49 protein-coding genes and 1 pseudogene (2 of these 50 cut by a window edge) are annotated in these 57,671 nt (G+C 51.6%); 18 read left to right on the forward strand and 32 right to left on the reverse strand.

Annotated features, from left to right (window positions below; all coding sequences use genetic code 11):
• Both lpxO and ACT3RT_RS14195 read right to left on the reverse strand, forming a co-directional pair.
• Positions 1-764 carry the 5' portion of a lipid A hydroxylase LpxO gene (gene lpxO / locus ACT3RT_RS14190; protein WP_353502137.1) on the reverse strand. 142 nt of this gene lie to the left of the window's left edge, so only the first 764 of its 906 coding nucleotides appear in the window; the start codon lies at positions 762-764; the stop codon falls past the left edge of the window.
• A gap of 320 nt (positions 765-1,084) precedes the next feature.
• Positions 1,085-1,849 (reverse strand): DUF481 domain-containing protein, encoded by a 765-nt coding sequence (locus ACT3RT_RS14195; protein ID WP_353502138.1) that lies wholly within the window; start codon positions 1,847-1,849, stop codon positions 1,085-1,087.
• Between the two features lie 505 nt (positions 1,850-2,354).
• Here ACT3RT_RS14195 and nadE point away from each other — a divergent pair.
• Together nadE and ACT3RT_RS14205 are read left to right on the forward strand one after the other, a co-directional pair.
• A complete protein-coding gene (nadE, locus tag ACT3RT_RS14200) occupies positions 2,355-3,185 on the forward strand; it encodes an NAD(+) synthase (protein ID WP_353502139.1) in 831 nt (276 codons plus the stop codon).
• A gap of 152 nt (positions 3,186-3,337) precedes the next feature.
• Positions 3,338-4,528 (forward strand): multidrug effflux MFS transporter, encoded by a 1,191-nt coding sequence (locus ACT3RT_RS14205; protein ID WP_496203202.1) that lies wholly within the window; start codon positions 3,338-3,340, stop codon positions 4,526-4,528.
• 22 nt (positions 4,529-4,550) lie between these two features.
• On the opposite strand, the gene dadX is transcribed toward ACT3RT_RS14205, so the two are convergent.
• Positions 4,551-5,624, reverse strand: a complete 1,074-nt coding sequence (gene dadX, locus ACT3RT_RS14210; protein WP_485900709.1) for a catabolic alanine racemase DadX — start codon at positions 5,622-5,624, stop codon at positions 4,551-4,553.
• Positions 5,625-5,698: 74 nt separating this feature from the next.
• Positions 5,699-7,000 carry a D-amino acid dehydrogenase gene (locus tag ACT3RT_RS14215; protein WP_485900711.1) on the reverse strand — a complete coding sequence of 434 codons (1,302 nt, stop codon included), beginning with the start codon at positions 6,998-7,000 and terminating at the stop codon, positions 5,699-5,701.
• Between the two features lie 546 nt (positions 7,001-7,546).
• Between ACT3RT_RS14215 and ACT3RT_RS14220 the strand changes: the two genes are divergently transcribed.
• Positions 7,547-9,082: a SpoVR family protein gene (locus tag ACT3RT_RS14220; protein ID WP_353502143.1), complete on the forward strand. Its 1,536-nt coding sequence runs from the start codon at positions 7,547-7,549 to the stop codon at positions 9,080-9,082.
• A 94-nt stretch (positions 9,083-9,176) separates the two neighbouring features.
• On the opposite strand, the gene fadR is transcribed toward ACT3RT_RS14220, so the two are convergent.
• Positions 9,177-9,896 (reverse strand): fatty acid metabolism transcriptional regulator FadR, encoded by a 720-nt coding sequence (fadR, locus tag ACT3RT_RS14225; RefSeq protein ID WP_353502144.1) that lies wholly within the window; start codon positions 9,894-9,896, stop codon positions 9,177-9,179.
• Between the two features lie 242 nt (positions 9,897-10,138).
• Here fadR and nhaB point away from each other — a divergent pair, with 242 nt between their 5' ends.
• Both nhaB and dsbB read left to right on the forward strand, forming a co-directional pair.
• Positions 10,139-11,710, forward strand: coding sequence for a sodium/proton antiporter NhaB (nhaB, locus tag ACT3RT_RS14230; protein ID WP_485900713.1), 1,572 nt, complete (start codon positions 10,139-10,141; stop codon positions 11,708-11,710).
• A gap of 192 nt (positions 11,711-11,902) precedes the next feature.
• On the forward strand, positions 11,903-12,433 hold the full coding sequence (dsbB, locus tag ACT3RT_RS14235) for a disulfide bond formation protein DsbB (protein ID WP_034790680.1): 531 nt from the start codon (positions 11,903-11,905) through the stop codon (positions 12,431-12,433).
• Positions 12,434-12,505: 72 nt separating this feature from the next.
• Here dsbB and ACT3RT_RS14240 read toward each other — a convergent pair whose 3' ends face one another.
• From ACT3RT_RS14240 to ACT3RT_RS14265, 6 genes are all read right to left on the reverse strand, one after another.
• The gene (locus ACT3RT_RS14240; RefSeq protein WP_353502146.1) at positions 12,506-12,943 is read right to left on the reverse strand and encodes a hypothetical protein; all 438 of its coding nucleotides are present in this window, start codon (positions 12,941-12,943) and stop codon (positions 12,506-12,508) included.
• Between the two features lie 804 nt (positions 12,944-13,747).
• A complete protein-coding gene (locus ACT3RT_RS14245) occupies positions 13,748-14,728 on the reverse strand; it encodes an acyltransferase family protein (protein ID WP_496203203.1) in 981 nt (326 codons plus the stop codon).
• A gap of 1,599 nt (positions 14,729-16,327) precedes the next feature.
• Complete coding sequence (locus tag ACT3RT_RS14250) at positions 16,328-16,732, reverse strand: GtrA family protein (protein ID WP_485900717.1); 405 nt, start codon at positions 16,730-16,732, stop codon at positions 16,328-16,330.
• Positions 16,729-17,682 (reverse strand): glycosyltransferase, encoded by a 954-nt coding sequence (locus ACT3RT_RS14255; protein WP_485900719.1) that lies wholly within the window; start codon positions 17,680-17,682, stop codon positions 16,729-16,731. Before ACT3RT_RS14255 ends, ACT3RT_RS14250 begins: the two co-directional genes overlap by 4 nt.
• A gap of 13 nt (positions 17,683-17,695) precedes the next feature.
• Positions 17,696-19,006 carry a hypothetical protein gene (locus ACT3RT_RS14260; protein WP_485900721.1) on the reverse strand — a complete coding sequence of 437 codons (1,311 nt, stop codon included), beginning with the start codon at positions 19,004-19,006 and terminating at the stop codon, positions 17,696-17,698.
• A gap of 596 nt (positions 19,007-19,602) precedes the next feature.
• A complete protein-coding gene (locus tag ACT3RT_RS14265; RefSeq protein ID WP_496203204.1) occupies positions 19,603-20,613 on the reverse strand; it encodes a hypothetical protein in 1,011 nt (336 codons plus the stop codon).
• Positions 20,614-21,127: 514 nt separating this feature from the next.
• Here ACT3RT_RS14265 and ACT3RT_RS14270 point away from each other — a divergent pair.
• Positions 21,128-21,658 (forward strand): annotated as a pseudogene (locus tag ACT3RT_RS14270) (tyrosine-type recombinase/integrase); the annotation flags it as partial.
• A 26-nt stretch (positions 21,659-21,684) separates the two neighbouring features.
• On the opposite strand, the gene ACT3RT_RS14275 reads toward ACT3RT_RS14270, so the two are convergent.
• From ACT3RT_RS14275 to ACT3RT_RS14290, 4 genes are all read right to left on the reverse strand, one after another.
• Positions 21,685-22,134, reverse strand: coding sequence for a cysteine cluster protein YcgN (locus ACT3RT_RS14275; RefSeq protein WP_034790685.1), 450 nt, complete (start codon positions 22,132-22,134; stop codon positions 21,685-21,687).
• A gap of 122 nt (positions 22,135-22,256) precedes the next feature.
• The gene (locus ACT3RT_RS14280; protein WP_353502148.1) at positions 22,257-22,913 is read right to left on the reverse strand and encodes a fumarylacetoacetate hydrolase family protein; all 657 of its coding nucleotides are present in this window, start codon (positions 22,911-22,913) and stop codon (positions 22,257-22,259) included.
• 22 nt (positions 22,914-22,935) lie between these two features.
• Entirely contained in the window at positions 22,936-24,090 is a 1,155-nt protein-coding gene (locus ACT3RT_RS14285; protein WP_485900725.1) for a lytic murein transglycosylase, read from the reverse strand.
• Positions 24,091-24,209: 119 nt separating this feature from the next.
• On the reverse strand, positions 24,210-24,482 hold the full coding sequence (locus ACT3RT_RS14290; protein WP_496203205.1) for a YcgL domain-containing protein: 273 nt from the start codon (positions 24,480-24,482) through the stop codon (positions 24,210-24,212).
• A 136-nt stretch (positions 24,483-24,618) separates the two neighbouring features.
• On the opposite strand from ACT3RT_RS14290, the gene minC reads away from it, so the two are divergent.
• Genes minC through minE form a run of 3 tightly spaced genes read left to right on the forward strand, consistent with a single transcriptional unit; the run spans position 24,619 to position 26,418 of the window.
• A complete protein-coding gene (minC, locus tag ACT3RT_RS14295) occupies positions 24,619-25,308 on the forward strand; it encodes a septum site-determining protein MinC (protein ID WP_034790690.1) in 690 nt (229 codons plus the stop codon).
• A gap of 24 nt (positions 25,309-25,332) precedes the next feature.
• Entirely contained in the window at positions 25,333-26,145 is an 813-nt protein-coding gene (gene minD, locus ACT3RT_RS14300; protein ID WP_353502151.1) for a septum site-determining protein MinD, read from the forward strand.
• Between the two features lie 3 nt (positions 26,146-26,148).
• A complete protein-coding gene (gene minE / locus ACT3RT_RS14305; RefSeq protein WP_353502152.1) occupies positions 26,149-26,418 on the forward strand; it encodes a cell division topological specificity factor MinE in 270 nt (89 codons plus the stop codon).
• Between the two features lie 335 nt (positions 26,419-26,753).
• On the opposite strand, the gene rnd is transcribed toward minE, so the two are convergent.
• From rnd to ACT3RT_RS14330, 5 genes are all read right to left on the reverse strand, one after another.
• On the reverse strand, positions 26,754-27,875 hold the full coding sequence (rnd, locus tag ACT3RT_RS14310; RefSeq protein ID WP_353502153.1) for a ribonuclease D: 1,122 nt from the start codon (positions 27,873-27,875) through the stop codon (positions 26,754-26,756).
• A 128-nt stretch (positions 27,876-28,003) separates the two neighbouring features.
• The gene (gene fadD, locus ACT3RT_RS14315) at positions 28,004-29,701 is read right to left on the reverse strand and encodes a long-chain-fatty-acid--CoA ligase FadD (protein ID WP_353502154.1); all 1,698 of its coding nucleotides are present in this window, start codon (positions 29,699-29,701) and stop codon (positions 28,004-28,006) included.
• A gap of 206 nt (positions 29,702-29,907) precedes the next feature.
• The gene (locus ACT3RT_RS14320) at positions 29,908-30,552 is read right to left on the reverse strand and encodes a Slp family lipoprotein (protein WP_496203206.1); all 645 of its coding nucleotides are present in this window, start codon (positions 30,550-30,552) and stop codon (positions 29,908-29,910) included.
• 63 nt (positions 30,553-30,615) lie between these two features.
• Positions 30,616-31,317: a tRNA (adenosine(37)-N6)-threonylcarbamoyltransferase complex dimerization subunit type 1 TsaB gene (gene tsaB / locus ACT3RT_RS14325; RefSeq protein WP_496203207.1), complete on the reverse strand. Its 702-nt coding sequence runs from the start codon at positions 31,315-31,317 to the stop codon at positions 30,616-30,618.
• 69 nt (positions 31,318-31,386) lie between these two features.
• Entirely contained in the window at positions 31,387-33,300 is a 1,914-nt protein-coding gene (locus ACT3RT_RS14330) for a DNA repair helicase YoaA (protein ID WP_353502157.1), read from the reverse strand.
• A gap of 143 nt (positions 33,301-33,443) precedes the next feature.
• Here ACT3RT_RS14330 and ACT3RT_RS14335 point away from each other — a divergent pair, with 143 nt between their 5' ends.
• Entirely contained in the window at positions 33,444-33,788 is a 345-nt protein-coding gene (locus ACT3RT_RS14335) for a RidA family protein (RefSeq protein ID WP_353502158.1), read from the forward strand.
• 80 nt (positions 33,789-33,868) lie between these two features.
• Here the strand turns inward: ACT3RT_RS14335 and ACT3RT_RS14340 are convergent, their stop codons facing one another.
• The 3 genes from ACT3RT_RS14340 to zwf form a co-directional block, all read right to left on the reverse strand.
• On the reverse strand, positions 33,869-34,510 hold the full coding sequence (locus ACT3RT_RS14340) for a bifunctional 4-hydroxy-2-oxoglutarate aldolase/2-dehydro-3-deoxy-phosphogluconate aldolase (protein ID WP_353502159.1): 642 nt from the start codon (positions 34,508-34,510) through the stop codon (positions 33,869-33,871).
• Positions 34,511-34,696: 186 nt separating this feature from the next.
• The gene (gene pgl, locus ACT3RT_RS14345) at positions 34,697-35,392 is read right to left on the reverse strand and encodes a 6-phosphogluconolactonase (protein ID WP_485900736.1); all 696 of its coding nucleotides are present in this window, start codon (positions 35,390-35,392) and stop codon (positions 34,697-34,699) included.
• A 10-nt stretch (positions 35,393-35,402) separates the two neighbouring features.
• Complete coding sequence (zwf, locus tag ACT3RT_RS14350; RefSeq protein ID WP_034790717.1) at positions 35,403-36,878, reverse strand: glucose-6-phosphate dehydrogenase; 1,476 nt, start codon at positions 36,876-36,878, stop codon at positions 35,403-35,405.
• A gap of 408 nt (positions 36,879-37,286) precedes the next feature.
• Between zwf and ACT3RT_RS14355 the strand changes: the two genes are divergently transcribed.
• The 6 genes from ACT3RT_RS14355 (at position 37,287) to ACT3RT_RS14380 (ending at position 47,133) form a co-directional block, all read left to right on the forward strand.
• On the forward strand, positions 37,287-38,156 hold the full coding sequence (locus ACT3RT_RS14355; RefSeq protein ID WP_353502161.1) for a MurR/RpiR family transcriptional regulator: 870 nt from the start codon (positions 37,287-37,289) through the stop codon (positions 38,154-38,156).
• Positions 38,157-38,412: 256 nt separating this feature from the next.
• Positions 38,413-39,855 (forward strand): pyruvate kinase, encoded by a 1,443-nt coding sequence (gene pyk / locus ACT3RT_RS14360; protein ID WP_353502162.1) that lies wholly within the window; start codon positions 38,413-38,415, stop codon positions 39,853-39,855.
• Between the two features lie 705 nt (positions 39,856-40,560).
• A complete protein-coding gene (locus tag ACT3RT_RS14365) occupies positions 40,561-42,075 on the forward strand; it encodes a pyridoxal phosphate-dependent decarboxylase family protein (protein ID WP_437342030.1) in 1,515 nt (504 codons plus the stop codon).
• A gap of 16 nt (positions 42,076-42,091) precedes the next feature.
• The gene (locus tag ACT3RT_RS14370) at positions 42,092-43,396 is read left to right on the forward strand and encodes a lysine N(6)-hydroxylase/L-ornithine N(5)-oxygenase family protein (RefSeq protein WP_485900970.1); all 1,305 of its coding nucleotides are present in this window, start codon (positions 42,092-42,094) and stop codon (positions 43,394-43,396) included.
• Between the two features lie 23 nt (positions 43,397-43,419).
• The gene (locus tag ACT3RT_RS14375) at positions 43,420-45,801 is read left to right on the forward strand and encodes a GNAT family N-acetyltransferase (protein WP_496203208.1); all 2,382 of its coding nucleotides are present in this window, start codon (positions 43,420-43,422) and stop codon (positions 45,799-45,801) included.
• Positions 45,802-45,909: 108 nt separating this feature from the next.
• Positions 45,910-47,133, forward strand: a complete 1,224-nt coding sequence (locus ACT3RT_RS14380; RefSeq protein WP_353502166.1) for an MFS transporter — start codon at positions 45,910-45,912, stop codon at positions 47,131-47,133.
• Between the two features lie 74 nt (positions 47,134-47,207).
• Here the strand turns inward: ACT3RT_RS14380 and lpxM are convergent, their stop codons facing one another.
• From lpxM to znuA, 3 genes are all read right to left on the reverse strand, one after another.
• Positions 47,208-48,179, reverse strand: coding sequence for a lauroyl-Kdo(2)-lipid IV(A) myristoyltransferase (gene lpxM, locus ACT3RT_RS14385; RefSeq protein ID WP_353502167.1), 972 nt, complete (start codon positions 48,177-48,179; stop codon positions 47,208-47,210).
• A 180-nt stretch (positions 48,180-48,359) separates the two neighbouring features.
• Positions 48,360-49,676, reverse strand: a complete 1,317-nt coding sequence (mepM, locus tag ACT3RT_RS14390) for a murein DD-endopeptidase MepM (protein ID WP_353502168.1) — start codon at positions 49,674-49,676, stop codon at positions 48,360-48,362.
• A gap of 21 nt (positions 49,677-49,697) precedes the next feature.
• The gene (znuA, locus tag ACT3RT_RS14395; protein ID WP_353502169.1) at positions 49,698-50,630 is read right to left on the reverse strand and encodes a zinc ABC transporter substrate-binding protein ZnuA; all 933 of its coding nucleotides are present in this window, start codon (positions 50,628-50,630) and stop codon (positions 49,698-49,700) included.
• Between the two features lie 95 nt (positions 50,631-50,725).
• Between znuA and znuC the strand changes: the two genes are divergently transcribed.
• Both znuC and znuB read left to right on the forward strand, forming a co-directional pair.
• Entirely contained in the window at positions 50,726-51,484 is a 759-nt protein-coding gene (gene znuC / locus ACT3RT_RS14400) for a zinc ABC transporter ATP-binding protein ZnuC (RefSeq protein WP_100937301.1), read from the forward strand.
• Complete coding sequence (gene znuB / locus ACT3RT_RS14405; protein WP_485900746.1) at positions 51,481-52,266, forward strand: zinc ABC transporter permease subunit ZnuB; 786 nt, start codon at positions 51,481-51,483, stop codon at positions 52,264-52,266. Before znuC ends, znuB begins: the two co-directional genes overlap by 4 nt.
• A gap of 66 nt (positions 52,267-52,332) precedes the next feature.
• Here the strand turns inward: znuB and ruvB are convergent, their stop codons facing one another.
• The 6 genes from ruvB to aspS form a co-directional block, all read right to left on the reverse strand.
• Entirely contained in the window at positions 52,333-53,337 is a 1,005-nt protein-coding gene (gene ruvB, locus ACT3RT_RS14410; protein WP_034790733.1) for a Holliday junction branch migration DNA helicase RuvB, read from the reverse strand.
• 8 nt (positions 53,338-53,345) lie between these two features.
• Positions 53,346-53,960: a Holliday junction branch migration protein RuvA gene (ruvA, locus tag ACT3RT_RS14415; protein ID WP_353502171.1), complete on the reverse strand. Its 615-nt coding sequence runs from the start codon at positions 53,958-53,960 to the stop codon at positions 53,346-53,348.
• A gap of 96 nt (positions 53,961-54,056) precedes the next feature.
• The gene (gene ruvC, locus ACT3RT_RS14420) at positions 54,057-54,578 is read right to left on the reverse strand and encodes a crossover junction endodeoxyribonuclease RuvC (RefSeq protein ID WP_496203209.1); all 522 of its coding nucleotides are present in this window, start codon (positions 54,576-54,578) and stop codon (positions 54,057-54,059) included.
• Positions 54,579-54,685: 107 nt separating this feature from the next.
• Positions 54,686-55,429, reverse strand: coding sequence for a YebC/PmpR family DNA-binding transcriptional regulator (locus ACT3RT_RS14425; protein WP_353502172.1), 744 nt, complete (start codon positions 55,427-55,429; stop codon positions 54,686-54,688).
• A gap of 17 nt (positions 55,430-55,446) precedes the next feature.
• Entirely contained in the window at positions 55,447-55,893 is a 447-nt protein-coding gene (gene nudB, locus ACT3RT_RS14430) for a dihydroneopterin triphosphate diphosphatase (RefSeq protein ID WP_353502173.1), read from the reverse strand.
• On the reverse strand, positions 55,893-57,671 hold the 3' portion of the coding sequence (gene aspS, locus ACT3RT_RS14435) for an aspartate--tRNA ligase (RefSeq protein ID WP_496203210.1). The gene runs 30 nt beyond the window's last position; only the last 1,779 of its 1,809 coding nucleotides appear in the window; its start codon lies beyond the right edge, outside the window; it ends in the stop codon at positions 55,893-55,895. Before aspS ends, nudB begins: the two co-directional genes overlap by 1 nt.

Here is a 57,671-nt window from a genome sequence, read left to right on the forward strand (position 1 = left end):
ATAAAACCGGTGCGGTCCTGCTCATCGTTAGGCGAACTGGCGGCTGACATCAGCGTGCTGCCAACCCAATGGTTAACGCGCTGCGCCCACGGCCACTTCATTTTGCGCTCTACGTCGCAGAAAAGAATAATGCGCGTTTCGTCAGTCTTGTTTTCCGCCCAGTGAACAAAGGTTTCATCGAAAATCACCGGTTGGCCGTCGCGCCAGCTGTGCTTGATGCCGTCCACCTCGATAAAGCAGCGGTCATCATTTGGCGTCATCAGGCCAAGGTGATAACGCACGGAACCGGCATAGGGGTCACGGTGTTTACCCAAATAGCTGCCCGACGGCAACTCGGCGAACATCGCGGCTTTAACAGAAGGAATGCTGTTTAACAGTTCCACCGTCTTCGGGCAGAGGTTTTCCGCCGACGGATGGCTGTCGCCGTACCACTTCAAATAGAAGCGTTTCCAGCCGCGTTTAAAGAAAGTATTAAAGCCTGCGTCGTTATTGGTCTGTGCTGCTTTAATATGGTCTTGCAGGCGCACGGCCTCATCACGAATAGTTTGCCAGTTATCGGTTAAACGCTGTAATTCCGGGAAATCTTCCGCCGGGAAATAAGGTTTCGATGGCAGTGCAGAAAAGCCGGTCATAAACATATTTACCGGCCCCATAAAAGTCGAGTGATCGAGTAGTTGGCGCGAAAACTTCTGTTTAACCTTGCCGCGCGAATGCGCATAAATAAAGCTAATCACAAAAATGGTAAGAATAATAATGGCCGTCATAGGGTCCATCCTCTACGAATTATAAATATGACCATATTATAAATCAGATTTATTCTAAATTTGTAGTTACAATTTTATGCTATTTGTGCCTTTTAGGTACAGTTCCTAATGAGTTTAAACAGTAATTAAACCAGCTGTTGTTTTCTGAGATAAGCCGCACTCGCAATCAAATAAACCCAGTTATTACATGGGTATTTGCGGCTATTATTGGAAGTTAGCCTGATTGCAGATAATAAAAAAGCCAGTCGATTGCTCCGCTGGCTTTTAAAACTCAAACTATTAACGACTTAATAAACTGGGGTAGCTTATTAATAGCGAACTTATAAGCCGTAAACCAAATTGATTGAGGTCACAGTGTCGGTTTTATCCGGCGCACTGGCTGGTGGTTTGGTGTTGTAAGTCACGTCGTAAGCCAGTTTCAGAGAAAAATGATTGTTGATAGCAACCGTCAACGCCGTCTCTGAGTTATAGGTGGTTTCGTCGTTCGCTAAGACAGACAGGCCTTGGGTAAATTTAGCCGTGTCGCTGATTTTGTAGCTGTAAGCGCCAGATGCGTAAGCCAAAGCACGAGTCGAGTTACCGCCCTGCTCGAACTCATCGTGACGAACACCCGGACCGGCTTCCAGGTTCAGCGTGTGTACCGGACCACTCCAGATCTGACGACCGTAACCGACTGCACCGACATCGCGCGCGCGATAGCCGTTATAGCGGTCACTCAGCCAGCTGCCCTGACCGAACACATAATTATTGTCATCCAGGTTGTAGCGGCTACGCGCGCCAGCCTGATATTTCTCGGATGAACGCACACCGGAAGAAGAAGTGTTGCGTGCTGAACCCCAGATACTGTTAGCAGTATTGGTGTTGAACCACGTCATGGTGGTGTCAGCGCTCAGAGATGAGTTAGTGGTGTTACCGGTTTGCGCGGTATAACCCGCCTGAATATTGCCTTCAAACGGCTTTTTCGCCGTAGCAGGATCGTCCAGCGCGGTGAAAATAGTGGTGTCTGCCAAACTTGAAATACTGAACAGCGCAGCTCCGCAAACTACCGCGCAAGCTGGTAAACGACGAACAACCCGAAAAAACATTTTGCTTCCCCAATCGACTTAAGGCAAATAGTACAAGGTGGCCCAAGATGATTTAACTCTGGATCCCCTACACATTGAGATAACTGCATATCGAAATAATTTTGCCGTTCATTTAGGTCCTTTAAGCAAACCTGGCAATTCCCTTCAATAGCGCACGAACTGATACATACTGGTTAAACCCGCAACGAATATACAGCACATAGTGGCTAATATCCTTTTTTAACCGGACTTTTTAGAGTGTTCCGAGTGACAAATATTTCCTGAAATAGAACCAAACGTAATCATTACAATTTGTTTCCATATTCTGAGCTTGCGCCCTTGAAAATTGTTTTAACCCGTTTCCCATTTTGGGCGCTCAACGTTTTCCACCCCAAGACTGCACAGATTTCGGCCGAACCGGATGCGCTATCTTGTCCTTTTGAACGAGGCGAGTTAGCTTTAGACCTGTTGAAAATATCTTATTGCGCCGCGAGTTCCTCGACGGCTGCCTTCAGGAGGAGTGGTCATGGCTTTACAACAAGAAATCATTCAGGCTTTGCACGTCAAACCGCAAATAGACGCGGCACAAGAAGTTCGCACCAGCGTCGATTTTCTAAAAAGTTATTTGCTGGCCCATCCCTTTATTAAATCTTTGGTACTGGGCATCAGCGGCGGGCAGGATTCTACTCTTACCGGTAAACTTTGCCAAACGGCAATTAGTGAATTACGTGCGGAAACCTCAGATGAGAGCTATCAGTTCATCGCCGTGCGTCTGCCTTATGGCGTGCAGGCCGATGAATCAGACTGCATTGACGCCATCGACTTTATCAAACCCGATCAGGTATTGACGGTAAATATCAAAAATGCGGTATTAGCCAGCGAAGCGACTCTGCGCGAAATCGGTATCGAATTAAGCGATTTCATCAAAGGGAATGAGAAGGCGCGTGAACGTATGAAGGCGCAATACAGCATCGCCGGGATGAAAAAAGGCGTGGTGGTCGGCACCGACCACGCGGCAGAGGCCGTGACCGGCTTCTTCACCAAGTACGGCGACGGCGGCACTGACATCAACCCTATCTTCCGCCTGAACAAGCGTCAGGGCAAAGCCCTGCTCAAGCACCTCGGCTGCCCAGAGCATCTTTATACCAAAGCCCCGACCGCCGATTTGGAAGAGAACCGCCCTTCGCTGCCGGACGAAGTCGCGCTGGGCGTCACCTATGAGCTGATTGACGACTATCTGGAAGGCAAAACCATTGACCAGAAAGCCGCATCAACCATCGAGGGCTGGTATCTGCGCACCGAGCATAAACGCCAGCCGCCGGTTACCGTGTTTGATGATTTCTGGAAAAAGAAATAAGACTTCTATTACGACCAACCCTCTGACGGGCACCCCAGGGTGTCCGTTTTTTTATCCAGCAGTGCCTCTATAATTGTTTAACAATTCCTTTCCATCGCGGGATGAAATCATTACCCTTAGCCTCCCTTCGAACACGGACTGTGATGTTTTATATGCAAAAATTCCTTTTCCTGCTGTTAACGCTGGTCCTGCTTGGACCACTGGGGATTGATCTCTATCTCCCTGCTATCCCGGCGATTGCCAAGGGATTGAACAGCGCAGAAACCATTATCCAATCTTCTATTTCGCTGTTTATTTTAGTGATGGGGCTGGGGCAGCTGATTGCCGGGCCATTGGTTGACCGCTACGGCCGCCGCCCGATCGCCATTATTGGCGTGATCGTCTATTTGGTTGGCGCAATTGTCGCCGCCACGGCGGAGACGGCGTTTATGTTTATGTTCTCCCGCGTGATTCAGGGGCTGGCGGTCTGCTGTACCTCGGTGGTGGTGTTTAGCAGCGTGCGCGACCGAATGAGTGGCGATGACGCGGCCCGCGCCTACGGCTTCCTCAACGGCACGCTGAACATCATTCCGGCGCTGGCGCCGCTGATTGGCGGCCTGATTGCCCAGTTCTTTGGCTGGCGCGCGCCCTTCTGGGCACTATGTGGCTATAGCATACTGATTCTGGCACTGGTGCTGTTCAAACTGCCGGAGACGCGCCCTGCTGACACCCAGTCCGGCGGCCTGCCGTTCAAACAGTACGCCCGGATCTTGTTCAACAAACGCTTCATCACCTTCGCCGCGGTCAACGCCGGAGCGATGGGCATGGCCCTGATCTATGTCTCACTGGCTCCGACGGTGCTGATGAGCCAGGCGGGACTGACGCCGTTCGAGTTTTCGCTGGTCTTCGGCGCAAACGGATTTTGGATCATGGCGGTCAGCTTTATCGCTAACCGTATTATTCAGAAGGTGGGACGCCCGGTCTGTCTGGCTTCCGGCGCGTTGTTGATGTTCGTCGGCTGTGCGGGATTACTGGCGGGCTTAACCCTTATCGCCCCGGAACAGCAGCACGCCACTTGGCTGTATATGCTGCCCGTCGCCAGCGCCTGCGCAGGTTTGGCTTTCCTGATTGGGCCGGCCACCAGCTACGCGCTGGAGCCGTTTTCCAATGAAGCGGGCGTGGCCTCGGCATTGGTGGGTTCTGTACAGATGGCGGGAGGCGCGCTGTTTGGCTTTATCGCCATGGCGTTGCCGCTGCAGCCGAAACTGAGTTTGGCACTGGTGATGCTGGCGGGAGGCTGTCTGGCGCTGTTAGCACGTCGCGCCAGTAAGAAATCTGCGGGCCGCTTGACCCGCCTTGGTTAATAAGAAACTTATGTCACTCGATTCAGTCAACTAACCTGACCGGGACTCTTGGCGCTAAGGCTGACAACAGCTCATAGCCCAGGGTTCCGGCCACGGTCGCCACATCGTCAACCGGCAGGTTGGCTCCCCACAGCTCCACCTTCGACCCTATGGCGGCCTGCGGGCATGGCGTTAGGTCGACCATAATCATATCCATCGACACTGTGCCAACGGTTTGCGTCATCACCCCATCCACCCATACCGGCGTGCCGCTCGGCGCGTGGCGCGGATAACCGTCGGCATAGCCACAGGCGATGATGCCAATGCGCTGCTCGCTCGCCGCGCGATAGCGGCCGCTGTAGCCCACGCGGTCGCCCGCCCGCAACTGCTGGGTGGCGATAATTTCGGTGCTCAGGGTCATCACCGGTTTCAGCCCGCTGTCGGCGATATCCCGCCATTTGCCACTCGGCGACGCGCCGTAGAGAATAATGCCCGGACGGACCCAGTCATAATGGGTTTCGGGGTACCACAGCGTCGCCGCCGAGTTGGCCAGCGATCTTGGGCCTGAGATGTTCTCCCCGGCGGCAAGGATCTGTGTCATCTGCCCCTCGACGCCTTCCGGGCCGTCGGCGTGAGCAAAGTGGCTCATCAGGGTAATTTCGCCGACCTGCGGCAAAGCCTTCAGCGCGTGCCACGCGGCCTCAACCTTTTCCGGCATGAAGCCCAGTCGGTTCATGCCGCTGTTAATCTTCAAATAAACATTGATTGGCGCGCCAGGCTTGGCCTGCTTGATGGCATCAATCTGCCAGTCGCTGTGCACGGCGGTGGTCAGGCGATATTGATCAATCGCCTCGAGATCGGCCGGTGAGAAGAAGCCTTCCAGCAGCAGAATCGGCCCCTGCCAGCCCGACTCGCGCAGCAAAACGGCTTCTTTAAAATCGAGCAAACCAAAGCCGTCAGTGGCCGATAGGCCTTTCAGTACATGCTCAACGCCGTGGCCATAAGCATTGGCTTTGACCACCGACCAGACTTTACTGCGTGGCGCGAAACGGCGGATAACCTGCAAATTATTGGATAACGCAGAAAGTGACAACGTAGCGGAAATCGGACGTGGCATACAGTCTCCAGAGGCGAATCAATGAGCCGGTCTTCCAATAACGCCTGCTGACCGGCTCAACATTGAATGGGCTATTAGCCGATAGGATGCATTTTATGAATGTTTGGATGCGTCGCGGCGAAGTCCGGGCTGTAACGCTCTACGGCTAAATCGTCGGCCGGAATAGCCGGAGTTACGCCGGTGATAATGTCCGACAGCAGCTGGCCGGAGCCACAGGCCATGGTCCACCCGAGCGTACCGTGGCCGGTATTCAGGTAGAGATTTTTCAGGCGCGTTTTACCGACGATCGGCGTGCCGTCTGGGGTCATTGGGCGCAGGCCGGTCCAGAAGGAAGCTTGCTCGACGTTGCCGCCGTTCGGGTAGAGGTCGCGCACCACCATCTCCAGCGTTTCGCGGCGAGCCTTCGCCAGCTGGGTGTTGAAGCCGACGATTTCCGCCATGCCGCCGACGCGAATACGGTCGTCAAAACGGGTGATGGCGATTTTGTAGGTTTCATCCAGCACGGTGGAGAATGGCGCGGAGGCCGGGTCAGTGATTGGAATAGTCAGCGAGTAGCCCTTCAACGGATAGACCGGGATCGAGACTAAATCTTGCAACAGGGCCGTCGAGTAGGAGCCGAAAGCCACTACATAGGCGTCGCCTTTGACCACTTCCGCGCCGCACTGCACGCCAGTGACCTGACCATTTTCCACCAGCAGCTTGTCGACGCTGCGGTTAAATTCAAATACTACGCCCGCCTGACGCGCCATTTCAGCCAGTTGACGAGTAAACAGCTGGCAGTCACCGGTTTCATCATTCGGCAAGCGCAGGCCGCCGGTAAGCTTATGCGCCACCTGAGCCAAAGCAGGTTCAACCGTCGCCAGCTGGCTGGATTCCAGCAGTTGGTAAGGCACGCCCGCCTCTTCCAGCACGGCAATGTCTTTCGACGCACTTTCGAACTGCTGGGCGGTGCGAAACAGCTGTAAAGTTCCGCCCTGACGGCCTTCGTACTGGATGCCGGTCTCTTCGCGCAGCGTTTTCAGGCAATCGCGGCTGTACTCGGCCAGTCTCACCATGCGGCTTTTGTTGGTCTGGTAATGGTCCATGTTGCAGTTACGCAGCATTTGCCACATCCATTTCAGCTGGAAGCTACTGCCGTCGAGGCGGATCGCCAGCGGCGCGTGGCGCTGGAACATCCACTTAATCGCCTTTAATGGCACGCCTGGCGCAGCCCAAGGGGCAGCATAACCGGGAGAGATTTGCCCGGCATTCCCCGCGCTAGTCTCTTCCGCCGGTCCGGCTTGTCTGTCAATGACCGTCACCTGATGTCCGGCCTTTGCCAAATACCAGGCACTGGCAACACCAACCACTCCACTGCCCAAAATAACCACGCGCATACTCGACTCCAATCAAAGGCAATATAAAGCATAATATTCTGTGAGACGGAAACTAACCTGACAGCGGCCAATTGCCAACACCTGCGGCGAAAACCGCGATGGATTTCACAATTATTTATCCTGTATCTACCTCTATTTTTCAACAGTCACATAAAAATAACAATATCCCCCAACCCCGCGCCCTATGCTGTTCAAAGCAGCGGCATATTGCGGCAGTCGCGATAAACCATCACTTTCAGCACGAGCAGTTAACCCGAGATTCTTTTTGTTATTTAAAACCAAACAAAAGGCAATTTTGCAGAACAATCCTCTAAAGATTGAGTTATGGGAAATATTGTCTGACTTCATCGTAGCGATTGACTGTTTTATGCCATAAGCGTTTGATGAAGCTGTCGGCTTGATAGCAATAATTCATGCTTATTAAACCAGCGCTATCTGCATAACCAACAGATTGAGCTACGATTATCTATGGGCGCACAAATTTCGTAATAAACAGTTCTGAATCAAACACTCTGTTGCGTCCGTAACTGAATGAGGGTGCGGCTTATGACGACAAAGACCCAAGATTTTAAAATGGCAGACCAGCGTCTGAGCGATGGACCGGACTGGACGTTTGATCTATTGCAGACCTATCTCGAAGAGATTGACCGGGTCGCGAAGTCTTACCGACTTGATACTTATCCGCATCAAATTGAAGTCATCACCTCCGAACAAATGATGGATGCGTATTCAAGCATTGGCATGCCTATCAACTATACACACTGGTCGTTTGGTAAGAAATTTATCGAAACCGAGCAGCGCTATAAGCAGGGGCAGCAGGGTCTGGCTTACGAAATCGTCATCAACTCCAACCCTTGTATCGCCTATTTGATGGAAGAGAACACCATGACCATGCAAGCGCTGGTGATGGCGCATGCCTGCTATGGGCACAACTCGTTCTTCAAAAATAACTACCTGTTCCGCAGCTGGACCGACGCCAGCTCAATTGTCGATTACCTGCTGTTTGCACGCCGTTACATCAGCCAGTGCGAGGAGCGTTACGGCGTAGAGGAAGTTGAGCGCCTGCTCGACTCTTGCCACGCGTTGATGAATTACGGCGTCGATCGCTACAAGCGCCCGCAGAAAATCTCACTGCAAGAAGAGAAAGCGCGTCAGGAAAGTCGCGAGGCTTACCTGCAAAGTCAGGTTAACTCGCTGTGGAAGACGCTGCCGCGTAAAGACAGCGTGGACGCGCCCGAGCAGGCCCGCCGTTTCCCTTCCGAGCCGCAGGAAAACATTCTCTATTTCATGGAGAAAAATGCCCCGCTGCTCGAACCGTGGCAACGCGAGATCCTGCGCATCGTGCGTAAAATCAGCCAATATTTCTATCCGCAGAAACAGACTCAGGTGATGAACGAGGGCTGGGCGACCTTCTGGCACTACACCATCCTCAATCATCTGTATGACGAAGGTAAAGTGTCGGACAAATTCATTCTGGAATTCCTGCACAGCCACACCAACGTGGTGTTCCAGCCGCCTTATAATAGCCCGTACTACAGCGGCATAAACCCTTACGCGCTGGGCTTCGCCATGTTCCAGGACCTCAAGCGAATCTGTCAGTCGCCAACGGAAGAGGACAGGTATTGGTTCCCGGACATCGCCGGTTCAGACTGGCTCGACACGCTGCATTTTGCGATGCGCGATTTTAAAGACGAAAGCTTTATTAGCCAGTTCTTGTCGCCAAAAGTGATGCGCGACTTCAAGCTGTTTACCGTGCTCGACGATGACCGAAATAATTATCTGGAAATCGCCGCTATTCACAATGAAGAGGGATATCGGGCGATACGCGAGGAGTTATCAGCGCAGTATAACCTGAGCCATCATGAGCCGAATATTCAAGTGTGGAACGTGGATTTGCGCGGCGACCGCTCGCTGACCCTGCGCTATATTCCGCAGGATCGCGCCCCGCTGGATAAAAGCCGTCGCGAAGTGATGAAGCACATTCATCGCCTATGGGGCTTTGACGTGTTTATGGAGCAGTTAAATGAGGACGGCAGCGTCGAGCTTCTTGAACGCTGCCCGCCAAGGCCAGCGCCGCTTTAACGGTTCATCTCATCCACCACTGGCTCTCAGCCAGCAAAAAGGGCGCCTAGGCGCCCTTTTCTTTTACTGCGACTAACTGCTGTCTACAGCGAGATTAGCGTTTCTTGTCGGTCAAATCGCCCGGCATGGTGCTTTGCATGCTGTGCCAAATTTCACCACTTTGGCGGCCATATTCGCGCACGCAGTCAACCACCTGATCGTAGCTCTTCTCTTCGCAAATGCGCGACAGGCGCTGATAAAAGGCAATCGCCAGTTTACGCGCTTCAGAGTTGGAGAAGTAATAACGGCCAACTCGGGTGTATAAACCGCGTAAACCATTAATAATCAAACCATAAATCGGGTTGCCGGAAGCGAAAGCCAAACCACGGAAAATGCCGTAATCCAGCTCCATAAAGGCTTCAGCATTGTCAGAAACTTCATGCGCCTTAGCCAGAACTTGCTGAGTCTCTTCCGGGTTTTTGCGCATCGCGCGGCGGATAAAAATCGTCGCAATGTTGGTGCGAACCGACAACAGGTTATCAATCAACTGCGGGACGCTGGCGTGGTCCAAACGGGCTAGCGTTTCTAGGATATTCAGCCCTGACGTTTCCCAGAAGTTATTCACTTTGGTCGGTTTGCCGTGCTGAATGGTCAGCCAGCCGTCACGCGCAAGCCGTTGTAAAACCTCACGCAATGTGGTGCGCGTCACGCCAATTAACTCTGAAAGTTCGCGTTCGGCGGGAAGAATTGATCCCGGCGGGAAGCGGCTGTTCCAGATACTTTCTATAATGTACTCTTCGGCGAAACCGGCAGGACTCTGCGCCTTAATAACCATGGTGTTTACATTCCGTTTAGGACTTTTATTGGCGATATAATTCTGCTCATCATACCAGACGTAAATGGCATGTTATAGCGGCCTTTCCGAACTTATAGTGAAACTGTGCATAGGCCGTCAAAATTTTCCGATATTTAAGCAGTAATCACCTTATTTATGCAATTTGACTCGCATTGCTGAGTGGAATTACCTAGCCTAGTCAGTTGATTTTGCTGCATTACAAAAATGGAGACGTCCTTACCATGGACATGACTTTTCGACGCGCGTTCGTCAAAAACTTCCTCGGCCAGTCCCCCGATTGGTATAAATTAACCATTATTGGCTTCCTAATTCTTAACCCTATTATTTATTTTCTGGTGAGTCCTTTTCTTGCCGGCTGGCTGTTAGTCGTTGAGTTTATTTTCACGCTTGGCATGGCGTTAAAGTGCTACCCATTACAGCCCGGCGGCCTGCTGGCGATTGAAGCCGTGATGATCGGCATGACCAGTGCGGAGAGAATTAAAGAGCAGGTATTTTCCAATCTGGAAGTAATTTTGCTGCTGATCTTTATGGTCGCAGGCATCTACTTTATGAAGCAGTTGCTGCTCTTCGTGTTCACCAAGCTGCTGCTCAACATTCGCAGCAAAACCGCCCTTTCTCTCTCCTTCTGCCTGGCGGCGGCCTTTCTCTCCGCCTTCCTCGACGCGTTAACCGTGGTGGCGGTGGTGATCAGCGTCTCAGTCGGGTTCTACTCTATTTACCACCGCGTCGCCTCCAACGCCGGGGATCAGGCAGATGTCAACGATGACACTGGCTTCAGTGACTCCCAGCAGCATCAGCAGACGCTGGAACAGTTCCGCGCCTTCTTGCGCAGCCTGATGATGCACGCGGGCGTCGGCACCGCGCTGGGCGGCGTGATGACCATGGTTGGCGAGCCGCAAAACCTGATTATTGCTAAATCGGCGGGCTGGCAGTTCGCCGACTTCGCCCTGCGCGTCTCGCCAGTGTCGGTCCCGGTGTTCTTCTGCGGGCTGCTGGTCTGTTTTCTGGTGGAGCGCTTCAAGGTGTTTGGCTATGGCGCGGCACTTCCCGCCAGTGTGTTTGATATTCTGAAAAAGTACGATCTGCAAAACGCCGCCAAAAGGGATAAGCAGGAGCGGATTAAACTCGCGGTACAGGCGGTGATTGGCGTCTGGCTGATTATCGCCCTGGCCTTTCATCTGGCGGAAGTGGGCCTGATTGGCCTGTCGGTGATTATCTTCGCGACTGCCCTGTGCGGCGTGACCGATGAACATGCCATCGGCAAAGCTTTTCAGGATGCGCTGCCCTTCACCGCCTTGCTGACGGTCTTTTTCGCGGTGGTGGCGGTGATCATCGAGCAGCATCTCTTTAGCCCGATCATCCACTTTGTGTTACGCGCCGAGCCAGCCAACCAGCTGTCGCTGTTCTATCTATTTAACGGCCTGCTCTCATCGGTGTCCGATAACGTGTTTGTCGGTACGGTCTATATCAATGAAGCCAAAACCGCGTTGGAAAATGGCGTCATCTCACTGGAGCAGTTCCAACTGCTGGCGGTCGCCATTAATACCGGCACCAATTTGCCGTCGGTGGCGACACCCAACGGTCAGGCTGCCTTCCTGTTCCTGCTCACGTCAGCTTTAGCGCCGCTGATTCGCCTGTCTTACGGGCGGATGGTGTGGATGGCCCTGCCTTATACCGTGGTGATGACCCTGGTTGGCTGGCTGTGTGTGCAATATCTGTTACCGGATTTAACGCAATGGTTTAGCGATATGCATTGGATAACTCTGCCTAATATCAAAGAAATTCTGCCTTAAGCGTGCGGGGATAAAGAAAAGATATCGGCGGCAAAAATCTTCAGGCATTCTGTGAAATGTAAACACTCTGACAGAATGAAAAGTGTGTGTTTTTACTGCTATTTTTTACATGAATTTTAATTCGGCAGGCTGGCAGCAAATGTGAATTCGTTTACACTGCTTGGCAGTTGCTTACTGCATGGAAACAAAACTATGTTGCAATATCTAAACCGCTGCTCCCAAGGGCGCGGTGCATGGCTGCTGTTAGCGTTAACTGCGCTGGTGTTAGAACTGGTTGCTCTTTATTTCCAACACGTCATGTTATTACAACCTTGCGTAATGTGTATTTATGAGCGTTGCGCACTGTTTGGCGTATTGGGTGCCGGAATTGTTGGTGCTATCGCACCTTCGACCTGGTTGCGCTATGCCGGTATTTTGATTTGGATTTACAGCGCCTACGAAGGGATCCGCCTGTCATGGGAACACACCATGATTCAGCTTCATCCTTCTCCGTTCGCCACCTGTGACTTCGCCGCCCGCTTCCCAAGCTGGTTGCCTCTCGACAAATGGTTGCCGTCCGTGTTCGTTGCTACCGGTGACTGTGCAGAGAAACAGTGGGAATTCCTGACTTTGGGTATGCCACAGTGGTTAGTGGTGGTGTTCAGCGTGTTTATGGTTATCGCTCTGCTGGTATTAATCGCGCAGTTCGTTAAACCAAAACGCCGTGACCTGTTCACTCGCTAATAACCCGATTCTGCATTAACGAAAAAGGCGCCTAAGGCGCCTTTTTTATTGCATGTGATATGACGCGAAAGTTTACTTGGTGCGCCACAAACGCAGTTGGCCGTACCAGCCGCTGTCAGTTTCATACTCCTGCGGAGTACCATCAGCCTGAATCACGGCTTCAGCCGAACGACCGGTCAGAGTACAAGCCAGGCTCACCTTCACATCTCTTTTGCCGTTGATCAGGTTAAGGTCGACGTATTCGTTAAACTGCAAAGCCGCCACCACTTTATTGTCCACGCGCACGTACAGCGGACAGGTTCTCTCGAAAGGCACCAGCGTCCACTGGTCGGCACGGTGCAGTCTCACCCGCGTTTTGCCCTTGTCCGCTTGCGGATCAACTTCTGCTTTGAGTCTCGGGTCAGTCTGGGTGATCACATCGGATTGAATCACCTGCGGCGCTGCCTGGTAGGGATTTTTCGCACAACCGGCGAGCATCAGCACGGCCAATGCGATAAAGGTTTTATTCATTTTGGTTTTCCTGAATTGACGAACCAATTGATATACAAAAAATTGATAGTCGAATCATAGCAGCGAGGAGAGCGAAGGCAATGTATCAAACGCGGATCACCGCTTTTTCACAAAATTCTGCCAGAAAAAGCGCCAATCGCCGATTTCTTGAGCAAGCATTATTTTAACGATACCTACAAAAAAAACACCTATCACTCAGCGTTTTAGTTGTTTACTAATTGATTAGCTTTAGACATAATCGCCGTCCACTTCATGTAGCAATGATTGGTAGGGCCCTGAGCTGTTTTCGAACACTCGGGGCCTTTTCTTTTTGGGTTTCCCTCCCCTTTGAATCCTCTCACTTCAGCTTCAGCAATGGCATGTCCTAAAGGCACGCACCCGCACGGTGGCACGGGGTCTCATCATAAAGATGGCACCTGCTATTAAGACTGTTTAACTCTTTAAACAGAAAACCCGCCTTACTGATGGGCTTTCTTTGAACACTTTAAATGGCAAGTACAAAGCTGTTACTTCTCTAAGGTAGACGGCACTCAGTCAACGATGGTGAGATCTTCTACAACCATCTTGCTCTCGTAAATAAGGAATCGACAAAGCTTGATTTTTCATTGAGTCTGGACAGAATTTTGAAATGGAAAGCCCATATCAAATATGGGCTTTTTGTAATTATTAGTAACGTTTATTTCACAACTGTCAGAGATTTACTGTATCTAAATGAAACCCACTTATTTCTGATGAATTTATTAATCGGCAGTTCAAAAAGCTTGAACATCAGCATTGATGACAGCAATGAACAAATGAAAGCAATTAAAATATAAGTAACCAATTCCTTCGTATTATTGGGGAAGGAAGAAGGAGTTCATTTAGCTTCGATACAAATATAAAATGGATCATGTAGAATGAAAATGAAGACTCGCCAAGAAATTTTAAAAATTTATTAGAAAGAAATCTAGACACAACTCCATTATTAAATGAAAACGTCGCAACTATTAAAAACATACATGGTATGAAGAATAAATCATATTTAAAGTTCATGTTATGGATGTAATTTGTAGCAACATATATCGTTAGAATTAATGAAAACAGAGAAAGAACCTCAAAAACACTACATATCCTGACGCTAGGTTGAAAATTTGAAGCCAAGAACCATCGGCAGAACAACATTCCGATTATAAAGTCTGATAGTCTAAAGAAGGGATTTATGTATAAAAACCAATGCGAGGAAAAATAACCTATAGGCGATGCAGCAAAAAAAACATTCAACAATAAAGAAACAGTGAGAAATGCAATTAAATATTTCGTTCTAAATCTAACTAAAAAAACAAAGGCGATATAAAACAAAAGCTCACAAGAAATACTCCAACTTACGGGGTTAAAGGCGAAGTAATAGTCCTGGATAGGGATTATTGCCTGAACAAGGAAAATGTTAGATAAGAGCTTGGCCGTTGCCACTCCCTGAGGTATGTCAATGATATTGAAGGTATAAATAAAAATAGCCAATGTTAATAAATGGACAGGGAACAACCTAGAAATGCGAAATATAATAAAATCTTTGGAATCATACTCCCCTGAAATTTTATGCCGATTGAAACTATAACTAATGATAAATCCAGAAAGGATATAAAAGAAAGTCACTCCACTATAACCGTTAAAAAAATAACGCGCTAACGTCTTCACAAATGGAGAATCCGAGTTATTTAATATACCAAGATGATGCAGGAAAACTCCCAGCGCGGCAAAAAACCTAAGGGAGGTGAGACTATCGATAACCGTAAGCTTTCGCGTCATTTTATAAAACCCTGATTAAAATCGTTTGATTGTAATTAATTTTCAGGAAAAGTCAACTATTCTATTAATCATAGATCTAATCATACATCTTCATTTCAAGCATTCATATCGAACCATTTAGCTCTTATAAAAACCCAATACCACAACAAAAAATCAATTATATTAAATTTAAACATTTAAATTTAGTGCATATAACCCACATCCCCATAAAACACAATCATTTCACGAGAAAGTTATTTAAGACGTTGAAGTTGGGGTTTGAAAATCAAAAATCGTGGAAAATCAACCCAAAAGAGATCCACTCAATAAAAAAACACCTGCCAACTCTAAATACTTACTATTTAACAAGCCATATTAAATAATAATTTGATGGGCAGGGATAAATATTATCCATATTATCCCCGTACAACTTAAATTAATTACTTCACCAATGGCTTGGTTCTTACTTCGCCCAACTAGGCTTATTTAAGATAGGCGGATGCTAAATAACGAAGTGTTGTGAAGTAGGATTGAATCAAGGTTAAATCAGAGTATTACCGCAAACATGGCACCTACGATTGACGTAGTAACGCCGGTTTACGGTAATTTTTTTGCCCCCGTATATGCCCCCTGCGCTTTTCGCTCGATCGAAGTCATATTGCCCCACCCCATCCAAGCGACTCTGATTGAACCACTAAATAACACATCAGCGGGCTATCATCAAACTCTTCCGTGGTCGTGTCGATGATCACATGCGTAACCACTCCGAAAATAATCGTCTCATCACCCCTCCTAGTCTCCACCGTCGATAAGCGTCACCTCATTTGGCTGATCCAAATCAGCAAGGCAAAGCGTCGGATGAAAGCGCATTCGCTTTAGCAAGAACTCTGCGCAAACCTCAGTAACGATAATACTGCCGTCGCAAGGCTTGCGGGCTGAGTCAATTATTAGCAATGCGTCTTTCTCAATGCCGGCTCGCCAGCTTGATGTGGCGGAGCGCATCAGGTACTGACCAGGCTTATCTGTCCAGCGACAGGCATCGTTTGGAATTAGTCGACTGGTTGCGTAGTCAGCTGCTGGAGATGGAGAGCCCCTATCAACGCCCTCCATTTGGATTGAAAATCATGAAAACGCGATGCTCTCCGTCTGTTTCTAAAACGTCACGTAATGTACTTACGCACATCTCGATCCAACGGTTGGCCTCCTTTAGGTCTCAGCGGCAATTGACCTTCTCCAACTCAGCGCAGAAATCGTCAGTGGCGACTGTGTGCCGCCCCTTCTCACTGATCTTGATTGTAGCTTTGAATGCTGTATCAATTTCATAACGTCTAGCCATAACCCACCCCACAAACACTGTTTATATGCACAGTTTAATCACGAACGAAATGAGTAGGAAAGCCCGACCAGCGACGTTTCTGTTATGCCTCTGATCGGCAAGGGAAGAAAGTTATGAGGTGGGAGCGTTCCAGCATGTATACTTTTATTCCGAAGATATCATCCAAGAAATAAAAAGCCCTCTGCATTAGAGGGCTAAGCTCGTAGGAAAAATCCATTAAAACCCTGGAATATTAATGATCATACAATCTTTTTTATTCATCAGGTAAATGGCCAAAATATAATTTATGCGCCTTTGTCTTTCCGAAAAACGATAAATTTCGACGTCGCCATATTGACCGTCATACCTGCAATGCTCCCTGCAGCAACACCAATCACTGGATTATCTAGCGCTATTTCATATGCAGAAATAAGCCAAGAGTAAACGGCATAATTAATTATTCCGCCGCACAGCATAAGTAGCGAGTATGATAAAAATTCTGCTTTAGGCTTCATTCCAGAGCGTTTTTCTTTGAAAGTAATAGCTCTATTAAATAGCCATGTAACTACTACCGCCGAAAAAAATGAAAAAATGCGAGCGATAAAGGGGCCCAAATACCCTTTGAGAAAGTAAAGCATCGCGGTATCTACCAAAAAACCCAAAACACCACTAATCCCAAAGTAAAAAAACTCTCTTAGTGCCTTCTTCATCTTTCTTCGTCCGGCTGTGGCCGACGAATCCCTAGATAGACTAGCCGTTTAATCTCATGTCGCCCTCTAGTCACGTTGTCGAGAATTAAACCACAAACAAATGATAGTGCAGCCGACATCATGATCGAGGCCGCAAGAACAGCGGTTGGCAGTCGAGGCACAAGGCCATCCTGCAAATATTGCGTCAATAGTGGGAATCCTAATAAAAGCGAAATTAAAGCTAATACCAAAGCGCAAATCCCGAAGAAGGAAAATGGACGCTCACTAATATATAGACGGCCTATTGTCTTTAATATTCTCCATCCATCCTTGTATGTAGACAGCTTGCTTACAGAGCCCTCTGGTCTCGCTCCATAAGCTGTCATTACCTCTCCATATGGCATGCGAAGTTCCAACGCATGAACTGTCAGTTCTGTTTCAATTTCAAAACCATTAGAAAGCGCCGGGAAAGACTTGGCATATCTACGCGTGAATGCCCGATATCCTGAAAGCATATCAGTGAAGTTTCCACCGAAAATTTTAACAACGCTTTGAGTTAGTAAAAAATTACCCCACTGGTGGCCACGTCTGTATGCCTCCCCTGCAATTTCTTCTTTCGTTTCCCTACACCCGACGACCATATCGAGGTGGTTATCAAGAAGCTTGTCAACAAGGAACTGAACGGCACTTGCATCATAAGTTGCATCCCCATCTACCATCACGTAGATGTCAGCATCAACATCAGCAAACATTCTGCGCACAACATTCCCCTTTCCAGGAAGTTGAACAGAGACTACTCTTGCTCCAGCACTGGCAGCAACAAGCGCAGTACGATCACTTGAATTGTTATCAAAAACATAGACATCAATCTCCGGCATGGCATCACGAAATCCGTGAATTACGGATTCTATCGCTGCCTCTTCGTTGTAGCAGGGAACGATTAATGCCACATGTTGACCACGGTAATACATACTAACCTCACCATTATTTCTTTAGTTTTAATGACAGTAAAATAAATGGAAAACTTGCTGTTGTAGCAAGAATTGACCAGTAAGCGTACCTAAACTCGGACGCAACCCCTACAAAAAAGTACCCAAGCAGATACAATAAGCTTGATAAATTCAAAGCAATAAACACATCCCGATAGAATTCCTTTCGCATGAAAAGACCATATATAGAAAATATAAGTGATGCCATTAACCAGAAGCCCGGCTTAAATACGAACATATTCTCATGTGGCTTAATGGACATTTGTAGTGTTCTAAAGAGCCCAGTCATTTCATATTTAAATCCATAAGCATTACTTACCATCTGCTCATCCGAAATTGCATTTGGATGCCATAAAAATTCCATATAGTTTTCATATCTATGTCTTAGATACGCACCGGGCTCATGGGCAAGTGAAAAAATCCATTTTTTCATTAATGATCCATCAGTCCATGAACCAGATTGTTGCAATTTATTGAGAACAAAACTACAGCTCCCCCAAGCATAAGTGTCCCATGCTTTTGGTTCATAACAAGACGTAATAACTTTTTCACTTTCATTATTACCCCACGACTCACCGAAATAATCTTTACCGGAGAAGTGCGAGATACCACCTATATCGAAAACGACCAATGACTGATAAACCCTAGATTTAGATGCGTGTAAAAATCCATAATTGAAAGCAGCTGTCGATAAAATGGTTAGCAAAGGAAAAATGATGAGGATTATTAACCATTTTCTCCATGCACTAATATTTATTTTCTGTAGGAGGAGCCATACTAACGGCAACAAACCAAATATGGCGTTAAAGCGAAGAGCGTTTCCTATAAATAGCAAAACAACAGATAAAATTAAATACTTCTTCCTAATCTCTCCGCGAGAATATAATACTGTAATAACTCCAACAGCGAAAAGCCAAACCACTGCTTGAAGCACATCTTTCCCTATGTGACTAAGTGCATTTACTGTGAATGGCATGAAGCCGGAAATCATTACGGCTATTGATATTTTTCGGTTTTCTGCCGGGATAGATATTGACAGTAGCAACAATGCCCCCCAGTATAGAATACAATCAAGCAATAACATACCAAAGGGGCCGGGTATCCAATCATTAGTTAATGCCCAGATAAAACTCATCATCGGTGGGTGCCAATCACTAAAAATGAAGCTAGTTGCTTGCTGGTATTGGTCTAATGAGTCACTAGTTATCAAGCCAGGGAAGAACGCCCGTAAAGTAATTATTAGCCCAAGTAGAGCTATGATAGACTGCGAAAACACATTATTCTTGCAAAATTTTGATACTAACATTTAGTTGTCTTATTAAAATTTGACAAAGTAAGCGTTGAAAGTTACCACAAGAGCATAATCTTGGCAACTTTCTGGCATAAGATGTATAACGATTCGCTGTAAAAAAACTGTGGTTATAGGAATCTAGCTTCATATCCCCTAAAAAAGACACAAAGAATCACTATGAATAAAAGCCCGTCTCAGGGCTTATGTTTATAGCGATTTAAATACTGCTCCTCCGGACACATTTGGCTGATCGATTACACTTCCTATATTATTGAGATAGGTATTTTCCCCACCAACAAAACCGACTGTTTGATTGGAAAGTGATCTGTCTTTTTGATGTTGCATGCATTAAAAATAACAGAAATATTTTTTGTTAAATGTTCGTTCTGTATTCTGTAAATCAGGGTGGATGCTACTAATGGGTTCCTTTACTCAATCATTACCTGATATATTTTAACTACAATAGTACAGTCATAATCATAATCCGCAGTCATTACGCATGAAAGCCCAGTTCCGGCAACCCCCTCTGAGTCACAAGAGTTCATTGTGATTCCGGTGGAGTTTATGAAATTATATGCCGTCGCTTTTGTTTTTCCAACGTCTAGCATTGACTAACAATTGTCGCAGGTACAACAAGTTAGAGTCGTGTACTGCATACCAGCAAGAAAGTGTCCAATTTGATAATTTGTTACTCCAATACAGATATCGTTACTTGTCCCAGATGGCAAATAACGATCATTCCTAAGCTTTGTTCCGTACACTCCATAAAACTGCTTGACGCCCAAGCCAACAATGTGCGCATGCATCTTATTAAACCACTCCTCCTCAAAACATACTTCAATATGCGGACACTCCAACCTAATGTCGTAATAAGAAGACACATTGAGACGAGGGGGCCACAGCCAGTTACAAGTATTATTACTCCGGCCTGTTAGTCCTTCTCTAATAAATATTATTCCACTAAGCGTGGCATACTCGCAGTCAGCGGTATAATCATCAACATCCATATTGTCGCCAAATAAAAGAACAAAAACATCTATATCCTTTCCATTTGTTACATGGTATTTATCATTTGTTGTTCTTGCGATTGTTGTAACCCCAACACCTCCCCCTTTAAGGTCACTATTCTTACAAATGGGAATGCTGGTACGTGTGAGATATTTTTCAGCAGAGGCATTCATAATAACTCGATTGGCTCTTGCAAATTTCATGGCATTTAATATTTTGTCACCAGATTCAGTTACGCCATCAGGTTTCGCACCAAACAAACCTAATGAATAAAAACCGCCATCAATTATTCTCTTCCATGATAGCGCGCCATCGACTGGGACAATATTTACACCACCGTCATCAACCAAAGTTCCTTTTGCTACGGCCTGAAATCTCCCTCCACCATAGTGAACATCAGAGACAGGAGTACTTGCTGCTGATGCTAGGTAGACAATATCACCAAGCGTAGTAGGCGGGAATGCTCGTAACCTTGCTAGATTAAGGAAGCGGCCAATGGCATTAAGCCCATCTTTATTCAGTGTTTTTTCAAGCTCGTCTAAAGCTATCTCTACCGTTGTTTCTTTGTGCCCAACTAGGCCGGCTTTGCCCCCGCTTGCTAAATCCGAACGCAATGTTGAGTCGCCTACATTTAACCACTTGCCAGCTCTCCCCCCTCCAGATGAGGCGGGGGTAGCGTTAGCTGGTACGACTTTTCCCCCCGAAGCAAATGACCCAGTCTATTTGTAATATGAACTATCTGCTGAGTTGAAAAGAACCTCGTTTGGGTTACCAAGTGTCGCGCCGGTAGTGAATGTGACCCCCTATAGCGTTACATAGCCAAATGCTGCCATTACTTGCTGAGCAAGGTAGTTCATACCCTCAATGGTGTATCTGTTAACCCCAAAGCGATCTGTGTATGTCCAGCTTTTTTGAATTAACAAATTCGTCAATTTTTCCGGCGTTGAACTTAAGGTCTTGCGGCTTTACAGAAGGAAATGGATTGCTGGTAGGTGTGGTGACCATATTTTTTTCATAAAAAACCCAACCCGAAGGCTAGCTGGCTAGGATGCTTTCTATTCAGAAATTACGTAGTTGTACATTTCGTCACTGTATTCTGACGCAGTAATACCGGTCGTTCCGTCAGAGTTAACCATCACCCGAAATATGGCCGTTATTAATCACTTCACGCCACCAAAAACAGAGAGCGGCAACAGAACTATCAAGTTGACGAACTCTGCTATCGAGCCGCTGAAGGAGCAAATGGCTTTAACGTGGATGGGGAAGCAAATAAAGGTAGATGTTCACCTTCGAGAATTTGGCAGAATTCGAAAAGATGATTGCACCTTCGTATTCTCCGCTCGCCTATCTGCAAGAAATGGAAAAGGTGGAGAATGGTACTCTCCAGGCGTGTTTAGCGGAACGTGGAACTTTGCCTTGAAAAAGGCTGGCATTCGTCATCGCAAAGCTTACGAAACAAAGCACACTTTTGCATGTTGGGCATTGAGCGCCGGGGCGAACCCCAATTTTGTAGCAAACCAAATGGGGCACACTTCAGCGCAGATGGTGTACAGCGTTTACGGAAAATGGATGAGTGAGAACAACAGCAATCAGATGGACATTTTAAACACAGGATTTACGGGTGATGCCCCGTATATGCCCCGCGCTATATCACAGTGATGAAGTTCTTCAATCACTTCAATTAGTTACTTCGCCCAACTAGGCTTATTTAAGATGTGGTCCTGCCAGTCCTCGACGTCATCTTCGCGCACAGCGATGTAACGCACGGAAATTCGCTCGGTGTGCATGGCGGATTTGGATGACTTATGCAGCAGCGGGTGCCATGGGAATAGCGGCTTACCCTCGCCTATGAGGCGATACGCGCAAGTTGGTGGCAACCAGTCGAAGGTGGTGAGATTTTCACGGGTGAGTTTGATGCAATCCTCCTCCAGCGTGAAGCGGCGCTCGTAATTACGGCATTGGCAGGACTTAATGTTTAACTGGTTGCAGGCCACGTTGGTGAAATAGATTTCATCGGTGTCTTCGTCAATCAGCTTGTGCAGGCAGCATTGCCCGCAACCGTCGCACAACGCTTCCCACTCTTCGTCGGTCATTTCAGGCAGCGTTTTTTTCTGCCAAAAGTTGGGTTCAGTCATGGTGGCATCCGGTTCAAGTATAAAATGAGGGGGCTTATATAAACACTTTAGTGCAGAGATGCAAGTAAAGCCGCCCGAAATGTCTCCGGGCGACCCACTGTATTGAGGTAGATCAGAAAGCGCTAAATAACGCGAGTGGTCACCGACTTGCCGTTAACCGCGACTTGGATAGTGTCGCCGCCGGCCATCGGGCCGACGCCCTGTGGCGTACCGGTGAGAATAATATCTCCCGCGCGCAGCGTGAAGAAACGACTCATATAGGCAATCAGGGGCAGGATCTTAGTCAACATATCCTGCGTGTTGCCACTCTGGCGCACTTCATTATTGACAATCAGCTGGAGATCAGCCGACTGGGCGTCCCCAAACTCACTGACCGGAATAAAACCGCTAATTGGGCAAGAGCCGTCGAAGCCTTTGGCTTTTTCCCATGGCTGCCCTGCCTTCTTGAAGCCTGCTTGCAGGTCACGCAGGGTTAAATCCAGCGCAACGCCGTAACCGGCAATGGCGTTGGCCACGCGATCTTCGCTGGCTTGCTTGAGCGGCGTGCCGATCAGCACCGCCAATTCCACTTCGTGATGCACCGAACCTAAGTTCTGCGGAATGGCAATCGGCTGGCGAATATCGCAGAGCGCGGTTTCTGGTTTGATAAACAGCACCGGCTCGGGCGCAACCTGACTGCCCATCTCTTTAATATGGTCGGCGTAGTTACTGCCAACACACACCACTTTATTCACCGGAAAATCAAGTAATGCACCATTCCAGTCACGGTGTTGATACATGGGAAGCTCCTGAAAGTGTTAGTCAGCCGCCAAAGGGATTACGCCCCGTCGGCGCCGGAGAGGTCGCAGCCGGATCTGAGTTTTGCTCAGCTGGTGCAGCCTGTGATTGTTGCGTGACGGCGTCTGCCATCATGCCGATGCTCAATGCGAAATAGGTCGAACGGTTCCAGCGCATTATTGTGCGGAAATTATCATAGACCAGGAAGGCGCGGCCTTGAAGGTCATCCGGGGTGATAATCCATGCGCGGGTGGCGTTAGAAGCCAGTGGGCTGCCATCTACCTGCGTCACGCCCTGCTGCTGCCAATAACTGGCCGGGTGCATCTGATTGTTCTTCAGGCCGGTTTTGCTGGCATCAAAGCCGGCAGGCAGTTTCACTTCCTGTCCCCAGCTCTGATTGGCTTTCCAGCCTTCGGTAGACAGGTAGTTAGCGGTGGAAGCAAAGACGTCGTCGGTATTGTTCCAAATATCGATTTTGCCGTCGCCGTCGCCATCAGCACCGTAGTTTAGATAGGAGGACGGCATAAATTGCGACTGCCCCATGGCGCCCGCCCACGAGCCTTTCATCATGTCGCTGGTTGCGTGGCCGGAATCGACGATTTTCAATGCCGACATCAGCTCTTTAGTAAAGAAGGCTTCGCGGCGGCCTTCAAATGCCAAGGTGGCGAGGGCCGAGAAGACATCCTCTTTACCCTGAATCTTGCCGAAGTTGCTTTCCATAGCCCACAGCGCAACGATGTATTGCGGCTGCACGCCGTAACGCTGGCTGGCCTGAGTTAACGCAGGCAGGTTTTGCTGGTAGTTGATTCGCCCCTGCTCGATTTTGGCTTCAGGCAGAACGCGCTTGAGGTAATCGTCGAGGGTAATTTTCTTTTCGAGCTGGTTACGGTCGGAGTTAATTACCCGATCGATAAAGTGCACATTGGCAAAGGCGCTGTCGATAGTCGCCTGACTAATCCCCTGCTGGCGAGCCTGAGTTTTCAGTTGCTCAACGTAGCCTGGAAATTCAGCCGGGTCACGCCCCTGCTCGGCCAACGTAGTTTTCGCAGGCTTCTCTGCGGCAGGAGCATGAGCCGCAGGCGCTTGGGCCGCCGGAGACGCGGGGGTAGCAACACTTTCCTTAGCACAACCACTCAGCGTTACGCTGGTAATAAGCACAGCCAGTACCGACAATTTCATCAATCTGTTCCTTTTATCAAAGCACTTACACGTTGTTTACAACCTGAATGAGCCAGAAGATGAATGCAACCCGACAGCTCTGAATTTACAAAAACCTACCCAGAAGGACAGTATTCGCTTTATTTTTCGCCGTTTTGCAGATGCATATTCAATAAACTTTCCATTGGCGGTGGTACTTGCAAATAATAGCCCTGCTCGAGGAGTGATTGTTTTACTTTCTCAATATCGGCGGTGGCTAACTTTTCTCTTTGCCCCAGATTAATCGACATTGAGAACTGCGGTTGGCCGAAACCCTGTAATAATTCTTCAGGAACGCGAGAGAAATCGTCTCTTTTTTCGACATACAGGTAAGTCTGGTCACGTTTGGTACTTCTATAGATCGCACAAAGCATTTTTTTAACTCTAATTTATTGAAACGGTGGCTTGCCTAGATATAACTGTAACTATAACATGCTTAACGTACATCGGAATATCGCCCCCCGAGTGGTATTCCGGGGATTAAAAGTTGCTGAGACTGAGTCAGGATAGATGTCACAATCGCCAATAGAACTAAAAGGCAGCAGTTTTACCTTATCGGTTGTTCATTTACATAGTTCACAACCTGAGGTTATTTATCAGGCGTTACAAGAAAAAGTGGAGCAAGCTCCTGCTTTTCTGAAAAATGCCCCTGTTGTTATCAACGTCGCTGCGCTGACTGGCGAAGCGAACTGGAAAGACATTCAACAGGCTGTCGCTTCTGCTGGTTTTCGCGTTGTGGGCATCAGTGGTTGTAAAGACGAGCGCCAAAAGCGCGCCATCTCTCGCACCGGCTTGCCGCTGCTGAGTGAAGGCCGTGCCCAACGCGTAGCCGCCGAGCCGCCTGCTCCTGTTGTACCAGACAATGCGCCAGCGAAAACTCGGATCATTAGTACCCCTATCCGGTCTGGCCAACAAATTTATGCCCGTAACAGCGATCTCATTGTGACCAGCAGTGTGAGCGCCGGTGCGGAACTTATTGCCGATGGTAACATCCACATATATGGCATGATGCGCGGCCGTGCGCTGGCCGGTGCCGCAGGTGATGCAAACTGTCAGATATTTTGCACGCACCTGGGGGCTGAGCTAGTCTCTATCGCAGGGCAGTACTGGTTGAGTGACCAAATCCCGTCCGACTATTATGGACAGGCAGCCCGCCTCAGCCTGTTAGATAACGTGTTAACCATACAACCTTTAAACTAAGCCCTTTTGACAAGGAATCCTTTCATGGCACGCATTATAGTTGTTACATCGGGTAAAGGGGGCGTTGGCAAGACCACTTCAAGCGCAGCCATTGCTACCGGTCTAGCTCAAAAAGGTAAAAAAACCGTTGTTATCGACTTCGATATCGGTTTGCGTAACCTTGACCTGATCATGGGCTGTGAGCGCCGCGTTGTTTATGATTTTGTTAACGTGATCCAAGGTGATGCCACGTTGAATCAAGCGCTTATCAAAGATAAACGCACTGACAACCTGTTCATTCTTCCTGCTTCCCAAACCCGTGACAAAGACGCATTAACTCGTGAAGGCGTAGAGAAAATTCTTAACGACCTTAACGACATGGAATTCGATTTCGTGGTCTGTGATTCACCCGCTGGTATCGAAACCGGTGCTCTGATGGCACTGTATTTCGCTGACGAAGCTGTGATCACCACCAACCCAGAAGTCTCTTCTGTACGTGACTCCGATCGCATTTTAGGTATTTTGTCTTCAAAATCCCGCCGCGCTGAGAAAGGCTTAGATCCAATCAAAGAACACCTGCTTCTGACTCGCTACAACCCAGGCCGTGTAAGCCGTGGTGACATGCTGAGCATGGAGGATGTGCTTGAAATCCTTCGCATTCCGTTGGTCGGCGTTATTCCTGAAGATCAGTCTGTACTGCGCGCGTCTAACCAAGGCGAGCCGGTCATTTTGGATCAGGAATCTGACGCAGGTAAGGCGTACGACGACACCGTCAGCCGTTTGCTTGGTGAAGAACGTGCGTTCCGTTTTATTGAGGAAGAGAAGAAGAGTTTCCTGAAACGCCTTTTTGGGGGATAAACCATGGCCTTGTTAGATTTCTTTCTGTCCCGTAAAAAGCCGACAGCCAATATAGCCAAGGAACGGCTACAGATCATCGTAGCAGAGCGACGCCGCGGGGACAGTGAACCCGCCTATCTGCCAGATCTGAAGCGTGATATTTTAGCGGTCATCTGTAAGTACATTCAGATTGACCCTGAAATGCTCAACGTGCAGTTTGAACAGAAAGGTGACGATATCTCGGTACTTGAGCTTAACGTGACGCTGCCGGACTCGGAAGAAGCGCCTAAATGACAGAGATGGACATGTTCTGTTTGAAGGCGTTTGCTTCAAAATAGCTGCCCCCTGTTCGTCAGGGGGTAACTGTATATTTATACAAGTTACTCTTGTCCGCTGTTAATATTCCATAAAATTCGATTGAGAGTTGTCCCATTCTTACTCACTTAACCCTGCCCTATTCTGCAATAATTGCTGAACCTAATTTGTGTTATATCCCTCTCTTTCATTCCGCTAAAAATACGTTTCTCGATAAATAAAAAAAGAGCAGAACCGGTCTGCCCTTCTTTAATTTGTGATTTATCTCAAACGCTATCCCAAAGCACGGCTGCTTATTTATCAGCTGCTGGGTTTTAATAATCTTTGAGGATTTCCAGCAAGCGCGTTTTTAACAAATCACCGCGCCAGCCGCTAATAATTTCCGGCTCGCTTTCTTTGGTTTTTAACTGCCAGTGCCAATTTAATAACTGGTTAATTTGGCGTCTTGAGGCTAATAGCTCGACGCTCAGGCCACTCTCTTCGCTCACGGTTTGAATAAGCGCTTTGATATCTTTGAACACCTTGCGGTAGCCCGGTTGGTCAATCAGGCTCGACAATGGCGCAGGCAGCTCCTGCTCGTCCATAGCATTGGCTTCGGCCACCAGCGCCAACAGCGTACGGCCGTGGTAGCGAATTTCCGGGCCGCTCAGGCCTAATGCTTCCAGCTCGCCCAGTGACGTCGGCTGATAGCGCGCCACCTGCCACAGATTCTCTTCTCTCACCACGAAGTTCACCGCCAGGTCGCGCTGGCGAGCCTGTGTTAAACGCCATGACGCCAGCTTCTGCAAACAGGCCAGTTGGCGCGGACGTAGCTGGAAAGCATTGGTGATGTCGAGATAAGCCTGCTCCGGCTGCAACACTTCAGCACGGCGGCGACACAGCGACAGGCACTCGTCCAGCGCGGCGTCCATCCAACCCGCTTCCTGCGTTTCACGCATCAACTGCTCGGCCAGTGGTAGCAGATACCACACGTCGGCCGCCGCGTATACGCACTGCTTTTCGCTCAGCGGGCGGGCAATCCAGTCAGTGCGCGACTCGCTTTTATCCAGCTCAACGCCCGTGGTTTCCGCCACTAAACGTGCAAAGCCGCAAGAGAGCGGACGACCGCTGAACGCCGCGAGGATCTGAGTATCAATCAGCGGAACGGGAAGCACGCCAAAAGCGTTGAGGAATACTTCGAGATCTTCACTGCCTGCATGGAGGAATTTCACCACGTTTGGGTTCACCAGCAGGTCAATAAAGGGCTGCCACGCGGTGATCGGCAGTGGGTCAATCAGGGTCAGCGTTTCACCATCAAACAGCTGGATCAGCCCTAACTGCGGGTAGTAGGTGCGGGTTCTGACGAACTCGGTATCAAGGGCAATCTGGCTATGAGCCTGAGCTTGCAAACAAACCTGCGCAAGCGCGTCATTAGTGGTAATCAACTGATAGTTCAAACTTTGATTCTCTTAATCATATACCCGCCTTCTGACTGTCAATCGAAGGATGGATATTATTGCGTAAAACGTAACGACGCCGGACTTAGCCGGCGTCGTGGGAATCTGCGTATGATGAACCTAATTCGCTAGGCCGCGCTCTGCTTTGCGTCTGGCTTAGGTTTTTTATGTTCATCACGGAGCTCACGACGAAGAATTTTGCCAACGTTCGACTTTGGCAGTTCATCGCGGAACTCAACAATCTTCGGCACTTTGTAACCCGTCAGCATGCGTCGACAATGCGCCAGCAGCTCTTCGCTGGTCAGCGACGGATCTTTCTTCACGACGCAGATCTTGACGATCTCCCCGGATGATTCACTCTCCACGCCGATAGCGGCCACTTCGAGCACTTTCTCATGCTGGGAAACGATATCTTCAATCTCGTTAGGATAGACGTTGAAACCGGAGACCAGAATCATGTCTTTTTTACGATCAATGATGCGTAAAAAGCCCTGCTCGTCCACTGTAACGATATCGCCGGTTGAGAGCCAGCCATCTTTTAACACTTCATCCGTCGCTGAGGGGCGCTGCCAGTAGCCTAGCATCACCTGTGGCCCGCGAATTAACAGCTCGCCCGGCTCGCCGAAAGGCACTTCCTGGCCATTATCGTCGACAAGCTTCACCTCTGTCGATGGCACCGGCAAACCAATGCTGCCACTATAATGTTTCAAATCATAAGGGTTGCCCGCCACCAGCGGCGCGCACTCCGTCAGGCCATAACCCTCCAGCAGATGCTTGCCGGTGAGTTTTTCCCATTTATCCGCCACTGACTTCTGCACCGACATCCCGCCGCCCACAGACAGTCGCAGCGTGGAGAAATCCAGTTCGCGGAAATCTTCATTATTGAGCAGCGCGTTGAATAATGTATTCACACCACTGATGGTGGTGAATGGATATTTCGCCAGCTCTTTCACCATTCCGGGTATATCCCTTGGATTGGTGATAAGCAGGCTGCGGCCGCCCATTTCAATAAACAACAGGCAGTTCACGGTAAGTGCAAATATATGGTAGAGCGGCAGCGCGGTAACCACTAAATCATGGCCGGGTTTAAGCAGCGGAGAATAGGCGGCTTTAGCTTGTTCGAGGTTGGCCTGCATATTCCGGTGGGTCAGCATCGCGCCTTTGGCCACGCCGGTCGTGCCGCCAGTATATTGCAGGAAAGCCAAATCGCTGTTGATAACATCCGGCTTAATATATTGCATCCGCCGCCCCTGTTGCAGGACGCTGCGAAATGAGATGGCATTTGGCAGATGATATTTCGGCACCAGCTTTTTGACGTATTTCACCACGAAGTTCACCAGCGTGCCTTTGGCGGCGGAGAGCTGGTCGCCCATGCGGGTCAAAATTACGTGTTTAACCTGGGTTTTGTAGACCACCTTTTCCAACGTGTGGGCAAAGTTGGACACGATGACAATGGCGCACGCGCCGCTGTCATTCAGCTGGTGTTCTAACTCACGCGGGGTGTAAAGCGGGTTAACGTTGACCACCACCAGCCCGGCGCGAAGCACGCCAAACAGGGCAATCGGGTACTGCAACAGGTTAGGCATCATCAGCGCAACGCGGTCGCCCTTCTTCAGCCCTAACTCATTTTGCAAGTAAGCGGCAAAAGCGCGACTGCGCTCTTCGAGCTTACGGAAGGTCATCACCTCGCCCATATTGATAAAGGCCGGGTTGTCCGCGAAACGCAGGGCAGCGTTTTCGAACATTTCGACCAATGAGCTATAGCGATCCGGGTCGATGTTCTCAGGAACATCAGAAGGGTAACGTTTTAGCCAGACCTTTTCCAAGGTATCACTCCTGCAATAATGTGCTGCTGCCATCTCAATATGACGAGTTTTATCATGCCTGTAACAATATTTTAACTCAGCTTACCAGTTGCGGTTCAAACAATGTTGAGGTTGAGAGGCTTGTCACTAATTTGTTGTGGGCTTCCATGGCCCAAAAAAGAAAAAGGCGACCAGAGTCGCCTTTAAAGTCTTACTCTACTGCTTAGTTATTCGGTCACGAAGGTTTCTACACGAGCCGGTTGTGGGTCATACCAGCCCGGTCCCCAGCCTGGACCAAAGCCTCTGCCCCAGCGCGAGTTATACGGGCCGTAGTAGCCCCACGGGCCAATCGGCTGTGGCGGCATCACCACCTGTTGAGACAGGCGCCAGCGTTTGTAGCTGTTCACGTCCACGGTGATAAAATTGTAAGAGGACTGGCCGATGGTGCCCTTCTCCGCGCCGGTTATTGGCCCGACGACGGTGACCAGTTGGCCGCGCAGATCGACCGGATCCACAAAGCCGTTCACATAGGCGTGAATGCGCCCCACCGATGCCGCGCCCAGAATCGGTCTCGCGCCTTCATCCAGCGGCACGGTGGCGATTTCAAGCTTGGTTTTGTTCTGCTCATTGGTCACGCTGACCACTTTACCGCCGAAGCGCGACTCTTGGCCGACATACAGCTGCGGCGCGCCCTGCACCACTTGCAGATTCATCTGCGGTGTATCCGTGGTACCGCGAATATCCGCAGGCACGGTAACACAGCCGGACAGCAACAAAACGCTTAAGCCGATGGCGCTGAGTGCCAGGCGTTTAGACTGAAAAACAGAACATTTAAAACCAGAAAACTGTTGCACTGCCGACCACCTACGCATTGTGAGAACTCCTGAACCATACCTACAATTTTGACCACGATTTAGTTCACAAGTTGCTAAAACTTAACGGCCCGGGAGCTTTTTCCAGGTCACTTCATTACGCAAGTAAACCGGCTCGGCATGCTCCGCGCTGACGCGAATGCCGGATTTCCACATGTTCAGCGCCAGAGGCAGCATATCTTCGGCCTGCGGCAGACACATTTCGCCATCAAATAATTCAACAGCGGATGATTCACCCAGCAAATCTGGGTAGGTTTGCCAGCCGGTGCCGACGGTGGCAAAGCGCCCCGTCAGTGCCTGAGCACGGGGTAACAGCTGCTCGGGTTTCAGCACGGCTTCGGACTGCTCGCCCTGCCATTCGCCGTTTTCACCGCGCAGGTATTCACCCCAATAAACTTCACCCATGCGCGCATCAATCGCCGCCAAGACGCGGGTCGCTTGCGTCAGGCGATAGGCGCCCTGCGCCATGGTCATCAGCGTGGAAACGGGCAACAGCGGCAGCTCAGCGCCGAAGGCCAGCCCTTGCGCCACGCCAATGCCAATACGCACGCCGGTAAAGCTGCCAGGGCCGCGGCCAAAGGCCAGCGCGTCAACCTGATTCAGCGTCAAGCCGGCTTCGGACAGGATCTGCTGCACCATCGGCAAAATGCGCTGCGTATGTTCACGGGCGCAAAGTTCGAAATGAGCGAGGGTTTCGCCATTATTGTAAAGCGCAACCGAGCAGGCTTCAGTCGCCGTATCAATTGCTAAAATTCGTGTGGACATGCCAAACCTCAGGCGGGAAAGAAAAGTTATGGGCCTTTTTCGCGGCCGAATATTAACACAAGCGCGGCGCTATTTCTGCTGTTGAGACTCTTGCAGGAAGCGGATTGCGCGGTCTAAATCTCGGGTGCGCGGCGTCGGCGGCAGGCTGTTTAAAAATACCTCGCCGTAAGGGCGCATCACCAGCCGGTTGTCGCAGATAATCATCACGCCGCGATCGTCGGTATCGCGGATCAAACGCCCGACGCCCTGCTTCAAGGTGATCACCGCGTCCGGCAGCTGGACTTCATTAAACGGATCGCCACCGCGCAGGCGGCAGTCTTCAATGCGCGCCTTGAGCAGAGGGTCATCCGGCGAGGTAAAGGGCAGTTTGTCGATAATCACGCACGACAGCGCCTCTCCGCGCACGTCTACCCCTTCCCAGAAACTACTGGTTGCCACCAGCAAGGCGTTACCCGCCTCGACAAACTGCGCCAGTAGTTGGCCCTTACTGGTTTCACCCTGCACCAAAACCGGCAACGTCATGCTGGCACGAAACTCTTCGGCCAGTTCGCGCATCATCTGGTGCGAGGTGCAGAGGAAGAAGCAGCGCCCCTTGTTGGCTTCAATCACCGGGCGCAGCATGCGCGCCAGCTGGCGCGAGCCGCCGCGCTCGTTGGGCGAAGGCAGGAAGCGTGGCACGCAGAGCAGCGCCTGATTGGCGTAATCAAAGGGGCTGGCGAGCAGCAGCGTTTCGGCGTCGTTCAGGCCGAGGCGCTCGGTAAAGTGATGCAGCTGATCGTTCACCGAAAGCGTCGCGGAGGTGAAAATCCACGCGCCCGGTTTGTCAGTCATCATTTCGCTGAATTTGTCAGTCACCGATAGCGGCGTCAGGGCCAGCACGAAGTGGCGCGAGTTGCATTCGTACCAGTAGCTGTAGCCGGGAATAGAGACATCTTTCAGACGCTTGAGGCGATTGCGATACAGCGTAGCGCGCTCGAACGCCGCGTCCAGCAAGGCCGAGCGGCCAAGGGAGAGCTTCACCACGTCGTAACAAAGCTCCAGCGCGTCATCAAGCAACAGCAGCGCGCGCTGGATGGCGGGCTGATTGAGCACGTCACGCAGATTGCCTCTAAAGCCCGGCTCGCCCAGTGCTAGGCGGAAGTCCATGGTGCTTTGGCTCAGGCGATCGGCGCTCTTTTGCAACTGAACCGAGTCGCGAACCTCGGTGCGATAGGCGATAGTGATGTCTTTCGCCATGTCCAGCAGCTGGCGGCTGGTCACCTGCTGGCCGAAATATTGGCTGGCAATGTCAGGGATCTGATGGGCTTCGTCGAAAATCATCACGTCGGCGGTGGGGATCAGTTCGCCAAAGCCGCTCTCTTTCACCACCATGTCGGCCATAAACAGGTGGTGGTTGACCACCACCACGTCGGCATCCATGGCTTTGCGGCGCGCCTTCACTACGAAGCAGTCTTTGTAGGCCGGGCAGTCGCTGCCCAAACAGTTGTCATTGGTACTGGTGACCAGCGGCCAGACATGGCTGTCTTCGGCCACCACCGAGCAGGTGCTGATGTCACCCTCTTCGGTCATGCTCGACCAGTTGCGCAGATGCACTAAATCGCTCAGTGACTGGCTGGCGAGTTCGCCGCCGGAAAGCGATTGCTGCTCCAGACGCTCAATGCACAGGTAGTTGGAGCGCCCTTTCAGCAAAGCTAATTTGCCTTTGAATTTCAGCGCCGTGGCGACTTTTGGCAGGTCGCGGGAATAGAGCTGGTCCTGCAGGGCTTTCGAGCCAGTGGAGATAATGACTTTTTTGCCGGAGCGCAGCGCGGGGGCCAGATAAGCGTAAGTTTTACCGGTACCTGTACCGGCTTCCACCACCAAACCTTGCTTATTTTTGATAGCCGTACTGACGGCCTGCGCCATGAGACGCTGAGGTTCACGGGGTTTAAAACCTTCAATTTTCTGCGCTAACGCGCCGTCTGGTGCAAAATCGTCTATCACGCTGTCTCTCTACCTGTACGGATCAGCAGTGATTATGCCAATCCTTACCCCTCTCTACCACCGTCTTGTGCCGGTCCATTGCAATAAGCCTTTGTGATACCCTATTAGCAACATTAAAAAAGATGCCAAACAGGAGTACCTAAATGACTATCGAACGTATCAGACCCGAGCCGCGCATGTCCGACGTCGTGATCCATAATGACACCCTGTATTACACCGCCGTGCCGGAAAATCTGGACGCCGACGCCAAAGCGCAGACGGCTGAGACACTGGCTATCATTGACGCTGTGTTAAAAGAAGCGGGTTCTGATAAGAGCAAAATCCTCGATGCCACCCTGTTCTTGGTGCACAAAGAAGATTTTAAAGCGATGAACGAAGCTTGGGATGCGTGGGTTTCTCCGGGCAATGCGCCAGTGCGTTGCACCGTGCAGGCCAACCTGATGAACCCGAAATATAAGATTGAAATTAAAATCATCGCCGCGCGTTAATTGGCTTTTAGCGCCAAATGATGAAGACAAAAAAACCTCCCGCGGGAGGTTTTTTTATTGGCTGCGAAAAAGTCGCAGAATTACTGCTTAGCACCCGCCACGGCTTCTTGAGCCAGTTGGGTGATCCGCGCGTAATCCCCGGACTCCAGCGCGTCTGCCGGAACCAGCCATGAACCGCCGATGCACAATACGCTTTTCAGCGCCAAGTAGTCACGGTAGTTGTTTGGCGTGATGCCGCCGGTTGGACAGAAACGCACCTGCGGGAATGGACCTGCGATAGCTTGCAGCGCTTTCACCCCGCCGTTAGCTTCCGCCGGGAAGAACTTGAACTCGCGCAGACCGGCATCCAGACCCAGCATCAGTTCAGACACCGTGCTAATGCCAGGGATCAGCGGAATTGGGCCAGCATTGGCAGCTTTCAGCAGCGGCTCGGTTAAGCCCGGACTGATGGCGAACTGCGCGCCAGCGGCGGTTACTTCGGCCAGTTGTTCAGGGTTTAACACCGTGCCCGCGCCGATAATCGCGTCCGGCACTTCTTTGGCGATAGCTTTAATAGCGTCAACCGCGCAGGCGGTGCGCAGAGTCACTTCCAACACCCGCACGCCGCCCGCAACCAAAGCTTTCGCCAGCGGCACCGCGTGTTCGAGTTTGTTAATCACAATCACCGGAACCACCGGACCTGAGGTCAGGATCTGTTCCGCGCTTGTTTTCCAGTTTTTCATCGTTGTCTCCGTTCATGCCCGCAGGCATCGTTGTGATTGTTGGCGCGCCCCTGCCACAGGGCCTGCATGTTTGCAGGTTACCGACCACACCACATAGCTACTTTACAGCCGAATGATTGGGGATAGTAAATCTGAAAAAACAAAATAAAAAAACCGCTGCATAGGCAACGGTTTTAGAGAGTGCTGTTAAGCCGACCAATAGACGCTGACCGGCGTTTGCTGTTGATTCAGCACCGCGCGGACCGGCATTTCATTCACGTCGGTCCCCTTTTCAGCGCGCTCATAGACATCGCGCTTGGCTTCGCCGTTCAGATGCAAATAGATATTGCGACTGTCGAGCAGCACCGGCAAGGTCAGCGTAATGCGATCTAAGGGGGCAGTCAGCGGAGTCATACCCAGACAGGTGCGCCCCGACGCCAAATTCAAGGCTTCGCCAAGGTTTGCCGCACCGGGGAACAATGACGCCGTGTGGCCGTCATCGCCCATGCCGAGGATCACCACGTCGATAGGTCGCGGCAATTGCTGCAACGCCACTTCGGTAGCGGATGCCCCTTCAAACGGCGACGCGGCATCGTTCTTCAGGCCAATAAAGGTCGCGGCAAGCGCCGGGCCTTGCAGCAGGTTGTTACGCACCGTTTTTTCATTGCTGGCGCTATTGTCCGGGCTGACCCAACGTTCATCAGCCAAGGTGATCACCACCTTGCTCCAGTCCAACTCCTGACGTGCCAGCAGCGTGAACAGGTCGACCGGCGTACGGCCCCCTGATACCACCAGACTGGCTTTGCCGTTTGCTTGGATGCCTTCACGCAGCGCATCCGCAATCTTTCCGGCGAAGTTTTGGGTCAGCGCCAGCGCGCCGGAAAATTCGACAAAATTGGCCATCAGTTTCCCTTTATTCGAACTCGTTCCATGAACGACCATCGCGGGTGATCATCGCAACAGAAGCCACCGGGCCCCAAGTACCAGACTGGTAAGGTTTCGGTGCTTCGCTCTCGGCTGCCCACGCGTTCATGATGGAGTCTACCCATTTCCAGGCTTCTTCCACTTCGTCACGACGCACGAACAGCGCCTGAATACCGCGCATAGTTTCCAGCAGCAGGCGCTCATAAGCATCAGCAATGTGCTGCTCGTTAAAGGTCTCGGAGAAACTCAGGTCCAGCTTGGTGGTTTGCAGACGATGTTTGTGTTCCAGACCCGGCACTTTGTTCAGCACTTCGATCTCAATCCCTTCGTCCGGTTGCAGACGAATGGTCAGTTTGTTCTGAGGCAGCTGCTGGTAAGAGTCGCGGAACAGGTTCAGTGCCGGGCTCTTGAAGTAAACCACGACTTCTGAACATTTGGTTGGCAGGCGTTTACCGGTACGCAGGTAGAAAGGTACGCCAGCCCACTGCCAGTTATCAATATCCACGCGAATAGACACGAAGGTCTCAGTGGCGCTGGTCTTGTTGGCGCCCTCTTCTTCCAGATAACCCGGAACCTTCTTGCCTTGCACGAAACCGGCGGTGTACTGGCCGCGAACGGTGGTTTCACGCACGTTTGACTGGTCAATGCGGCGCAGCGAGCGCAGCACTTTCACCTTCTCATCACGGATACGGTCGGTGCTCAGGTCAGCCGGAGGCGACATGGCAATCATGGTCAGGATTTGCAACAGGTGGTTCTGGATCATGTCGCGCATCTGGCCGGCTTTGTCGAAGTAACCCCAGCGGCCTTCAATCCCCACTTCTTCCGCCACGGTGATCTGCACGTGGTCGATAGTGCGGTTATCCCAGTTGCTGGCAAACAAGTTGTTGGCAAAACGCAGAGCCAACAGGTTCAGAACGGTTTCTTTACCCAGATAGTGGTCAATACGGTAGACCTGAGATTCGTTGAAATACTCTGCGACTTGGTCATTGATAACCTGGGAGGATTCCAAAGAGGTGCCGAGCGGCTTCTCCATCACGACGCGCGATGGCTCTTTGTTCAGACCGGCTTCACCCAGACCACGGCAGATGGCACCAAAGGTGCTTGGCGGCATGGCGAAATAGTTGATGGTGGCGCGGTTCTGCTGGTCGAGCATTTTGCCCAACACTTTGAAGTGCTTGAGGTCGTTGACATCAAGGTTACAGAATTCGAAACGAGCGCTGAGTTTTTCCCACAGCTCTGGCTCCATTTTTTCTTTCATGAAAGTCGTCAAAGCTTCTTTAACAACTTCTACATATGCAGCTCTGTCCCACTCCGCGCGACCTACACCGATGATTTTGGTGTCAGGATGGATGTGGCCAGCCTTTTCTAATTGATACAGGGAAGGCAACAGTTTACGGCGCGCAAGATCGCCTTTAGCACCGAAAATAACCAGGTCACACGCCTGGGCTGTCTGGGTTACCGCCATGTTCTTCTCCTTAGTGCAGGAATCACCCTCATAATTCATGTTGCAGGTCGATTCCCACAACCCGATTTATTCGGGGTATCTATTGTAATTTTATTTCAGCCACAATGTACTCTGATCGGTTGTAAGCAGTAAACCTCGATCTAAGACCTTAATAAATGAATTAAAACCACATATTTTGTCATGGTTGTTAAAATCGTTCAAAAATCACCCGAAGGTATGTAATTTTATGACAAAACTGATAGCCATTTACCAGATTGAAATTTAGATCTCGGTCATACTCTGGTGATAAAAGCTTGAATTACACCAGTTTGCTCCTGCCAACCGCGGTTTGCTCGTAGTATATTTTCACCAAACCGACATGATTTCCTCTTTTCACAGAAATCGTTGAAACCTATGAGTGGCACCCTAATGAATACATTAGAAAAAATCCAAAGCCATTTGGACATTCTGAGCAAATCCGAGAGGAAGGTCGCAGAAGCAATTCTCGCCTCACCCCAGACCGCCATCCATTGCAGTATCGCGACCCTGGCCCGCATGGCCGATGTCAGTGAACCTACTGTAAACCGTTTCTGTCGCCGCCTCGATACCAAAGGTTTTCCAGATTTTAAATTACATTTGGCGCAAAGTCTGGCTAACGGCACGCCTTATGTGAACCGTAACGTCGATGAAAGCGACGGCGCCGATGCCTATACCGGCAAGATTTTCGAATCCGCCATGGCGACCCTCGACCAAGTCAAAAACTCGCTGGATATCGGCGCGGTAAACCGCGCGGTTGACCTGCTGACTCAGGCGAAAAAGATCTCTTTCTTTGGCCTCGGGGCCTCTGCCGCCGTGGCTCATGACGCGATGAACAAGTTCTTCCGCTTCAATATTCCGGTGGTCTATTTCGACGACATCGTGATGCAGCGCATGAGCTGCATGAACTGCACCGAAGGCGACGTGGTGGTGTTGATTTCGCACACCGGGCGCACTAAGAATCTGGTAGAACTGGCCCATCTGGCGCGGGAAAACGACGCCACGGTGATTGCCATCACTTCGCACAACACGCCGCTGGCTAACGAAGCCACGCTGGCGCTGCTGCTGGATGTCCCTGAAGACACTGACGTATATATGCCGATGGTTTCGCGTCTGGCTCAACTGACCCTGATTGACGTGCTCGCCACCGGATTTACCCTGCGTCGCGGGGCAAAATTTAGAGATAACCTGAAGCGGGTCAAAGACGCGCTGAAAGAATCGCGCTTTGATAAGGGTATGCCCGTCCCCAGCGTTTTTGACTAAGCGTAGACCGAATGAAATAGAAGCGCCTTAAAAGGCACATTTTGAACATTGGGACCGCACAAATTAGACATTTTTTAGGGAGTTTGGCACCCTCAGCCTCAATGATGAACCCATCAATGTGCGCAGAAGTGCCTAAAACCAAACACGCGGCGAGTAACGCAGGTGAAACGCAATGGCCTTAAAATCACACACCGCACCGAAGTAGGTTACCGCTGTTTTTTGCACGACAAATGTTCACCAGTCAACGGAGTAATACATGTCCAGAAGGCTCAGAAGAACCAAAATTGTTACTACCCTCGGCCCTGCTACAGACCGTGATAATAATCTGGAAAAGATTATTGCCGCCGGCGCCAACGTAGTTCGGATGAATTTCTCCCACGGAACCGTTGAAGACCACATTATTCGCGCTAACAAAGTGCGCGAAATCGCCGCCCGCCTCGGGCGCCACGTTGCCATCCTCGGTGACCTGCAAGGTCCTAAAATCCGCGTATCGACCTTTAAGGAAGGCAAAGTCTTCCTGAACATCGGCGATAAATTCCTGCTCGACGCCAACATGAGCAAAGGCGAAGGCGATAAAGAGAAAGTCGGCATCGACTATAAAGGCTTACCGGCCGACGTGGTTCCCGGCGATATCCTGCTGCTCGACGATGGCCGCGTGCAGCTCAAAGTGCTCGAAGTTCAGGGCATGAAAGTCTTTACAGAAGTCACCGTTGGCGGCCCGCTGTCCAACAATAAAGGCATCAACAAGCTGGGCGGTGGCCTGTCAGCCGAAGCCCTGACCGAAAAAGACAAAGCCGATATCATCACCGCCGCAAAAATTGGCGTCGACTATTTGGCCGTCTCCTTCCCGCGCACTGGCGAAGACCTGAACTACGCTCGCCGCCTGGCCCGTGACGCAGGCTGCAACGCGCAAATCGTTTCTAAAGTAGAACGCGCCGAAGCAGTGGCAACTGACGCCGCCATGGATGACATCATTCTGGCCTCTGACGTGGTGATGGTTGCCCGTGGCGATTTGGGTGTGGAAATCGGGGACCCAGAGCTGGTAGGGATTCAGAAGAAACTGATCCGCCGCGCTCGCCAGCTGAACCGTGCCGTGATCACCGCAACCCAGATGATGGAGTCGATGATTACCAACCCAATGCCGACCCGTGCTGAAGTCATGGACGTGGCTAACGCCGTGCTTGATGGCACCGACGCCGTGATGCTCTCTGCGGAAACCGCCGCGGGTCAATATCCGTCTGAGACAGTAGCCGCCATGGCCCGCGTGTGTCTGGGCGCGGAGAAGATCCCAAGCATTAACGTCTCTAAACACCGTCTCGACGTGGAGTTCGACAACATTGAAGAAGCTATTGCCATGTCTTCTATGTATGCCGCTAACCACCTGAAAGGCGTAACGGCGCTTATCGCCATGACCGAGTCTGGTCGCACCGCGCTGATGATGTCACGTATCAGCTCCGGCCTGCCAATCTTCGCCATGTCGCGCCATGAGCACACCCTGAACCTCACCGCCATCTACCGTGGTGTTACTCCGGTGTTCTTCGACAGCAATAATGATGGCGTGGCCGCCGCGCACGACGCCGTTACCCTGCTGCGCGACAAGGGTTATCTGTTATCCGGTGATTTAGTGATCGTCACTCAGGGTGATGTCATGAGTACCGTCGGCACAACAAATACCAGCCGCGTATTACGAGTAGAGTAATAACCCGTCCAACCATAAGGGGAGTCACCTCCCCTTAGTAATAATCTAGTAATAAAAAGCCGATTCTGTGGAATCGGCTTTTTCATATTATTCCCTCCGCACTATTCATTTTATGCACAATAAATTCACCTCAAGATTAATATTCCGCTTTATTTACCCGCTATTTTTGTGCTTTATAATTCCACATTGTAATAATGGATTAGCTAGCAACAATCAAAAGACACAATGTTATTAATGGATAATATTCAATATTTGTTATTTAAAACCCGGACTAAAAGCGTCATTTGGAATAACAAATGTAGAAAGATCCTATGTGAATATGCCCCAGAACGGCCAAAACCCCACAAAAACGTGATGCAGATCACAAAATATCATTAACGATGCTACTTTGATGAGAATGTTTATCATTGTCATTGAATGATAATGATTTGCATTTATAATGTTCTTCATCGGTTAATGACCTAAAAAATGCCAATCACAGGAATTTACACAAGACAAAAGACTGATAATTTACCTTAACTAAATATCATTATACTAAACTCGCATTAGCGCGGCGCTTGCCCGTGCCTGATGACTAATAAACTTAATTTAACTATCCCGGCTAAGGCTGGCGGCTTCCCCACGCCTGCTGCAAGCCCAAACGGATAGCAAAAGGAATGTTTCATGAGCCAAATAAATTATTCCGAACTCTCTTTTACCCACGAAATGGTAAATGAAAATCAGGGTTTTATTTTCAATCAACACTCCACAGATGAGTGGCAAAAACACATTGAAAATGGCCTTGAAATAATCAAAGGCCATATTAATAACAAGGAAAAACCTTTTTCCGGCATTACTCCAGCAGAATTAGCCGATCAGTTCCGCCATATTGACCTGACTCAGCCCCTGCCCGGCACTCGATTGGCGCTGGAAGAGTTAGATGATTTATATCTGCAACATGCGGTCTATTTCCACCACCCAAAATATATCGCGCACCTTAATTGCCCGACGGTAGTGCCGGCCCAATTAGCCGAGCTATTTATCAGCGCCATCAACTCCTCAGTGGATACCTGGGACCAGAGCGCAGGCGGCACGCTGATTGAGCAAAAGGTGATTGACTGGACGCTGGCGCGGATCAAATTCGGCCCGCAGTCGGACGGCATTTTCACCAGCGGTGGCACTCAGTCTAACCTGATGGCGATGCTGCTGGCCCGCGACGCCTTCTGCAAGCGCACCCATCCTGAACACAGCATCAAATATCAGGGGCTGCCGTCTGACGCCAACCGCTGGCGCATTTTCACTTCACAGGTGAGCCACTTCAGCATCCAAAAATCCGCCGCCCTGCTCGGCCTTGGCTATGACGCCGTAGTGCCCGTCGCCTGCGATGACGCTTTCCGCATGGACGCTGACGCCTTGAAGCAAGAGATGGCACGCTGCCACGCCGAAGGGCTGATCCCTATCGCCGTGGTCGCCACCGCCGGCACCACCGACTTCGGTAGCATCGACCCGCTGCACGAAATCTCGCAGGTATGCCGCAGCGAAAACATCTGGATGCACGTAGATGCCGCCTACGGATGCGGCCTGCTGGTATCGCCGCAGCACCGCCAGCGCATTGACGGTATTGAATTAGCGGATTCCGTCACCGTGGATTACCACAAATCCTTCTTCCAGCCGGTGAGTTGCAGCGCGTTCTTCGTCAACGACCAGAAGCATTTCGAGCATGTCGCTTGGTACGCCGACTACCTCAATCCACTGAGCGCCAAGCTGGAAGGTACGCCGAACTTGGTCAACAAGAGCATTCAAACCACCCGTCGCTTTGACGCCCTGAAAATGTGGCTGACGTTGCGCATCATGGGCCAGCAGGCGCTGGGCGAATCCTTCGACACCCTGCTGGCATTGGCGGTTGAAGGCCACCAGCAGATGGTCAATCACCAGAATATTGAAGTGCTGCATAAGCCTGAACTCAGCACCCTGGTGTTCCGCTTTGTGCCGCGCCAGTCGCTGAGCGACGAGCAGCTTGACGCGGTAAATGCCGATATTCGCAAAGCCATTTTCCGCTCGGGCAATGCGGTGATCGCCGGTACCAAAGTGGATCAACGCCAGTATTTGAAATTTACCCTGCTCAATCCAGCCACCTCCGCCGCAGACATTGCCGACGTGATTGGTCTGGTTGTGCATTACGGCAAAGAGCTGACCAGCGCAGCGCTTAACTCAGCTTTTCATCAAGGAACTGGCGAGTAAGGAACACACTATGTCTATGACGCAAAACAGCACTCAAACCTATGATTTTATCGCCGTGGGCATCGGCCCGTTTAACCTCGGACTGGCCTGCCTGACGGACCCGATTGAGCAGCTCAACGGGCTATTTATCGACCAAAATCCGGGCTTTGACTGGCACACCGGCATGATGCTGGAGAGTGCCATGCTGCAAACCCCGTTTATGGCGGATTTGGTGACGCTGGCAGACCCAACCAGCCGCTTCAGCTTCCTCAACTACCTGAAGCAAAAAGGCAAAATCTACTCTTTCTACATCCGTGAAAATTTCTTCATGATGCGCAAAGAGTTCAACCAGTACTGCCAGTGGGTGTGCAGCGAACTGTCTAATTTGAAATTCGCTACTCGCGTGGAAATGGTCACCTGGGACGAAGCCAAGCAGTGCTATCTGGTGCACACCCAGTCCACGCAGAGCAGCGAAAAAGCCGTATATCAGGCTAAGCGACTGGTGCTGGGCACCGGCCCGTCGGCCTGGATGCCGCCCTGCTCGCGCGGCGTGAGCCAGCAAATTCACCACTCCAGCGCCTATTTGCCGAACAAAGAACAGGTGCAAAGCTCGAAATCCATCACCGTGGTGGGCAGTGGTCAAAGCGCGGCGGAAATCTACTATGACCTGCTTTCCGACATCGAAAAACATGACTACCAGCTGACGTGGGTGACGCGCGCGCCGCGCTTCTACCCGCTGGAGTACAGCAAACTGACGCTGGAGATGACCTCGCCGGAGTATATCGACTACTTCCACCAGCTGCCGATGAGCAAGCGCGATCAGCTTAATCGCGAGCAAAAGGGGTTATATAAAGGCATTAACATCAGCCTAATCAATGACATTTATGACCTGATGTACACCAAGCGGCTCGACGGCCCGCTGAATGTCAATCTCTACACCCATTCCGAATTAACCGCCATGAGCCGCAACCCTGATGGCACGCTGGACATGACCTTCCTGCAACAAGAGCAGCGGCAGGAGTATCGCCACAATACCGAATCGGTGATTTTAGCGACCGGCTATGGCTACCAGCCGCCGCAGTGCATTGAAGGCATTCACTCGCGCATTCAGTGGGACGACGCCGGGCGTTTTGCGGTCAATCGCAACTACAGCATTGACGCCAATAACCAGATTTTTGTGCAAAACGCCGAGCTGCACACCCACGGCTTCGTGACGCCAGACTTAGGCATGGCCTGCTACCGCAACAGCAGCATCATCCGCGCCATGCTCGGTGACGATATTTATCCGATTGAAAAATCCATCGCGTTCCAGACATTTTGCGCCCGCGAACTGGGTGAATAACCCCCAATCAAGGAGACATAATCATGTTTGATACGCTGCCCAAGACGCTGTTTTCCCGCTCCCGCCCTGCCGGAAACCTGACGCTGCGACCGCTGAAATTTCCGCAGGACGCCGACACCCTGCATAGCTGGATGACCAAGCCCTATGCCAAATTCTGGGGCATGCTCGACAGCCACCGCGACGACGTGGAGACGTTTTACCGCGAGCTGACCGCCAGTAACCCTCACGCCGCGCTGATGGGCGAGCACGATGGCAAACCGGCGTTTTTGATTGAGTGCTATCCGGTGCAGGAAGACCCGCTGCACGAGCATTACGACGTCCAGCCCGGTGATATCGGCATGCACATTCTGCTGGCCCCAGCCGACCGCCCGCTGCCGGACTTCAGCTGGCAGGTGTTCTCCACCGTAATGGAGTACCTGTTCAGCCTGCCGGAGGTGCTGCGCGTGGTGGTGGAGCCGGACGTGCGTAATGACAAGATCCATCGCCTGAATAAACGCGCCGGTTTCCAATACCAGCGCCAAATCACTCTGCCTCATAAAACCGCGTGGCTGGCTTTTTGTGAGCGTGAAGACTATTTACTGGCCCGCCAAAAGGAACAAAACATGTCGAAACACCCTGCCGCCATGCAAACCGGCAAGCACCTTCATCCGGCCAACTGGGCCAAGGCCAACGCCCTGCTGCTGCGTAAATGCTTGTCCGAGTTAGCCCACGAGCGGCTGATTGAACCTAAAGTGCTGAAGAGCGACGAGCACTGGAGCGAGTACCAGCTGGCCGCCCCGGCCAGTGAGGTGGAGTACCGTTTTCGCGCCCGCCTGCTGCCGCTGAACGACTGGCTGATTGATCTCGACAGTATCCAGCGTCTCGACAATCTCGCGCCGCAGCCATTGGACGCCTTACAGTTCATCATCGAATTTGCCGAACAAATCGGTATTTCGCAGGCTATGCTGCCGACCTACATGGAAGAGATTTCCAGCACCTTGTACGGCAGCGCGTGGAAGTTGGAAAACAATCACAGCACCGCGAAATCGCTGAGTCAGTCTGACTTCCAGACCGTGGAAACAAGCATGACCGAAGGTCACCCGAGCTTTATCGCCAATAACGGCCGCATTGGCTTCGACGCCGCCGACTATGTGCGCTACGCGCCAGAAGCCGCCAGCCCGCTGAAGCTGGTGTGGGTGGCGGTGCATCACGATAAGGCGCACTTCGCCAGCGTCGAGGGGTTGCCGTATGAAAAGCTGATCGCCGAAGAGCTGGGTGAAAAGCAAATCCAAGCTTTCACTCAGCAGCTGACTGACCGCAACCTCGACCCCAAAAATTACTACTTCATGCCGGTTCACCCATGGCAGTGGCAGAACAAGCTGCTAACCGTGTTTGCGCCGGATATCGCGCGTAATTATCTGATTTACTTAGGTGAAGGGGAAGATGACTACCTAGCACAGCAGTCGATTCGCACCTTCTTCAATGCCAGCCAGCCGACCCATCGCTATGTGAAAACCGCGCTCTCAATCCTGAACATGGGCTTTATGCGCGGGCTGTCGCCTTACTACATGGCCACCACGCCGGGCATCAACGAGTGGCTGGCCGAATTGGTGGAAAACGACGCCTATCTGCAAGCCAACGGTTTTAGCATTCTGCAAGAAGTGGCCTCCCTCGGTTATCACAACCACTATTTCGAAAATGCGATTAAAGGCGACAGTGCTTACAAGAAGATGTTTGCCGCGCTGTGGCGACAAAACCCGGTGGCCTGGTTGCAGCCAAACCAGCGCCTGATGACCATGGCGTCACTGCTGCACACTGACTTTAACGGCGATGCGCTGATTGTTGAGATGATTAAATCTTCAGGATTGGACGCCGCCGACTGGCTCAAACGCTACACCACGGCTTACCTCAGCCCGCTGCTGCACTGCTTCTATCACTATGATTTGGTGTTTATGCCCCACGGCGAAAACCTGATCCTGCTGTTTGAAAACAATATTCCGGTTAAAGCCTACATGAAGGATATTGCCGAAGAGATTGCGGTGATGAACCCGGACGCCAAGCTGCCGGAGAAGGCCAAACGCCTTGCCGTGGGCGTGCCTGAGCAGCTGAAGATCCTGTCTATCTTCACCGACGTGTTCGCCGGAGTGTTCCGCTTTATCTCGCGCATTCTGGAAGAGCAGAACCTGATGTCTGCTGATGATTTCTGGAAAGTGGTCGCCGACACAGTGCATGACTACCAGCAGCAATATCCTGAACTGGCGGAGAAGTTTGCGCGCTACGACATGTTTGGCGCGGAGTTCACCCACTCTTGCCTCAACCGCCTGCAACTGGCGAATAACCAGCAGATGATCAACCTGTCGGACCCGGCGCAAAACCTGAAATTCGCCGGCACCCTCGACAACCCGATTGCTCGCTATAAAAACTGATCGTTCACCGTTTTATGCAGTTATTCAGCGCGGCCTTAGCAGGCCGCGTTTTTCAGTTTTCTGGAACCTTGAAAATATTACCCAGACATACTGGGTATGGAGTTTGATATGTCGTCCGTGTTTCAACCCGCAGAACGGCTTGGCCGTCGGCAGTGGCTGTTTCCGCTCTCGCTGGTGTTATTTGAATTCGCTACTTATATCGCCCATGACATGATCCAGCCTGGCATGCTACAGGTCATCAGTGACTTTAGCGCCAGCGCCGACTGGGTATCGGCCTCCCTCACTGCCTACCTGTGTGGCGGCATCATGCTGCAATGGCTGCTCGGCCCGCTGTCTGACCGTCTGGGCCGCCGCCCGGTATTACTCACCGGCGTGGCTTTCTTTGTCGTCACCTGCCTCGGCACCTTACTGACGCAAAGCATTGAGCAATTTATTTTGATGCGTTTCCTGCAAGGTATGAGCCTGTGCTTTATCGGCGCCGTGGGCTACGCCGCGATTCAGGAAGCCTTTAACGAAAGTTTGAGCATCAAGCTGATGGCGCTGATGGCCAACGTCACGCTGATCGCGCCTCTGCTCGGGCCTTTGGCGGGCGCGGCCTTTATTCACTACGCGCCGTGGAAAGCCATGTTTGGGCTGTTTGCGCTGGTGTCGCTGCTGGCATGGTGGGGCTTATGGCGCAGTATGCCGGAAACCGCGCCGCGCGACGGCCAGCCGTTCTCCTTCCGCCGCCTGCTGGCCGATTACGGACAGGTGCTGGGCAATAAAAGCGTGGTGTTTGGTTCACTGTCTATCGGGCTTATCACCCTGCCACTGCTGGCGTGGGTGGCGCAGTCGCCGGTGATTCTGATTCAGGATGCGGGCATGTCGCCGCTGCAATATGGCTGGTTGCAGGTGCCGATTTTTGCCGGTCTGATCATCGGCAATCTACTGCTCACCAAGCTCAGCGGCAAAGTGAAAGTCACCACGCCAATTTGGCTGGGCATCGTGCCGATCGTGCTTGGGCTGGCAATCACCGCCGTGGCCGCCACCTTCTTTGCTCACGCATGGGGCTGGGTGATTGGCGGCTTGGGCTTGTACGCGATGGGTTCAGGATTGGTCAATGCAGGCTTATATCGCCTGACGCTGTTCTCAAGCGCCGTAGGCAAAGGCACCGTGGCGGCGGCGCTGGGGCTGATCACTATCTTAGTGTTTGCGCTGGGGATTGAGGTCGCCAAGCTGCTCTACTTCGCCGACGGCAATGCTCGTTTCAACCAGTTCACTCTGCTGAGCGGCGTGGCGGGAACCTTGCTGATCACCCTGTTCTTAACCTCGCGCAAAAAGCCGGGTCACTAAGGTTAAACGGCAGAAAGCAAAAGGCTGAGATGATCTCAGCCTTTTTATTTTCTTCAAGGATGTAACACGGCAGCTTACTTAGGGAACAGCTCGTCGCGGGAGTACGGCTCTTCTTCCCCGGGCTTGCGGGTTTTCAGCAGCTTGAGGATCCAGGTGTACTGCTCGGGGTTCGGCCCCACTAGCAGTTCAACCTCTTCATTCATACGACGGGCAATTTGGGTGTCGTCGGCGGTGGCTAAATCGTCCATTGGCGGGCGAATATAGATATCCAAACGATGCTCGTGGCCGTTATACACCGGGAACAGTGGCACGATGGACGCGCGGCAAACCTTCATCAGACGCCCTACCGCTGGCAGCGTCGCCTTATAGGTGGCGAAGAAATCCACGAACTCGCTGTGCTCGGCGCCATGGTCCTGATCCGGCAAGTAATAGCCCCAATACCCCTGACGCACTGAGCTGATAAACGGCTTGATGCCGTCATTGCGCGCGTGCATGCGGCCGCCAAAGCGACGACGCACGCTGTTCCACAGGTAATCTGTCAGCGGGTTCTTCTGGTTATGGAACATGGCGGCCATAGGTTGCCCGGTGGCGGCCATCAGCATCGCGGGGATATCCACCGCCCAGCCGTGCGGCACCAGAAAAATGACGTTTTTGCCGTCGGCCTGCATCTGGTCGACAATCTCCTTGCCGTGCCACTTAACGCGGCTAAGCACCTTCTCAGGCGCGCGGCAGGCCAGCTCGGCCATCATCACCATCGACTGCGGCGCGGCGGCAAACATCTCATCAATGATGTGTTCGCGCTCGGCCTCGGGCACTTCCGGCATGCAGTACAGCAAATTGATTCGGGCACGGCGGCGCGCGCCTTTAGCGAGCTTGCCCGCCAGTCGGCCCAGGCTGCCCAAAATCGGGTCACGGACTTTGACTGGAACATACGCCATTGCGGCCATAGCACCGACGCCAAGCCATACCCCCCAGTAGCGCGGATGGTAAAAGGCTTTCTGAAATTCTGGAATAAATTCGACGTTCGATTTTTTCTCTGGCTGCATAGATGGCTCTGAATACATAGCTCTTAAAACAATAATTCGGACAATGATAAGTGTAGTGCATGATTTTGCAAAGAAACTCACCACCTCGTCGGAGCAGAAAGACGCAAAAAGCGCTTCAGGCATGCCCTAAAAGCATGCCTGAAACGTCAGCGTGACGCTGAAACAAACTGATTTGCGGAATTAATTCAGCTTCAACTGCGGAATAACTTGTTTGACCGTAGCCAGATAGTCAGCGCGATCTTTACCCGTCAGCCCTTCTGAACGCGGCAACTTGGCGGTCAACGGATTGACGGCCAGCTGGTTAATCCACATTTCAAAGTGCAGGTGTGGTCCGGTAGAGCGCCCGGTGTTGCCGGACAACGCGATGCGATCGCCACGTTTAATCTTCTGACCCGGCTTAACCAGGATTTTGCGCAGGTGCATGTAGCGCGTCATGTACTGGCGGCCGTGACGGATAGCAATGTAGTTGCCCGCCGCACCGCCATTTTTCGCCACCATGACTTCACCATCACCCACTGCCAACACCGGGGTGCCCACTGGCACAGCGAAGTCAACGCCACGGTGCGGTGCAATACGGCCAGTCACCGGGTTCAAACGACGCGGGTTAAAGTTAGAGGAAACGCGGAACTGCTTGATGGTGGGGAATCGTAAGAAACCGCGGGCTAAGCCGCTACCATTGCGATCGTAGAACTTACCGTCTTCGGCCCGAATGGCGTAATAATCTTTGCCGCTGCTACGCATACGCACGCCCTGCAGGTGGCTCTGCTCGCTCTTGCCGTCCAGCACTTCGCGGGACATCAGCACCGCGAACTCATCGCCTTTACGCAGCTTTTTGAAGTCTAACTGCCACTGCAAGGCTTTGACGACTGAACTGATTTCACCGCTGGAAAGCCCGGCGGCTTTGGCACTGGCGACAAAACTGCCATCCAGACGCCCTTTCAGCACGCTGTCTTGCCACTCACCTTTGAGCGTCTCAAGGCTAGCTTTAAAGCCGGAGCCGGAACGGTCATACGTGTAAGTCTCACGACGCGACTTCTCCCACACCACGCGCTGTAATTCACCGTCGTCATTGACTGTCCATGACAGCTGCTGACCGACTTTCAAATTACGCAAATCGCTGTTGGTGGACGCCAGCGCGGAGATATCGGACATATCGATACCGTACTGGTTGAGGATGCTGCTTAGGGTATCGCCGGTGGAAACCACGTACTCGTGCACGCCCGTTTCAGATTCAACTTTTTCGTCGAGATCGTCTTGTGGAATGTCTTCCGCAGGCGGCGGCTGGTCGATGGGTTCACTGGCTTCAGGGAGCAGCGAACGTACTTGCTCGCTGTCGAGTTCGATATGTTTAACGATAGGGTTCTGTTCTGGGTGGTAAACGAACGGTTTCCATACGGCTACTGCGAGAGTAACTACGGTAAGCGACCCCAGCATGACGCGGTGGGGCCGTGGAAGGTTGTTATACGCCAGAGCGATAGAGCGGGCTATCAGCTGCACTTTAATACGGTCCTTTTAATCTTACTTCAGGCAGCTCACGTACTGGTTAGTCAGATGTGACAGGAAGTTCACATAACTGTCCTTACCCAATGCGATGCCGCTTCCCAACGGATCCAATGTGCCCATACGCACTGTTGTCCCTTGGGCAACGGCATTGATTACGGCCGGCCTGAATTGTGGCTCAGCAAAAACACAGACTGCTTTCTGCTCAACCAACTGAGTTCGAATGAGATGTAATCGCTGCGCGCCGGGTTGGATTTCAGGGTTGACCGTAAAGTGGCCAAGTGGCGAAAGGCCAAAGTGTTTTTCGAAATAGCCATAGGCATCATGAAAAACGAAATATCCCTTACCCTGCACAGGCTGCAGCATCTTACCAAGGTTTTTGTCAACTTGTGTCAAGCCGTCCTCAAACTGACGCAAGTTTGCGTCTAATTTGTCCTTGTTTTGTGGCATAAGTTCCAATAATTTGGCGTGGATCGCGATCGCCGTCTGTTTTGCTATCTCTGGCGACATCCAAACGTGCATGTTGTACTCACCATGATGATGATCGTGGCCGCCGTCCGCGTGGTCGTGATCGTGCTCTTCTTCCTCTTCATTGCCTTTCTGTAATAACGGTTTTACCGTCGGCAATGCCGAAATTTCCACTTGACGATTTGGCCCCAGTTGGGCGGCAGATTTGGTCATGTAGGCTTCCATTTCCGGACCGACCCACACCACCAAATCGGCACTGCGTATTTTTTTCAGGTCTGAGGGGCGAAGCGCGAAATCGTGTGGTGACGCCCCGTCTGGCAGCAGCACTTCGGTAGGCGTCACGCCGTCAGCAATCGCCGAGGCAATAAATCCCAATGGACGGACCGAAGCCACGACGTCAGCCTGAGCGCTGGTCACCGCGCATGCACTCAGCAAACTTGTCGCTAATAAAATCCGTTTAAAGGTCTTCTTTGGGTCTGTCATTTGGAATTACCTCTTCATCTTAAAGGTGAAAACTGGTTATTTTCACGGAAATGCAATATTATAACATTCGATTTGTTCTGCAAGACAAGACTGACATGCCCACACTAACCACACTTAATAAAATCTCGGTTGCCTTTGGCAATCGACGCGTGCTGTCGGATATCTCTCTGACATTACAACCCGGTAAAATTCTTACGCTGCTTGGCCCAAATGGCGCAGGGAAATCCACCCTGGTGCGCGTCGTGCTGGGCTTAGTGCCGCCAACCAGCGGAACCCTGACTCGCGAGCCGGGTCTGCGCATCGGCTATGTGCCGCAAAAATTGCATCTTGATGCCACCATGCCGCTGACGGTTAGCCGCTTTATGCGCCTCAAACCCGGCGTGAAGCGCGGCGACATCCTCCCTGCCCTGAAACGCGTTCAGGCCGCGCACCTACTCGACCAGCCGATGCAAAAGCTTTCCGGCGGTGAGAACCAGCGCGTGCTATTGGCCCGTGCTTTGATGAACAACCCGCAGCTGCTGGTGCTGGATGAGCCCACTCAGGGTGTCGATGTTAACGGCCAGCTCGCGCTCTATAACCTTATCGACAACCTGCGCTGCGAGCTAGGCTGCGCGGTGCTGATGGTGTCCCACGACCTGCATCTAGTGATGGCGAAAACTGACGAAGTGCTGTGTCTCAACCAGCATATCTGCTGCTCTGGCTCCCCAGAAGTGGTGTCCACTCACCCTGAGTTTATCGCCATGTTTGGCAATCGCGGTGCCGAGCAGTTGGCAATTTACCGCCATCATCACAACCACCGTCACGATTTAAAGGGAAAGGTTATTTTGCGTAAAAGTGGAGGCCGTGACGCATGATTGAATTATTGCTCCCCGGCTGGCTGGCGGGGATTTTGCTGGCGGCGGCTGCGGGCCCGCTTGGCTCCTTTGTGGTGTGGCGACGCATGTCCTATTTCGGCGACACGCTGGCGCACGCTTCCCTGCTCGGCGTGGCCTTTGGCCTGCTGCTGAACGTCAATCCCTTCTACGCCGTGATTGCCGTTACCCTGTTGCTGGCCCTGCTGCTGGTGATCCTTGAGCGAAAGCCGCATCTAGCTGTCGATACACTGTTAGGCATTATGGCGCACAGCGCGCTGTCGCTGGGTCTGGTGGTGGTTAGCCTGATGTCCAACGTGCGGGTCGATTTAATGGCGTACCTGTTTGGGGATCTGCTGTCCGTCACGCTGAGCGATATCTGGATGATTGGCGTTGGCGTGGTAGTGGTGATTGCCGTGCTCTGCTGGCAGTGGCGCTCGCTGTTGTCGATGACCATCAGCCCAGAGCTGGCGCACGTTGACGGCGTTAACCTACAGCGCTCGCGCATCGTGCTGATGCTGGTGACTGCATTGACTATTGGTTTGGCGATGAAGTTTGTCGGCGCGCTGATCATCACCTCTTTGCTGATCATTCCAGCCGCCACGGCACGCCGCTTCGCTAAGACGCCGGAGCAAATGGCGTTGGTCGCCATCGCCGTGGGTATTCTGGCGGTGTCCGGCGGCCTGGCTTTCTCGGCTTTCTACGATACGCCGGCTGGCCCGTCGGTGGTGCTGAGCGCGGCAATTATGTTTATGCTCAGCCTGAGCAAAAAACAGGTCGCCTGACACAGCTCGACGCATAAAAAAAGGACGCCAAGGCGTCCTTTTTTGTCATTTGCAAACAGCGCAGTTCTACTCTTCGCGCGTCATGCCAAAGTGCTTATAGGCGTGATTGGTCGCCATGCGGCCGCGCGGGGTGCGTTGAATAAAACCTTGCTGAATAAGGAAGGGTTCAATCACGTCTTCGATGGTTTCGCGCTCTTCGCCGATGGCGGCGGCAAGGTTATCCAGGCCGACCGGGCCGCCGGTAAACTTGTCAATAATTGCCAGCAGCAGTTTGCGGTCCATGTAGTCGAAACCTTCGGCATCGACGTCCAGCATGTCCAGCGCGCTGGTGGCGATATCGCCACCGATGGTGCCATCGCCTTTCACTTCAGCAAAGTCACGCACCCGTCGCAGCAGGCGGTTGGCAATACGCGGCGTGCCGCGCGAGCGGCGAGCAATCTGGTGCGCGCCCTCTTCCGACAGCTCTAAGCCCAGACAGCTGGCGCTGCGCCCGACGATGTGCTGTAGGTCGGCGACCTGATAGAACTCCAGACGCTGAACAATGCCAAAACGGTCGCGCAGCGGCGAGGTTAGCGAGCCTGCGCGCGTCGTCGCGCCCACCAGCGTAAACGGCGGCAGGTCGAGCTTGATAGAGCGCGCCGCCGGCCCTTCACCAATCATGATATCTAACTGATAATCTTCCATGGCTGGGTAAAGAATCTCTTCAACCACGGGAGACAGGCGGTGGATTTCATCAATGAACAGCACGTCATGCGGTTCGAGGTTGGTGAGCATGGCCGCTAAGTCGCCCGCCTTCTCTAGTACCGGACCCGAGGTGGTGCGCAGATTAACGCCCATTTCGTTGGCGACGATGTTGGCCAGCGTGGTTTTACCCAATCCCGGCGGGCCAAAAATCAGCAAGTGGTCTAATGCATCACCGCGCTGCTTGGCCGCCTGAATAAATATCTCCATTTGCGAACGCACGTGAGGCTGACCGACGTATTCGGACAGCATCTTCGGGCGTATCGCACGATCGATGACTTCTTCTTCGCTGATAACATCAGGCGAAATCAGGCGGTCAGCTTCTATCATCTATTACCTCACAGAGCCGCGCGCAACGCGTCTCTAATCAACGTTTCACAATCCAGACCCGGTTTGGCGATTTTGCTGATCATGCGGCTGGCCTCTGGCGGCTTATAGCCAAGAGAGATCAGGGCAGAGACGGCTTCGCCTTCGGCATCAGACTCCTTCGTCGGCGAGGACGATGCCGGTAGCGTGATATCCGTATGATTACTAAAGAGATCGCCGTTTAATCCTTTAAAGCGGTCCTTCATTTCAACTACCAGACGCTCTGCGGTCTTCTTACCCACGCCGGGTAATTTAATCAGTGCGGTGATCTCTTCTTTCTCGACGGCGCTGACGAACTGCTGCGCCGACATACCGGAAAGAATGGCTAACGCCAGTTTTGGCCCGACGCCGTTCACTTTTATCAATTCACGGAACAGCGCGCGTTCTTGCTTTTCGTTAAATCCGTAGAGTAACTGCGCGTCTTCACGCACAATAAACTGCGTGAAAATAATAGCTTCTTTACCCAGATCTGGTAATTCGTAAAAACAGGTCATTGGCATATGGACTTCGTAGCCCACGCCGTTAGTTTCCAACAGCACGAGCGGCGGCTGTTTTTCCAGAATAACGCCTCTGAGTCGACCTATCACTTTCACCTTCCTTTATGGATCAAATTTTCAAAATGCTGCGCTGTTTATATCATAGAAAAGGCTGGATGAATATCCAGCCTAATGCGATACAGCTCACTAACGCATCCGCCCGCGTGCCATTTGCAATTTATCCGTGCTCAGGCGAATGGCGTTTTGGCTCATGTGGCAATGGGTGATGGCAATCGCCAGGGCATCGGCGGCGTCCGCCTGCGGGTTAGCGGGCAGTTTCAATAATGAACGTACCATATGCTGCACCTGTGACTTTTCAGCAGCGCCGGTGCCGACCACCGTCTGCTTCACCTGCCGCGCGGCATACTCAAACACCGGCAAATCCTGATTCACCGCCGCCACGATGGCCGCACCCCGCGCCTGCCCCAGCTTGAGGGCCGAGTCGGGGTTTTTTGCCATAAAGACTGATTCGATGGCAAAAAAGTCTGGATGAAATTGGGTAATAATTTCGCTGACGCCGGCATAAATTATCTTTAAACGGGTCGGCATATCGTCGACTACTGTGCGAATACAGCCGCTGCCGAGATAGCTGAGTTGACGCCCTGTCTGGCGGATAATGCCATAGCCGGTAACGCGTGAACCGGGGTCAATCCCCAGAATTATAGCCATAGCCAATCAACGCCTTGTGTTGTCGTTTTGCATAAGTGGGGAGTATAGACCGCAGAGAGGGTCTGCGGATAGCCGGCCGGTGAACGAGCCACCGGCGGCAAAGAGCATTACAGAGTTTCTGCAATCTCGTCGGAGATTTCACCGTTGTGGTAAACCTCCTGCACATCATCACAATCTTCCAGCATGTCGATCAAACGCAGCAATTTAGGGGCTGTTTCTGCATCCATATCGGCTTTGGTCGATGGGATCATGGAGACTTCAGCGGAGTCCGCTTTGTAGCCTGCGGCTTCCAGCGCATCTTTCACTTCGCCCAGATTTTCCCACGCGGTGAAGACGTCAATCGCGCCATCGTCATAAGAAACGATGTCTTCGGCGCCCGCTTCCAAAGCAGCTTCCATCACGGCATCTTCATCCAGACCCGGAGCAAAAGTGATCACCCCTTTCTTGGAGAACAGGTAGGCCACGGAGCCGTCAGTGCCCAGGTTGCCGCCGGTTTTGGTGAAGGCATGACGCACTTCAGCCACGGTACGGTTGCGGTTGTCACTCAAACATTCCACCATGATTGCCGAGCCACCAGGACCGTAACCTTCATAAATGATGGTTTCCATGTTGGTGTCGTCATCGCCGCCCACGCCACGCGCCACGGCGCGGTTCAGGGTGTCACGGGTCATGTTGTTGGCCAGCGCTTTATCGATAGCCGCGCGCAGACGAGGGTTAGCACCCGGATCGCCACCGCCCAGTTTCGCAGCTGTTACCAGCTCGCGAATAATTTTGGTGAAGATTTTGCCGCGTTTTGAATCTTGCGCCGCTTTGCGGTGCTTAGTGTTGGCCCACTTACTGTGACCTGCCATAAATATCTCCAAATAGTCTACGTAGACTGAATAGTTACAAATTCTTCAATCGCCTGCTGGTTACTCGGTGACACCGTCAAGGCCGCCGCGGCGGATTTGTCGAGCCACTGGTAAGCAAGATGCTCGGTAATGACCACATCCCGCTCTGCGGGTAACGCCAGACAGAACCAATGTTCTTTGTTTCGGGTCACGCCGGGAGCATAGCGATAACGCAAATGAGCAAACAGCTCAAACTCCACGCAGCGCTGGCAGTCAACTAAATGCAGACTCTCGCCCGCAATATCAATCCCCACCTCTTCCAAAACTTCACGCTGCGCGGTTTGTTTCGGGGACTCCTCGCCTTCAAGGCTACCGGTAACCGACTGCCAAAAATTCGCATCATCCCGTCGTTGAAGCATGAGCACCCGGCCGGTGTTGCTGGCGTAGATGACGCACAGTATCGACTCAGGACGCTTATGGCTCATCAGTTATTCTCTGAATCTGTGTCCGACTTCACTTCTTTCGAGGCGTCTTTCTTCGCAACAACGGCGATACCCAGTTCCAACAGAGAAGCCGGATTGGCGAAGCTTGGTGCTTCGGTCATCAGGCAGGCCGCTGCGGTGGTTTTCGGGAAGGCAATCACGTCACGAATGTTTTCGGTGCCGGTCAGCAGCATCACCAGACGGTCAAGGCCGAACGCCAGGCCCGCGTGCGGAGGCGTGCCGTATTTCAGGGCGTCGAGCAGGAAGCCAAACTTCTCGCGCTGCTCGTGCTCGTTAATCCCCAGAATGCCGAACACGGTCTGCTGCATTTCGCTGCGGTGAATACGCACCGAGCCGCCGCCCACTTCATAACCGTTGATCACCATGTCATAGGCATTGGCGATCGCGGAAGTTGGGTTCGCGCCCAGCTCTTCTGCGGTCATCTCTTTTGGCGCAGTGAACGGGTGGTGCATGGCAGACAGGCCGCCTTCGTCGGTGTCTTCGAACATTGGGAAGTCGATGACCCACAGCGGCGCCCAGCTGTTTTCATTGGTAATTTTCAGGTCGCGGCCCACTTTCAGACGCAGCGCGCCGATAGCGTCAGTGACAATTTTCGCGCTGGCTGCGCCGAAGAAGATGATGTCGCCATCTTGCGCGCCGGTGCGGCCAATCAGCGCCAGCAGCAGCTCTTCATTGAGGAACTTAGCCACCGGGCTTTGAATGCCTTCCAGCCCTTTGGCGATTTCGTTGACTTTGATGTAAGCCAAGCCTTTCGCGCCATAGATCTCAATGAATTTGGCGTATTCATCAATTTGTTTACGGCTCAGCTGAGCACCGCCCGGAACGCGCAGAGCAGCAACGCGGCCTTTCGGGTCATTGGCGGGATCGGCAAAGACTTTGAAATCGATATCTTTCAGCAGGTCAGCGACGTCCACCAGCTCCATCGGGTTACGTAGGTCTGGCTTGTCGGAACCGTAGCGGCGCATGGCTTCGGCGAAGGTCATAATTGGGAAGTCGCCCAGATCCACGCCTTTCACTTCAGTCCACAGCTCGCGCGCCAGTTCCTCCATCACTTCACGCACTTGCTCGGCGGTCATGAATGAGGTTTCGACATCGATCTGGGTGAATTCTGGCTGGCGGTCAGCACGCAGGTCTTCGTCACGGAAGCATTTAACAATCTGGTAGTAACGGTCGAAGCCAGACATCATCAGCAGCTGTTTGAACAGCTGTGGCGACTGTGGCAGCGCGTAGAACTTACCTTTGTGCACGCGGCTCGGTACCAGATAGTCGCGGGCGCCTTCTGGCGTCGCTTTGGTCAACATCGGGGTTTCGATGTCGAGGAAGTCATGGGTGTCCATGAAGCGGCGAACCAGGCTGGTGATTTTCGCGCGGGTCTTCAGGCGGTTAGCCATTTCCGGGCGACGCAGGTCCAGATAGCGGTATTTCAGACGCGCTTCTTCGGTGTTGTTATGGTTGGAGTCCAGCGGCAGAGGTTCTGAACGGTTGATGATATTCAGGCCGCTGGCGAACACTTCCACTTCACCCGTTGCCATATCTTTGTTGAACTGGCTCTCAGGACGAGCACGCACCGTACCGGTGATTTGTACACAGAATTCGTTACGCAGTTCGGAAGCCAGCTCATAGGCCGCGCTTTGATCCGGGTCGAAGAAAACTTGAACAATGCCTTCGCGGTCGCGCATATCGATGAAGATTAAACCGCCTAAATCACGGCGACGATTAACCCAACCACACAACGTTACTTCCTGGCCCACGTTGGACGC

This window comes from Ewingella sp. AOP9-I1-14 (assembly GCF_052375995.1).
GTDB lineage: Bacteria > Pseudomonadota > Gammaproteobacteria > Enterobacterales > Enterobacteriaceae > Ewingella > Ewingella allii.

Bases quoted from the DNA above. Each gene is read 5' to 3' on its own strand.
- ACT3RT_RS14195 (WP_353502138.1), bottom strand. From the start codon at position 1,849: ATGTTTTTTCGGGTTGTTCGTCGTTTACCAGCTTGCGCGGTAGTTTGC.
- nadE (WP_353502139.1), top strand. From the start codon at position 2,355: ATGGCTTTACAACAAGAAATCATTCAGGCTTTGCACGTCAAACCGCAA.
- ACT3RT_RS14205 (WP_496203202.1), top strand. From the start codon at position 3,338: ATGCAAAAATTCCTTTTCCTGCTGTTAACGCTGGTCCTGCTTGGACCA.
- dadX (WP_485900709.1), bottom strand. From the start codon at position 5,624: ATGCCACGTCCGATTTCCGCTACGTTGTCACTTTCTGCGTTATCCAAT.
- ACT3RT_RS14215 (WP_485900711.1), bottom strand. From the start codon at position 7,000: ATGCGCGTGGTTATTTTGGGCAGTGGAGTGGTTGGTGTTGCCAGTGCC.
- ACT3RT_RS14220 (WP_353502143.1), top strand. From the start codon at position 7,547: ATGACGACAAAGACCCAAGATTTTAAAATGGCAGACCAGCGTCTGAGC.
- fadR (WP_353502144.1), bottom strand. From the start codon at position 9,896: ATGGTTATTAAGGCGCAGAGTCCTGCCGGTTTCGCCGAAGAGTACATT.
- nhaB (WP_485900713.1), top strand. From the start codon at position 10,139: ATGGACATGACTTTTCGACGCGCGTTCGTCAAAAACTTCCTCGGCCAG.
- dsbB (WP_034790680.1), top strand. From the start codon at position 11,903: ATGTTGCAATATCTAAACCGCTGCTCCCAAGGGCGCGGTGCATGGCTG.
- ACT3RT_RS14240 (WP_353502146.1), bottom strand. From the start codon at position 12,943: ATGAATAAAACCTTTATCGCATTGGCCGTGCTGATGCTCGCCGGTTGT.
- ACT3RT_RS14245 (WP_496203203.1), bottom strand. From the start codon at position 14,728: ATGACGCGAAAGCTTACGGTTATCGATAGTCTCACCTCCCTTAGGTTT.
- ACT3RT_RS14250 (WP_485900717.1), bottom strand. From the start codon at position 16,732: ATGAAGAAGGCACTAAGAGAGTTTTTTTACTTTGGGATTAGTGGTGTT.
- ACT3RT_RS14255 (WP_485900719.1), bottom strand. From the start codon at position 17,682: ATGTATTACCGTGGTCAACATGTGGCATTAATCGTTCCCTGCTACAAC.
- ACT3RT_RS14260 (WP_485900721.1), bottom strand. From the start codon at position 19,006: ATGTTAGTATCAAAATTTTGCAAGAATAATGTGTTTTCGCAGTCTATC.
- ACT3RT_RS14275 (WP_034790685.1), bottom strand. From the start codon at position 22,134: ATGACTGAACCCAACTTTTGGCAGAAAAAAACGCTGCCTGAAATGACC.
- ACT3RT_RS14280 (WP_353502148.1), bottom strand. From the start codon at position 22,913: ATGTATCAACACCGTGACTGGAATGGTGCATTACTTGATTTTCCGGTG.
- ACT3RT_RS14285 (WP_485900725.1), bottom strand. From the start codon at position 24,090: ATGAAATTGTCGGTACTGGCTGTGCTTATTACCAGCGTAACGCTGAGT.
- ACT3RT_RS14290 (WP_496203205.1), bottom strand. From the start codon at position 24,482: ATGCTTTGTGCGATCTATAGAAGTACCAAACGTGACCAGACTTACCTG.
- minC (WP_034790690.1), top strand. From the start codon at position 24,619: ATGTCACAATCGCCAATAGAACTAAAAGGCAGCAGTTTTACCTTATCG.
- minD (WP_353502151.1), top strand. From the start codon at position 25,333: ATGGCACGCATTATAGTTGTTACATCGGGTAAAGGGGGCGTTGGCAAG.
- minE (WP_353502152.1), top strand. From the start codon at position 26,149: ATGGCCTTGTTAGATTTCTTTCTGTCCCGTAAAAAGCCGACAGCCAAT.
- ACT3RT_RS14320 (WP_496203206.1), bottom strand. From the start codon at position 30,552: ATGCGTAGGTGGTCGGCAGTGCAACAGTTTTCTGGTTTTAAATGTTCT.
- tsaB (WP_496203207.1), bottom strand. From the start codon at position 31,317: ATGTCCACACGAATTTTAGCAATTGATACGGCGACTGAAGCCTGCTCG.
- ACT3RT_RS14335 (WP_353502158.1), top strand. From the start codon at position 33,444: ATGACTATCGAACGTATCAGACCCGAGCCGCGCATGTCCGACGTCGTG.
- ACT3RT_RS14340 (WP_353502159.1), bottom strand. From the start codon at position 34,510: ATGAAAAACTGGAAAACAAGCGCGGAACAGATCCTGACCTCAGGTCCG.
- pgl (WP_485900736.1), bottom strand. From the start codon at position 35,392: ATGGCCAATTTTGTCGAATTTTCCGGCGCGCTGGCGCTGACCCAAAAC.
- zwf (WP_034790717.1), bottom strand. From the start codon at position 36,878: ATGGCGGTAACCCAGACAGCCCAGGCGTGTGACCTGGTTATTTTCGGT.
- ACT3RT_RS14355 (WP_353502161.1), top strand. From the start codon at position 37,287: ATGAATACATTAGAAAAAATCCAAAGCCATTTGGACATTCTGAGCAAA.
- pyk (WP_353502162.1), top strand. From the start codon at position 38,413: ATGTCCAGAAGGCTCAGAAGAACCAAAATTGTTACTACCCTCGGCCCT.
- ACT3RT_RS14365 (WP_437342030.1), top strand. From the start codon at position 40,561: ATGGTAAATGAAAATCAGGGTTTTATTTTCAATCAACACTCCACAGAT.
- ACT3RT_RS14370 (WP_485900970.1), top strand. From the start codon at position 42,092: ATGACGCAAAACAGCACTCAAACCTATGATTTTATCGCCGTGGGCATC.
- ACT3RT_RS14375 (WP_496203208.1), top strand. From the start codon at position 43,420: ATGTTTGATACGCTGCCCAAGACGCTGTTTTCCCGCTCCCGCCCTGCC.
- ACT3RT_RS14380 (WP_353502166.1), top strand. From the start codon at position 45,910: ATGTCGTCCGTGTTTCAACCCGCAGAACGGCTTGGCCGTCGGCAGTGG.
- lpxM (WP_353502167.1), bottom strand. From the start codon at position 48,179: ATGCAGCCAGAGAAAAAATCGAACGTCGAATTTATTCCAGAATTTCAG.
- znuA (WP_353502169.1), bottom strand. From the start codon at position 50,630: ATGACAGACCCAAAGAAGACCTTTAAACGGATTTTATTAGCGACAAGT.
- znuC (WP_100937301.1), top strand. From the start codon at position 50,726: ATGCCCACACTAACCACACTTAATAAAATCTCGGTTGCCTTTGGCAAT.
- znuB (WP_485900746.1), top strand. From the start codon at position 51,481: ATGATTGAATTATTGCTCCCCGGCTGGCTGGCGGGGATTTTGCTGGCG.
- ruvB (WP_034790733.1), bottom strand. From the start codon at position 53,337: ATGATAGAAGCTGACCGCCTGATTTCGCCTGATGTTATCAGCGAAGAA.
- ruvC (WP_496203209.1), bottom strand. From the start codon at position 54,578: ATGGCTATAATTCTGGGGATTGACCCCGGTTCACGCGTTACCGGCTAT.
- ACT3RT_RS14425 (WP_353502172.1), bottom strand. From the start codon at position 55,429: ATGGCAGGTCACAGTAAGTGGGCCAACACTAAGCACCGCAAAGCGGCG.
- nudB (WP_353502173.1), bottom strand. From the start codon at position 55,893: ATGAGCCATAAGCGTCCTGAGTCGATACTGTGCGTCATCTACGCCAGC.